This is a genomic window from Streptomyces sp. G7(2002) (assembly GCF_028870195.1).
In the GTDB taxonomy this organism is placed as follows: domain Bacteria; phylum Actinomycetota; class Actinomycetes; order Streptomycetales; family Streptomycetaceae; genus Streptomyces; species Streptomyces nigrescens.
In genome coordinates this window covers 4,470,069-4,526,776 of the sequence record NZ_CP102609.1, presented here as the reverse complement: position 1 = coordinate 4,526,776, position 56,708 = coordinate 4,470,069, and the positions used below count along the sequence as shown (strand labels likewise).

Genomic DNA, 56,708 nt, shown 5'->3' with positions numbered 1-56,708 from the left:
CGGCCCTCACAGGTCACCGACCGGGCGGATGTGGTCTTCCCGGTGGCGGCCGTGGTGGAGAAGCCCGGCACCTTCCTCAACTGGGAAGGCAGGGCGCGGCTGTTCGAGGCCGCGCTGAAACCGGACCAGATGACCCGCCGCCATCTGCTGCCGGACTCGCGGGTGCTGCACATGCTCGCCGACGCCCTCGACGTCCATCTGGCGCTGCCGGACGTCCGGGCCGTACGCCGCGAACTGGACCGGCTCGGCGGCTGGGACGGCCCGTACGCGGGCGAGCCCGTGGAGACCGGGCGTGCGCTGCCCCGCCCCGACAGCGGTGAGGCCGTCCTCGCCGGCCACCGGCTCCTGCTGGACCAGGGGCGGCTCCAGGAAGGCGACAACGCGCTGGCCGGTACCCGGCACGCCGCGGTCGCCCGGCTGTCGGAGATCACCGCGCAGGAGACCGGGGTCAAGGACGGGGATCTGCTGGCGGTCACCGGACCGGCCGGCTCGGTCAGGCTGCCGCTCCAGGTCACGCCGATGCCCGACCGGGTGGTGTGGCTGCCGCTCAACTCCACGGGCGGTGGCGTCGCCGCCGATACCGGGGCCCGCCCCGGTGACCTGGTGAAGATCTCCGCCGCCCCGGGCACGCCGGAGCCGGCCGAGGAGGTGGAGGCATGATGCAGCAGCTCGATCAACTCGCTGCCGCCGGCAGCGCGCTGGCCCAGGAAGACCTGTCGATGTTCGGCCGCGACCCGTGGTGGCTGGTCGTCATCAAGGCGGTCTTCTGCTTCGCGTTCCTGATGCTGACGGTGCTGTTCTCGATCGTCTGGGAACGCAAGGTCGTCGCCTGGATGCAGCTGCGCATCGGCCCCAACCGGCACGGGCCCTGGGGGATGCTGCAGTCCCTCGCCGACGGCATCAAGCTGATGCTGAAGGAGGACCTGGTCGTCAAGCGGGCCGACAAGGTGGTCTACCTCCTGGCGCCGGTCGTGGCGGCCATCCCGGCCTTCATGGCGATCGCGGTGATCCCCTTCGGGCCCGCGGGCAACGAGATCTCGATCTTCGGTGTCCGCACCCCGATGCAGCTGACGGACCTGCCGATCGGCGTCCTCTACATCCTGGCCACGGCCTCGGTCGGCATCTACGGCATCGTGCTGGCGGGCTGGTCCTCCGGCTCGACCTATCCGCTGCTCGGCGGACTGCGCTCGTGCGCGCAGATGATCTCGTACGAGATCGCGATGGGGATGTCGTTCGCGGCGGTGTTCCTCTACTCCGGGTCGATGTCGACGTCGACCATCGTGGAGTCGCAGCAGAACAGGTGGTACGTCCTGCTGCTGCCGGTGTCCTTCATCATCTACATCGTCGCGATGGTGGGCGAGACCAACCGCGCGCCGTTCGACATGCCGGAGTCCGAGGGCGACCTCGTCGGCGGCTTCAACACCGAGTACTCGTCCATCAAGTTCGCGATGTTCATGCTCGCCGAGTACATCAACATGGTGACCGTCTCGGCCGTCGCGATCACCCTCTTCCTGGGCGGCTGGAAGGCACCCTGGCCGATCTCCACGTTCTGGGAGGGCGCCAACCACGGCTGGTGGCCGCTGCTCTGGTTCACGCTCAAGGTGCAGCTGCTGCTGTTCTTCTTCATCTGGCTGCGCGGCACCCTTCCCCGGGTGCGCTACGACCAGTTCATGAAGCTGGGCTGGAAGGTCCTCATCCCGGTCTCGCTGGTCTGGCTGATGCTGGTCGCCACCGTCCGGGCGCTGAAGAACGAGGGCTACAACTTCTCCCAGATCGTGCTGTACGTCGCCGGCAGCGCTGTCGTGCTGCTGCTGATCTCCCTCCTCGTGGACTTCTTCCGGCGCGCCGAGAAGGAGGAGGAGCCGGACGGCGACGGGGCCTTCGACCCGATGGCGGGCGGCTTCCCCGTACCGCCGCTGCCCGGGCAGAGCCTGCCGCCCGTGCCACGCCGCAGGCCGCGCCGGGAGCGGGAGCTGATTGTCAGTGGCGGGGCGGACACTGTCAGTGACGGAATTGGAAACGACGGAAAGGGGGGCGACGGTGCCTGAGTTCCAGAACCCCGTGGCCGGCTTCGGCGTGACCTTCAAGGCCATGTTCAAGAAGCGGCTGACCGAGCAGTATCCGGAGGAGAAGAAGCCGACGGCGCCGCGTTTCCACGGCCGGCATCAGCTCAACCGCCATCCGGACGGGCTGGAGAAGTGCATCGGCTGCGAGCTGTGCGCCTGGGCCTGCCCGGCGGACGCGATCTATGTCGAGGGCGCGGACAACACCGACGAGGAGCGCTACTCCCCGGGTGAGCGCTACGGCCGCGTCTACCAGATCAACTATCTGCGCTGCATCCTGTGCGGTCTGTGCGTGGAGGCCTGTCCGACCCGCGCGCTGACCATGACCAATGAGTACGAACTCGCCGACCGGTCCCGCGAATCGCTCATCTACACCAAGGAAGAGCTGCTCGCGGGCCTGGAGGAGACCATGGTCGATTCCCCGCATGCGATCTACCCCGGCATGACGGAGAAGGACTACTACAAGGGCCTGGTGACCGAGGCCGCGCCGGGGACCGTCCGTCAGGTCGCGGCCTCCAAGGGCGAGAAGGCCGACGACGGCCCGCAGGAGAAGGAGGCGAACGCATGACCGGCCTCGCCGCCGCGGCCTCCATGACCTCCACGGGGGAGGCCGTGCAGTTCTGGATCCTGGGCAGCGTCGCCGTCATCGGCGCGCTGTGCACGATCCTGATGAAGCGCGCCGTGCACAGCGCCCTCTCCCTCGCCGGGACCATGATCGTCCTGGCGGTCTTCTACCTCGCCAACGGCGCGTACTTCCTCGGCGTCGTCCAGATCGTCGTCTACACGGGCGCGATCATGATGCTGTTCCTGTTCGTCGTCATGCTGGTCGGTGTCACCGCGGCGGACTCCCTCAAGGAGACCCTCAAGGGCCAGCGCTGGCTCGCCGCCGGGGTGGGCCTCGGCTTCGGCATCCTGCTGATCGCCGGTATCGGCAACGCCTCGCTCCAGGAGTTCAACGGCCTGGGCGAGGCCAACGCCGGCGGCAATGTGCAGGGCCTGGCGGCGCTCATCTTCACCAAGTACGTCTTCGCCTTCGAAGCCACCGGCGCACTGCTGATCACGGCGGCCGTCGGCGCGATGGTGCTCACCCACCGGGAGCGCACGGAGCGCGCCAAGACGCAGCGTGAGCAGTCCGAGGCCCGGATCCGCGAGGGCAAGCAGGTACCGCCGCTGCCCGCCCCCGGTGTCTACGCCCGGCACAACGCCGTCGACATTCCGGGGCTGCTGCCCGACGGCACCGTCTCCGAGCTCAGCGTCAACCCGACGCTGCGGGAACGGGGCCAGATCCGCGATGTCTCCGGTGCCTCGCTCGCCGAGCTGAAGGCGCTGGAGCGGCGCTCCGAGGACTGGCTGGGCCGCGGCTCCGAGGACGAGCCCGGCCCGCCGTCGTCCGGTGGCGCGGCACCGAAGGAGCACAAGGAGGGGGCCAAGAAATGAACCCGGTCTACTACCTCTATCTCGCCGCCCTGTTGTTCACCGTCGGCGCGGCCGGAGTGCTGATCAGGCGGAACGCCATCGTGGTGTTCATGTGCATCGAGCTGATGCTCAACGCCTGCAATCTCGCCTTCGTCACCTTCTCGCGGATGCACGGGAATCTGGACGGCCAGATCATCGCCTTCTTCACGATGGTCGTCGCCGCGGCCGAGGTCGTGGTCGGTCTGGCCATCATCGTGTCGATCTTCCGCACCCGTCATACGGCCTCGGTCGACGACGCCAGCCTGATGAAGCTGTAAGGGGTCGCACAAAGTGGAGAACTTGATCGCGCTGCTTGTCGCGGCACCGCTGGTCGGTGCGGCCCTGCTGCTGTGCGGCGGCACCCGACTCGACCGCACCGGCCACTTGATCGGCACGCTGTTCTCGGTGGCGTCGTTCGCCGTCGGGGTGGTGCTCTTCGCCGACATGCTCGGCAGGGGCGCCGAGGACCGTGCCCTGCATCAGCACCTGTTCAGCTGGATCCCGGTGGGCGGCTTCCAGGCCGACATCGCCTTCCAGCTCGACCAGCTGTCCATGACGTTCGTCCTGCTGATCACCGGTGTCGGCTCGCTGATCCACATCTATTCGATCGGCTATATGGAGCACGACGAGCGGCGCCGCCGCTTCTTCGGCTACCTCAACCTCTTCCTCGCGGCGATGCTGCTGCTCGTCCTCGCCGACAACTACCTCCTGCTGTACGTCGGCTGGGAGGGCGTCGGCCTCGCCTCGTACCTGCTCATCGGGTTCTGGCAGCACAAGCCGAGCGCGGCCACCGCCGCCAAGAAGGCGTTCCTGGTCAACCGCGTCGGCGACATGGGCCTGTCCATCGCCATCATGCTGATGTTCACGACGTTCGGGACCTTCGCCTTCGGCCCGGTGCTCGCCGCCACCGGCGACACCTCCGAGGGCAAGCTGACCGCCCTCGGGCTGATGCTGCTGCTGGCCGCCTGCGGCAAGTCGGCGCAGGTACCGCTGCAGTCCTGGCTCGGCGACGCGATGGAGGGCCCGACCCCGGTCTCCGCCCTGATCCACGCCGCCACGATGGTCACCGCAGGGGTGTATCTGATCACCCGCTCCGGGGCGATCTTCAATGCCGCCCCGACCGCCCAGCTGGCGGTCGTCGTGGTGGGTGCGGTCACCCTCCTCTTCGGTGCGATCGTCGGTTGCGCCAAGGACGACATCAAGAAGGCGCTGGCCGGTTCGACGATGTCGCAGATCGGCTACATGATCCTGGCCGCCGGCCTCGGCCCGATCGGCTACGCCTTCGCGATCATGCACCTGGTCACCCACGGCTTCTTCAAGGCGGGCCTCTTCCTCGGCGCCGGTTCCGTGATGCACGGGATGAACGACGAGGTGGACATGCGCCGTTACGGCGGTCTGCGGAAGTACATGCCGGTCACCTTCATCACCTTCGGCCTCGGCTATCTGGCGATCATCGGCTTCCCCGGTCTGTCCGGCTTCTTCTCCAAGGACAAGATCATCGAGGCGGCGTTCGCCCGGGGTGGCACCGAGGGCTGGATCCTCGGCGGCGCGGCCCTGCTGGGAGCCGCGATCACCGCCTTCTACATGACGCGGGTGATGCTGATGACGTTCTTCGGCGAGAAGCGCTGGGACCCCAGCGAGGTGCATCCGCACGAGTCGCCGAAGGTCATGACGCTCCCGATGGTCGTGCTGGCCATCGGATCGGTCTTCGCGGGCGGGCTGTTCAGCGTCAACGAGGCCTTTGTGAAGTGGCTGGAGCCGGTCACCTCGTTCGCGCACGGCCACTCCCCGCTCAGCGCCACCACGGTCACCGCCTCGACGATCGTGGTGCTGCTCATCGGGGTCGGCATCGCCTGGGCGATGTACGGCCGCAAGCCCGTCCCGGCGCTCGCCCCGCGCGGCTCGCTGCTGACCCGGGCCGCCCGCCGCGATCTGCTCCAGGACGACTTCAACCACATCGTCTTCGTGCGCGGCGGCGAGGAGCTCACCGGCACCCTCGTCCAAGTCGACCGCTCCCTCGTGGACGGTGCGGTCAACGGCACGGCGGCGTCGATGGGCGGACTCTCCGGCCTGCTGCGCCGGTTGCAGACCGGGTTCGTCCGTTCGTACGCGGTCCAGATGCTGGGCGGGGCCGCCGTTCTCGTCGCCGCGACCCTGCTGATGAGGGGTGTCTGAGCCATGTCGTTTCCCCTGCTGACGGCGGTGGCCGTGGTGCCGGCGGTCGGTGCGATCGCCACCGCCGCGCTGCCCGCCGCCAAGCGCACCGCGGCCAAATGGCTCGCGCTGTTCTTCTCGCTGGCCACCTTCGCGCTGGCCCTGGTCGTCGCGTTCCGCTTCGACCCCGGTGCGAAGGGCCCCTTCCAGCTCACCGAATCGCATGCCTGGATCAGTGACTTCGGTGTCCGCTACGAACTCGGCGTGGACGGTATCGCGGTCGCCCTGATCGCGCTGACCACCCTGCTGATCCCCTTTGTCATCCTGGCGGGCTGGCATGACGCCGACCCCCTGGAAGAGGCCACGCCCAACCGGCGCTGGCGGCCCACCCAGGGCTTCTTCGCGCTGATCCTGGCGGTCGAGGCGATGGTGGTCATCTCCTTCGAGGCCACCGATGTCTTCCTCTTCTACATCTTCTTCGAAGCCATGCTGATCCCGATGTACTTCCTCATCGGCGGCTTCGGGGACCGGGCGGGCGGGGACGGCGAGGAGCGGTCCGCGAACCGGCGGTCGTACGCCGCGGTGAAGTTCCTGCTCTACAACCTCGCCGGCGGACTGATCATGCTGGCCGCGGTGATCGGGCTGTACGCCGTCACCGCCGACCAGCTCGGCAGCGGCACCTTCTCGCTCCAGCAGATCGTCGAGGCCCGGGCGGCCGGCAAGCTGGACATCGCCACCGGCACCGAGCGGCTGCTCTTCCTCGGCTTCTTCTTCGCCTTCGCGGTGAAGGCGCCGCTGTGGCCGCTGCACACCTGGCTGCCGGGCGCCATGGGCGAGTCCACCGCGCCGGTCGCGGTGCTGATCACCGCGGTGGTCGACAAGGTCGGCACCTTCGCGATGCTCCGCTTCTGCCTCCAGCTCTTCCCGGAGGCCAGCAGCTGGGCGACGCCCGCCATCCTGGTGCTCGCGCTGATCAGCGTGCTCTACGGCGCGCTGCTGGCGGTCGCCCAGCGGGACATCAAGCGGCTGATCGCCTATGCCTCGATCTCCCACTTCGGCTTCATCATCCTGGGCATCTTCGCGATGACGACCCAGGGCCAGAGCGGCGCGACGCTGTACATGGTCAACCACGGCATCTCGACCGCCGCGCTGATGCTGGTGGCCGGCTTCCTGATCAGCCGCCGCGGCTCGCGGCTGATCGCGGACTACGGCGGTGTGCAGAAGGTCGCCCCGGTCCTCGCCGGTACGTTCCTCATCGGCGGTCTCGCCACCCTGTCGCTGCCCGGTCTGGCGCCGTTCGTCAGCGAATTCCTGGTCCTGGTCGGCACGTTCAGTCGCTATCCGGTGATCGGGATCATCGCGACCCTGGGCATCGTCCTCGCCGCGCTGTACGTCCTCGTGCTCTACCAGCGGACGATGACCGGGCCGGTGAAGGCCGAGGTGAAGAGCATGCCCGATCTCCGGGTGCGGGAGCTGGTGGTGGTGGCACCGCTGATCGCGCTGCTGCTCTTCCTCGGCGTGTATCCGAAGCCGCTCACCGACCTCGTCGATCCGGCGGTCGGCCACACCCTGTCCGTCGTGGACAAGAAGGACCCCAAGCCCGCTGTGCAGGTGGACGCCGTGCCCGGCCAGGGCCGGCCCGGCCATGCCGTGCCTGATCAAGACGTGGAGGCCGCGAAGTGAGTTCCGTGGCAAGTGTCCACAGCCTGTGGACAGTGGCGGCCGACACGCCGGGCAAGATCCCGGCGCCGCACATCGAGTGCGCCCAGCTGTCGCCGACGCTGATCGTTCTGGGCGCGGCCGTGATCGGCATCGTCATCGAGGCGTTCGTACCGCGCCGGCACCGCTACTCCTCCCAGCTGCTGCTGGCCCTGGTGGCGCTGGCGGCCGCGTTCGCCGCGGTGATCGGTCTGGCGGCCGGCGGCTTCGGCTCGTCCAAGGCGCATATCGCCGCCATGGGCGCCCTCGCCGTCGACGGGCCCGCACTGTTCCTGCAGGGCACGATCCTGCTGGTGTCCCTGGTCGCCGTCTTCACCTTCGCCGAGCGCCGGCTCGACCCGGCGGCGCACGGTCACCACGTGGACTCCTTTGCCCCGCAGCCCGCGGCCGTCCCCGGCGGCGCCGCCGAACAGGCCGCGGTCAAGGCCGGGTTCACCACCACCGAGGTCTTCCCGATCGCGCTCTTCGCGGTCGGCGGCATGCTGGTCTTCCCGGCGGCCAATGACCTGCTGACCCTCTTCATCGCGCTGGAGGTCTTCTCCCTCCCGCTCTACATCCTGTGTGCGCTGGCCCGCCGCCAGCGGCTGCTGTCGCAGGAGGCCGCGGTGAAGTACTTCCTCCTGGGCGCCTTCTCGTCCGCCTTCCTGCTGTTCGGCGTGGCCCTGCTGTACGGCTACGCGGGCACGGTCACCTACGCCGGGATCGCCGAGGTGATCTCGGACGGGGCCAAGCAGATCGATCCGGCGCTGGCCGGCGCGATGGGCAATGACGCCCTGCTGCTGATCGGTGCGGCGCTGGTGCTGATGGGGCTGCTGTTCAAGGTCGGCGCGGTCCCGTTCCACATGTGGACCCCGGACGTCTACCAGGGCGCCCCGACCCCGGTCACCGGCTTCATGGCGGCCGCCACCAAGGTCGCGGCGTTCGGTGCGCTGCTGCGCCTGCTGTATGTCGTCCTGCCGGGGATGCGCTGGGACTGGCAGCCGGTGATGTGGGGCGTCGCGATCATCACGATGCTGGGCGGGGCGATCGTCGCCATCACCCAGACCGACATCAAGCGGCTGCTGGCCTACTCCTCCATCGCGCACGCCGGCTTCATCCTCGCCGGTGTCATCGCCACCAGCGAGGAGGGCATCTCCTCGGTGCTCTTCTACCTCGGCGCCTACTCCTTCGTGACCCTCGGCGCCTTCGCCGTCGTCACCCTGGTGCGGGACGCCGGCGGCGAGGCCACCCAGCTGTCCAAGTGGGCGGGGCTCGGCCGGCGTTCGCCGCTGGTGGCCGCGGTCTTCGCGGTCTTCCTGCTGGCCTTCGCGGGCATCCCGCTGACCTCCGGGTTCGCCGGGAAGTTCGCGGTCTTCAAGGCGGCGGCGCAGAGCGGCGCGGGCTGGCTGGTGGTGGTCGGTGTGCTCTCGTCGGCCATCGCCGCGTTCTTCTACATCCGCGTCATCGTGCTGATGTTCTTCAACGAGCCCAAGGCGGACGGCCCGACCGTCGCGGTGCCCAGCCCGCTGACGACCACGGCCATCGCCATCGGTGTCGCGGTCACCCTGGTGCTCGGTCTGGCGCCGCAGTACTTCCTCGATCTGGCCGGTCAGGCCGGGGTCTTCGTGCGCTGAGCACGGGCCGCGCGGTACGGCAACGGCCGCCGCCCGGAGCCCTCGGGGGGTTCCGGGCGGCGGCCGTGTGCGTGGCGCGGGTCAGCTCTTGGGCATCCCGCTCGGCATCTCCGGCATGTCCGGGATCTTCACGCTGCCGTCGCTCGACTTCGTGTACTTCTCGGTGGGGCCGTTCTTCCAGTCGACGGTCAGGGTCCTGCCGTCCGCGCCGGGCTTGAGGGTGCCCATGGTGCGGGTGGTGTCCCCGTCGGTGCACTTGACGGCGGCCATGGTCATCCCGGCCATCTCCTGGACCTTGCCCAGACAGGCGGCCTTGTGCCCGTTGCTGAAGGCGACGGTGCCCTTGGTGATCACCAGGATCAGCTGGTTGCTCTTCGGACCGCTCTTCCAGGCGCCCTCGACCGCGGTGGGGCTCGCGGGCTTGTCGGCGCCTCCCGGAGTCGACGGCGCGGCGTCCGGCGACTTGCTCGGCTTGCTGTCGTTGCCGGTCTCGTTGCCGCCGCTGCTTCCGCAACCGCTGAGCAGCATCGCGGCGATGGCTGCCGCCCCGGCGATCTGCGCTGCCTTGCGCACGTACGTCTCCTCCGTTGTGGGTCAGGAGACGTGAGGCTAGCAGCGGCTCCGGGCGGCGGTCCGGGCCGTCGCCCGGATTGCGGCAGCGCCGGTACGGAGTTGGTGTGCGGCTGTGACGTAGGAGTGCTCTTGAGGCGACAAGAAGGGATATCCCGGGCGGACCGGACCGGGCCGGGCCGGTTCAGGGGGAGGCCGCATGCGACGCCGCCTCCTTGTCCTGGCGGACCGCGCGCTGCACCGCATGTGTCATCCAGAACTCCCGCGCGAACCGCTTCATCTCACGGCGCACGGGGCGGTAGCCGCGGCTGATCAGGAGCCGGCGGTCCAGGTCCGTCGCCGAGGCCAGCGCGGCCATCAGCCGGCCCCGGCGGTCCGGGAACCCGGCGCCGAGCGCCGCGGCGAAGCGCTCCCGGGCCGGGCCGACGAGATCCACCGCCCCGGCCGGGAAGCGCGCGTACGGGAACAGGCCCAGGGCGCGCCGGGTCTCCCGGCGCAGTGCGCCGCGCTCCTCCAGCCGGCGCACACACAGCTCCTGGACCGGCCGCCCGGCCCGGCGCACCCAGCGCTCCGCCTTGATGCCCCGGCCCCGCTTGTCCGGGCCGGGCAGCGCCGCCAGCGCGCCGTCCAGCACCGGATCGCCCAGCGGCAGGGGATTGGTGACCGTGATCCGGTCGCCGCTCCCGACGGTGATCCGCCCGGCCTCCTCCAGATCGGCGAGCGCCGCGCCGGCCAGTCCGTACCGCAGGTACCTGGCGTGGTTCAGGAACCGGCCGCGTTCCGGTTCGAGGGCGAGCAGCAGCAGCTCCTCCGGGAGGGTGAGCGGTGTCCCGGTCATCCCGCGGGCAGGATGCGGCCGGTGACCTCGCCCAGGCCGATCCGGGCGCCTTCGGGGCCGGGTGCCCAGGCGGTGAGGGTGACCTCGTCGCCGTCCTGGAGGTAGGGGCCCTTGCCCTGGGTGAGTTCCAGCAGGCAGCCGAGCTGGTCGGGGTCGGGCCCGGAGACGGTGCCGGAGGCGAACAGATCGCCGGTGCGCAGCGAGGCGCCGTTGACGGTCATATGGGCGAGCTGCTGTGCGGCCGTCCAGTACATGGCGGAGAACGGCGGCCGGGAGACCGTCTCGCCGTTGATGCGCACCTCGATACGGATGTCGATGCCGCCCGGCTCCGCGTCCGCGTCGTCGAGGTAGGGCAGCAGCGGGAAGTCCCGGGCGGGCGGCGGTGTACGGGCCTCGTCGAGGGCGTCGAGCGGGGTGATCCAGGCGGAGACGGAGGTGGCGAAGGACTTGCCGAGGAAGGGGCCGAGCGGCACGTACTCCCAGGCCTGGATGTCGCGCGCGGACCAGTCGTTGAGGAGGCAGACGCCGAAGACATGGTCGCGGAAGGCACCCTGGGCCACGGGCTCGTGGAGCGTGGAGGGCGCACCGACGACAAAGCCGACCTCGGCCTCGATGTCGAGGCGGACGGACGGGCCGAAGGAGGGGGCCTCGTCCGCGGGGGCCTTGCGCTGGCCGTGCGGCCGGACGACCGGGGTGCCGGTGACGACCACGGTGCCCGCCCGGCCGTGGTAACCGATCGGCAGATGCTTCCAGTTGGGGGTCAGCGCCGCGTCGTTCGGGCGGAAGATCCGGCCCACGTTGGTGGCGTGGTGCTCGCTGGCGTAGAAGTCGACGTAGTCGGCGACCTCGAAGGGGAGGTGCAGCGTGACCCCGTCCAGCGGGTGGAACAGCGGCGCCACTTCGTCGTGGTGCGCGGGGTCGGTCACGGCGGTGTGGACGGCCGCGCGGATCTGCTGCCAGACGGGACGGCCGGCGGCCAGCAGCGGGTTGAGGGTCGGCGCCGCGAGCAGTTCGGCGTGCGGATGGATGGCGGCGGGCAGCGCGCTCGGCAGGGCGCTCAGATCGAGGACCTGGTCGCCGTAGCGGACGCCGAGACGGCGCCGGTCGGGCGCGTCGGCGGTGCTGAAGACGCCGTAGGGGAGGTTGTGCGGGCCGAAGGGATCGCCTTCCGCCAGGTCGAACGGGCTCTGCTCGGGCATGGACAGCTCCTCGCGTTCGTCGTCGCCGGTGGGCGGCCGGGGCCTGGTGGCCCGCGGGCCGTGGGGCCGTCGATCAGAGTACGGCCGGGCGGCGATCAGCGGGGCGGTCCCGGGGCGTGATGGCGCGGATGCGTACGCAGACGGTGGGCGGGGGCGCGGTGCGCTGCGCCCCACGCATCGGTCATGTCCGGAAAAGCCTTGCCGCACTGCGCAATTCAGGCCTAACTTCCTTCCCTGGCCGACGCGGCCGGACTGCCGTTCTTCACCTGGGGGAGGGACCGAAGTGAGCACTCCGGTAGCGGTCATCGGAGCCGGTCCGTACGGTCTGTCGGCGGCCGCGCATCTACGGGCGTACGGCCTGCCGGTGCGGGTCTTCGGGCAGCCGATGGTGAGCTGGCGCACCCGGATGCCCGCGGGCATGCAGCTCACCTCGACGCCCGCGGCCTCCAGCATCGGCGTCCCTTGGCCCGGCCACACCCTCGGCGACTTCTGCGCGGCCACGGGGGAGGGGCCCTACGCCTCGGACCGGGACCTGCTCCCCGTGGAGACCTTCGTCCGGTACGGGCAGTGGGTGCAGCAGCGGCTGGTCCCCGGTCTGGAGCAGGTGCGGGTGGTCTCGGTCGACCGGCGGGCCGACGGCTTCGAGCTGAAGCTGGACAGCGGTGAGCAGCTCGGCGCGCGGGCGGTGGTCGTCGCCACCGGCCTGACCGGACTGGCGCAGCTGCCGCCGGAACTGGCCGCCGCGATCCCGGACGGCCCGTCCGCCACCGGGCCGGTCTCGCACAGTTCGCAGCACCACGATCTGTCCGCGCTGGCCGGCCGGGACGTGGTGGTGATCGGTGCCGGGCAGTCGGCGCTGGAGAGCGCGGTGCTGCTCACCGAGGCGGGCGCGGCGGCCGTACGGGTGGTGGCGCGCGGCCCCGCCGCGGTGGGTTTCGGCCCGCCGCCGGACCGCCGGCCGCGGCTGCGCCCGCCGTCGCCGTCCGGCACCGCCTGGCCGCTGTACGCGCTGACCCGGCACGCCGGTGCCTTCCGACGGCTGCCGGTGCCCGCCCGGCGGTATCTGGTGCGCCGGGTGCCCGTCCCGCTGGGGGCGTGGTGGCTGCGGGACCGCTTCACCGACCGGGTGCGGGTGACGCAGGGGCGGCGGATCGTACGGGCCATGGTCCGCGACGGCCGTCCCGTGCTGGCGCTGCGCGGCGCCGACGGGCAGGGCGGGGAGGTCGTCGCCGACCATGTGCTGGCCGCGACCGGCTACCGGATGGATCTGGCGGCGCTGGACTTCCTGGGCCAGGGGCTGCGCACCGGGGTCGTGGCGCGGGCCGGCGGTCCGCTGCTGGACGCCGGCTTAGGCTCGTCCGTACCGGGGCTGTACTTCACGGGGCTGCCGGCGGCCGCCTCGTTCGGGCCGGTGATGCGCTTCGTGTGCGGCACGGAGTTCGCCTCGCCGCGGCTGGCACGGGCGGTGGCGCGGGCGTACGGGTGAGGCGGGGCGTCCGCGCGGGCCGGCGCCGGGGTCACCTCGCGTCCGGGCGTCCCCCGGTGCCTTGTACTCCGGGCCTCCTCCGGTACCCCGTATTCAGGGCGTCCTCCGGTGCCCCGTATGCCGGAGGGCCGCCTCGCCCGGTCATGACGGCCGGCGGTGCGGCGGATGCGGAAGTCGTCCTGGTCCGTGGCGATTTCGCGACGGGCGGTGACCGGTACGTCCCCGTGGCGGCGGGGCCGTGACGGGGTGGGGGTTTTCCGGCCATGCCCGGTACGCGGGGGCCTTGCCGGAGCGGAAGCGGACCGGGGATGCTTGCCGTTGCCGGTCCGCTCCTCCGCGTGCGCCGGTGCCGCTCTTCCGCGTCGCACCCGCGTCAACAGTTGACCCGGAACTTCCCGGCCGGGGGGTCGCCGTGCTTCCCGGGCGGTTCGGGGGGCGGGCGCTCACGGTGATCGAACTGCGACCGGATACGCTGGCCAATGGTGGAGACAGCGACAGATCGACATTCAGTTTGATCGTCAGCAGACAGGAGTACCCCTCGTGACCGTCGTCGGGCCCTTCGGGCTGAGCGTGCGGGACCAGGCTCTTGAGGCCGATGTCCAGGCCGGGTTGGCGGCTGTCGAGGAGGGCCTGCTGGAGGCCACCAAGAGCGACGTGCCGTTCATCACCGAGTCCGCGCAGCATCTCGTGCGCGCGGGCGGCAAGCGGTTCCGGCCGTTGCTGGTGATGCTGGCCGCCCAATTCGGTGACCCCTACAGCCCGGGTGTGGTGCCCTCCGCCGTCGTCGTGGAGCTCACGCACCTGGCGACGCTGTACCACGACGACGTGATGGACGAGGCCGATGTACGCCGCGGGGTGGCCAGCGCCAATGCCCGCTGGGGCAACTCCGTCGCGGTGCTGACCGGCGACTTCCTGTTCGCCCGCGCCTCGCACATCCTCGCCGACCTCGGCCCCGAGGCGGTCCGGATCCAGGCCGAGGCGTTCGAACGCCTGGTGACCGGCCAGATCCTGGAGACCGCGGGCCCGCGCGACGGCCGTGACCCCATCGACCACTACCTGGACGTGCTCGCGGGCAAGACCGGCTCGCTGGTCGCCGTCGCCTGCCGCTTCGGCGCGATGATGTCGGGCGCCGAGGAGTCGACGGTCAACATCCTCACCCAGTACGGCGAGCGGCTCGGTACGGCCTTCCAGCTGGCCGACGACGTCCTGGACATCGCCAGCGACTCGCACGAGTCGGGCAAGACGCCCGGTACGGACCTGCGTGAGGGCATCCCGACGCTGCCGGTGCTGCGGCTGCGGGCGCGGGCCGAAAGCGCCGCCGGCACCCCCGAGGACCGGGCGCTGTGCGAGCTGCTGGCCGGCGACCTCACCGATGACGCCCGGCACGCCGAGGCGCTGGCCGGTCTGCGCGCCCACCCGGCGCTCGAAGAGGCCCGCCGCGACACCGTGCGCTATGCGCAGGAGGCCCGCGCGATGCTGGCCCCGCTGTCCTCGTGCATGGCCAGGTCGGCCCTCGAAGGGCTCTGCGACGCGGTGGTGCACCGGGCGGGCTGAGGCCTCCCGCGGCGCCTGTTCCCCAGGGCCTGCCCTCACATCCCCCAGGGCCTGCCCCCGCATCCCCTAGGGAATGCTCCGCCTTCTGTCGTACGGGCTCCGACTTGAGGTGACCGTGCGTCATACCTCAGCAGTAGGACGAGTTGCTCCCGCGGGCTGACGTTTTGTGCCTTGCGATTTGGTGAGATGGAACCACCTGAGCGCGGCGGACAGGTCACCATGAGCCCCAGGGCGTGGACAGCACAGCAGCCGCCGCACACGACGGAGGTAGGGCAGATGCCACGGAACGAACCGACCGAGGTCACCGACGGATGGGACGGGGAACGCTCCCCGAGGCGCCGTAAGGCGGTGCGGTATGGCGTGCCGGTTGCGGTGGCGGGGGTCGCGGCGGCCACGATCGGGCTGGTCCCGGCGTTCGCCGGCGGTTCTCCGGACCTGCCGAAAATCTCGGCACAGGAACTGATAGCCAAGGTCGCCAAGTCGGATGTCCAGCAGCTCTCCGGCACGGTCCGGGTCACCACGGACCTCGGTCTGCCGTCGCTGCCGGGCGCCGGTGGCGGAGCGGGCGGCTTCGGAGGCGCCCCGGGCGGCGGCGAGAAGGGCGGGGACGACGCCTCCGCGGCGCCCCAGAAGAAGCTGATGGAGCTGGCGTCCGGTGCGCACACGCTGCGCGTCGCGGTCGACGGCCCCGACAAGCAGCGGGTGTCGATCGTCGACAAGGCCGCCGAGTACAGCCTCGTCCACCACGGCAAGGAGCTCTGGGCGTACGACAGCGGCAGCAACACCGCCGTGCGCAGCACCGCGCCCGACAGCCGCTCCGGCAAGGAGCACCGTGCCCCCGAGGGCCTGCCCAAGGACCTGAAGGGCGCGACGCCGCAGGACCTCGCGAAGCAGGCCCTGGAGGCGGCCGGTGACACGACCTCGGTCACCGTCGACGGCACCGCCAAGGTCGCCGGACGGGACGCCTACCAGCTGCTGATCAAGCCCAAGCAGACCGGCTCCACGGTCGGCTCGATCCGGGTCGCGGTGGACGCCGAGACCGGCACGCCGCTGAAGTTCACCCTGACGCCCAAGAGCGGTGGCGCGGCCGCCGTCGACGTCGGCTTCACCAACGTCGACTTCGCCAAGCCCGCCGCGAGCACGTTCGACTTCACCCCGCCCAAGGGCGCCAAGGTCGTCGACGGCGACAAGGAGCGCGCGACGGCGCAGCGCGGGCACGGCAAGGACGCCCCGTCCCGCAAGGAGCTCGCCAAGGACATGGGCGGGATGAACGTCATCGGCAAGGGCTGGACATCCATCGCCACGATCAAGGGCGAGGGCTCCGGTCTGCCCTCCGGCAAGGACAAGGGCGAGGGCGCGGGCGGTGACGCCGCCAAGTTCCTGGACAGCATCGGCGAGAAGGCCAACGGTTCGTTCGGCTCCGGCCGGTTCTTCAGCACCCGTCTGGTCAACGCCCTGGTCACGGACAACGGCACGGTCTACGTCGGCGCCGTCGACAAGCAGAGCCTGATCAACGCGGCCAACGCCGCCAAGTAACGGGCCACCACAGCCTCGCGGGACCGCCGCGCCACCCCTTCGCGGGTGGCGCGGCGCGGCCCGTGAGCCTTCCGTACGACGTTGGGGGACCGATGCCGGCACCACCCGCCCCGGGGCCCGACGGGGTGCGCCCGCCCGCCGACGGGCCCGGGGCCGGGCGTCCGCCGGCCGGGGACCGGGCGATCGAGACGCGGGGGCTGACCAAGGCCTACGGCGGCGGCCGGCTCGCCGTCGACGGCCTCGATCTGGCCGTTCCGCGCGGCAGCATCTTCGGCTTCCTCGGCCCCAACGGCTGCGGCAAGACCACCACCATCCGCATGCTGATGGGCCTGATCCAGGCGACCGCCGGCCACGCCCGGGTGCTCGGGCAGCCGATGCCCGCCGCGGGCCGCCGGGTGCTGCCCGAGGTCGGCGCGCTCATCGAGGGCCCGGCCCTCTACGGCTTCCTCAGCGGACGGGACAACCTCCGCCGGTTCGACGCCGCCGACCCGGGCGCCGATCCCCGTACCCGCGGCGCGCGGGTCGGCCGGGCACTGGAGCGGGTGGGCCTGGCCGCGGCGGCCGGCAAGAAGGCGCGCGCCTACTCCCTCGGGATGAAGCAGCGCCTCGGCCTGGCCGCGGCCCTGCTCCAGCCCCGTGAGCTGCTGGTGCTCGACGAGCCCACCAACGGCCTGGACCCCCAGGGCATGCGGGAGATCCGTGCCCTGGTCCGCGAGCTGGCGGCGGACGGCACGACCGTTTTTCTCTCCTCCCATCTCCTCGACGAGATCGAGCAGGTTTGCACCCATGCCGCGGTGATGGCCCGCGGCCGGCTGATCACCCAGGGCACCGTCGCCGACCTCTCCGCCACGGTCCTCGGCCCGCGCGGCAATGGCCGGCTCACGGTCACCACGCCCGACACCGCGGACGCGGCCCGCGTGCTGAAGGAGCTCGGGGTGAGCGGCGTGGAGATCACCGACGACCGGGTGACGGGCGAACTCCCGGCCCCGGACGCCCCCATGGGCGGGCCGGACGGCGGGGCGCCGCGGGAGCTCGCGGACCTCAACGCCGCGCTGGTGCACGCCGGGGTACGGGTCCGTGGCTTCGGCACCGAGCGCGCCTCGCTGGAGGATGTCTTCGTGTCACTGACCGGGGAGGGCTTCGATGTCGCAGGCTGAGGCGGCGCGGCGCACTCCCCGGCCGCTGTGGTCGCTGGGGCTGCTGCGCAGCGAGATCGCCATGACGTTCCGGCGCTGGCGCACCCTCGCACTGCTGGCGGTGCTCGCGGGCGTACCGGTCCTGGTCGGCATCGCCGTCAGGATCGAGACCGGTGACGGCGGGCCGGGCGGCGGCGGTGACGGCGGCGCGGGCGGCCCGGCGTTCCTCTCCCAGGTCACCCACAACGGCCTCTTCCTGGTCTTCACCTCGCTCGCGGTGACCCTGCCGTTCTTCCTGCCGATGTCCGTCGGTGTGATCGCGGGAGACTCCCTCGCCGGCGAGGCGCACGGCGGGACGCTGCGCTACCTCCTGGTCGCCCCGGCCGGCCGCACCCGTCTGCTGCTGGTCAAATACGCCACGACCCTGACGTTCTGCCTGGTGGGCACGCTGGTCGTGGCGCTCTCCGCACTGGCGACCGGTGCGCTGCTCTTCCCCCTTGGCGAGGTCACCCTGCTCTCGGGCACCTCCGTGTCCTTCGGCGAGGGGCTGCTGCGGGCGCTGGCCATCGCGGTCGCGGTGGCGCTGTCCCTGACCGGGCTGGCCGCCGTCGGCCTGTTCGTCTCGACGCTCACCACCAGCGGCATCGCGGCCATGGCGACCACGGTCGGCCTGCTGATCACCGTGCAGATCCTGGACACCATTCCGCAGCTGGACGCCCTCCAGCCGTATCTCTTCCCCCACTACTGGCTGTCCTTCGCGGATCTGCTCCGCGACCCCGTCTACTGGGACCAGCTGCAGAAGAACTTCGGCCTGCAGGCGCTGTACGCCCTGGTGTTCGGCTCGGCGGCCTGGGCGCGCTTCACCACCCGGGACATCACTGCGTGAGGCCGGGGGGCCGCGGCGGCAAAGTCTGCTCCGCGGTGTGGGGTGCCGCCGCCGCTGCCTGGGGCGCTTCCGCGGACTGCGCCGCCTCTGCCCCGGCCGCCTCGCCCGCGCGGGCCGCGGCCCGCGCCAGCGCCGTCCGTGCCCGCCCCGCGGTCCGCAGCGCGTCCCAGGTCAGCAGCGCCAGGGCCAGCCACACCAGCGCGAACCCGGCCCAGCGCTCCGGCGGCATCGCCTCGTGGAAGACCGTGAGCCCCAGCACGAACTGGAAGGTCGGCGCCAGATACTGCAGCATCCCGATCGTCGTCAGCGGCAGCCGCACGGCCGAGGCGCCGAAGCAGATCAGCGGCACCGCCGTCGCGATACCGCAGGCCGACAGCAGCAGCGCCTGGCCCACCCCGCCGGTGGTGAAACTGGCCTCACCGCGCAGGCCGAGGAAGACCAGAAAACCCAGCGCGGGCAGCAGCTGCAGGGCCGTCTCGGCGCTGAAGCCCTCGATCCCGTCGAGCTTGATGCCCTTCTTGACCAGCCCGTACGTCGCGAACGAGAAGGCCAGCGCGAGCGCGATCCAGGGCACCCGGCCGTAGGCGACGGCCATCACGATGACGGCGACGGTCCCGGTCCCCACCGCTGTCCACTGCAGCGGACGCAGCCGCTCGCGCAGCAGCAGCACGCCGAAGGCGATGCTGACCAGCGGATTGATGAAGTAGCCGAGCGACGCCTCCAGCACATGCCCGGAGTTGACCGCCCAGATGTAGAGGAACCAGTTCGCCGAGATGAACAGGGTGCACAGGAGGACCATCCCGAGCCTTCGGGGCTGCCGCAGCAGCGGGCCGATCCAGGACCAGCGGCGGAGCACGGCGAGGAGGACGACGGCGACGGGCAGCGACCACACCATGCGGTGGGCCAGGATCTCGGACGGTGAGGCGTCCTCCAGCAGCCGCCAGTAGAGCGGCAACAGGCCCCACATGGTGTAGGCGGCGAGGCCGTAGGCGAGTCCGGTGCGCTGGTCGCTTCGAGGCTGCAAGGGGACCCTCCTGGTGGTGCTGCGTCGCTCCGGGGAACGTAGCGCCGCCCGGGCCGCCTGTCATGCCCGTCTTGAAATACGGTCATGACCGGCCGTACGGGCGGCGCCGGCGCTACGGCCGGGGCTCCAGGCCGCGGCCGCTTCAGGTGGGCAGCCCCTTCGGCCCCTTCAGCCCTCCAGTCCCTTCAGCGCCTCCGCGATCGCCTCGGCGACCGGCGTGGTCGGACGGCCGATGAGCCGGGACAGCTCGCCGGGCGTCGCGGACAGCTCTCCGCGGGCGATCCCGGCGTCCGCGTCGGCGACCAGCTGTGCGCCCAGCGCCGGTACGCCCGCCTCGACCAGCAGCGCCACATACTGCTCCGGCGGCAGATCGCGGTACGCGATGCGCCGGCCGGTCTGCCGCGAGACCTCGGCCGCGTACTCGGCCATTGTCCAGGCGGTGTCGCCGCTCAGCTCGTACACCGTGTTCTCGTGGCCGCCGCCGGTGAGGACGACGGCGGCCGCCTCGGCGTAGTCCCGGCGCGCGGCGGTGGCCACCCGGCCCTCGCCCGCGCTGCCGACGACGGCGCCGGTCTTCAGGGTGGTGGCCAGCGCGCCCGTGTAGTTCTCGTGGTACCAGCCGTTGCGCAGCAGGCAGTACGGCACCCCGGACGCGAGCAGCGCCTGCTCGGTGGCGAGGTGTTCCTCGGCGATGGAGAACGTGGCCGTCGGCCCGCCCAGCACACTCGTGTAGGCCAGCAGCCCGACGCCCGCCTCCCGCGCGGCGTCGATGACGGTGCGGTGCTGGGTGAGGCGCTGCCCGGCCTCGTTGCCGGAGATGAACAGCACCCGGTCACCGGCCGCGAAGGCACCCTGGAGGGTCTCGGGCCGGCTGTAGTCCGCGTGCTTGATCTCCACACCACGGGCCGCGAGGTCGGCGGCCCTGGCGCGGTCGCGGGCGAGGGCGACGATCTCGTCCGGTGCGGTGCGCCGGAGCAGCTCCTCGATGACGAGCCGGCCGAGTGCCCCGGTGGCGCCGGTGACGACGAAGCTCATGAGTTACCCCCTGTGGGCGTCGCTGGCTGAGGACCCGACCGTACGCCTGCCATAAACGATCGTCTATGACGGGCGTACGGATAGCTGGTGCGGGATCACCCTTCAGCATCGCCCGCCGACGCGGGACCGGCACGGCGCAGGGGCCGGGGGCTGCATGGCGCGGGAGCGGACGCCGGCACGAGGCAGGGGCGGGGACCCGCAGGGCGCAGGAGACGGGACCGGCACGGCGCGGGAGCGGGGACCCGCAGGGCGCACGAGACGGTAAGCCTGTCGTGATCACGGCGTACGACAAACGGGTGCCTCCGGAAGCGACGTAGGACGCTTCCGGAGGCACCCGCGGGCCTGGCGAAGTGGCGAAGCCGGTCGGTCAGCCGACGACCGTCCAGGTGTCGTTGCCGGTCAGCAGTGAGGCGAGGTCGCCCTTGCCCTTCTGCTCGATGGCGGCGTCCAGCTGGTCGGACATCAGGGTGTCGTAGACCGGCCGGTCGACACTGCGCAGCACACCGATGGGGGTGTGGTGGAGGGTGTCGGCGTCGGCGAGCCGGGAGAGGGCGAAGGCCGTCGTGGGCGAGGGGTTGTGGGCGTCGTGCACCAGCACACCGCCCGTGCCCTCCTCCCGGACGTCGATGACCTTGAGGTCGCCGGTGGCCGGGTCGCGGACCACGCCCTTGGAGCCGAAGCCGTCGGGGGCCAGTGCGCCGAAGCGGATCGGCTGCCCGTGCTCCAGACGGATCACGGCCTCCTCGGCCTTCTCCTTGTCCTTGAGGACCTCGAAGGCGCCGTCGTTGAAGATGTTGCAGTTCTGGTAGATCTCCACCAGCGCCGTGCCGGGGTGGGCGGCGGCCTCGCGCAGCACCGAGGTGAGGTGCTTGCGGTCGGAGTCGACGGTGCGCGCCACGAAGGACGCCTCGGCGCCGAGCGCCAGCGAGACCGGGTTGAACGGCGCGTCCAGCGAGCCCATCGGCGTCGACTTGGTGATCTTGCCGACCTCGGAGGTGGGGCTGTACTGGCCCTTGGTCAGACCGTAGATCCGGTTGTTGAACAGCAGGATCTTGAGGTTGACGTTGCGCCGCAGCGCGTGGATGAGGTGGTTGCCGCCGATGGACAGCGCGTCGCCGTCACCCGTGACGACCCATACGGACAGATCGCGCCGCGAGGAGGCCAGGCCGGTGGCGATGGCCGGGGCGCGGCCGTGGATGGAGTGCATCCCGTAGGTGTTCATGTAGTACGGGAAGCGGGAGGAGCAGCCGATGCCGGAGACGAAGACGATGTTTTCCTTCGCCAGGCCGAGCTCGGGCATGAAGCCCTGCACGGCGGCGAGGACGGCGTAGTCACCGCAGCCGGGGCACCAGCGCACTTCCTGATCGGACTTGAAGTCCTTCATGGACTGCTTGGCGTCGGCCTTGGGCACCAGGGAGAGCGCCTCGATCTGCGAGGACCTCTCCGAGATCGTCTCAGTCATTGATGGCCTCCTTAAAGACCTCCGCGAGCTGCTCGGCCTTGAACGGCATTCCGCTGACCTGGGTGTGCGAGTGCGCGTCGACGAGGTACTTGGCGCGCAGCAGAGTGGCGAGCTGTCCGAGGTTCATCTCCGGCACGATCACCTTGTCGTAACGCGCCAGGACCTCGCCGAGATTCCGCGGGAAGGGGTTGAGATGGCGCAGATGGGCCTGCGCGATGCGGTCTCCCCCGCGCCGGACGCGCCGGACCGCCGCGGTGATCGGTCCGTATGTCGAACCCCAGCCCAGGGCAAGGGTCTTGGCGCCCTGGCCGCTCTCGTCGGCGGGGTCGTCGACCTCGAGGTCGGGAACCTCGACGCCGTCCACCTTCGCCTGGCGGGTGCGCACCATGAAGTCGTGGTTGGCGGGGGCGTAGGAGATGTTGCCGGTGCCGTCCTGCTTCTCGATGCCGCCGATGCGGTGCTCCAGGCCCGGCGTGCCCGGCACGGCCCAGGGACGGGCCAGCGTCTGCTCATCGCGCTTGTACGGCCAGAACACCTCGGTGCCGTCCGCCAGCTGGTGGTTGGTGCCGGAGGCGAACTGGACCCGCAGATCGGGGAGTTCATCGATGTCGGGGATCCGCCACGGCTCGGAGCCGTTGGCCAGATAGCCGTCGGAGAGCAGGAAGACGGGGGTGCGGTAGGTGAGCGCGATACGGGCCGCGTCCAGCGCCGCGTCGAAGCAGTCGGCGGGGGTCCTGGGCGCCACGATCGGCACCGGCGCCTCGCCGTTGCGTCCGTACATCGCCTGCAGCAGATCGGCCTGCTCGGTCTTCGTCGGCAGCCCCGTCGAGGGCCCGCCGCGCTGGATGTCGACGATCAGCAGCGGAAGTTCGAGACTGACCGCGAGACCGATGGTCTCCGACTTCAGCGCCACACCGGGGCCGGAGGTGGTGGTCACCGCCAGCGCGCCGCCGAAGGCCGCGCCCAGCGCCGCGCCGATACCGGCGATCTCGTCCTCCGCCTGGAACGTCCGCACACCGAAGTTCTTGTGCTTGGACAGCTCGTGCAGGATGTCGGAGGCCGGGGTGATCGGGTACGAGCCCAGGTACAGCGGCAGATCCGCCTGCCGGCCCGCCGCGATCAGCCCGTAGGACAGCGCGAGGTTCCCGGAGATATTGCGGTAGGTGCCGGTGGGGAAGTCCTTCGTCGCCGGGGCGACCTCGTAGGAGACGGCGAAGTCCTCCGTCGTCTCGCCGAAGTTCCAGCCCGCCCGGAACGCGGTGACGTTCGCCTCCGCGATCTCCGGCTTCTTGGCGAACTTCGCCCGCAGGAACTTCTCGGTGCCCTCGGTCGGCCGGTGGTACATCCACGACAGCAGCCCCAGCGCGAACATGTTCTTGCTGCGCTCGGCCTCCTTGCGGGAGAGCCCGAACTCCTTGAGCGCCTCGATCGTCAGCGTGGTCAGCGGCACCGGGTGGACGTTGTAGGCCTCCAGCGAGCCGTCCTCCAGCGGGCTGGTGGCATAGCCGACCTTCGCCATCGGGCGCTTGGTGAACTCATCGGTGTTGACGATGATGTCCGCGCCCCGCGGCACATCGGCGATGTTCGCCTTCAGGGCGGCGGGGTTCATCGCGACCAGCACATTCGGTGCGTCACCGGGCGTGAGGATGTCGTGGTCGGCGAAGTGCAGCTGGAAGCTGGAGACGCCCGGCAGGGTCCCGGCAGGGGCCCGGATCTCGGCGGGGAAGTTCGGCAGCGTCGACAGGTCGTTGCCGAACGACGCCGTCTCCGAGGTGAACCGGTCGCCGGTGAGCTGCATACCGTCACCGGAGTCTCCGGCGAACCGGATGATCACCCGGTCCAGACGTCGGACTTCTTTGCCTTCGCCGCCGTTACCGGAAGCGCGCTGTTCCCCGACAAGCGCTGCGTCGGTCTGCTCGGCTGGGCTACTGACCTGGCTGGTCACTGCTTCGGACCTCCCTCGAGGGGTGCGGCGTCCCCGCCGGAGGCAGGGCTCGGGACGTGTCGTACCGACCGGTTGTCCCATAACCATCGTACGTGGGTAAGGGTGGCCTTCCTTGGGTCGATCGCATGGTGGACGTCAGCATGAGACAGCGATCTGGTGCTTTTGTCATGAAATCACCGCCCCCGTGACCCCCTTGTTCATGACGCTCCGGACTCCTCCATTGGTTCTACGCCCAAAGTCCTCGACCTGGGCGGAAAACACCTCGGACAGCCCATCTGACAGAGTGTCAGACGCTCAGGAGTTGAGGTAGGTGAGTACGGCAAGCACTCTTCGGTGATCCCCGTCACTCTGCGCCAGGCCCAGTTTCAGGAAGATATTGCTGACGTGCTTCTCGACCGCACCGTCGCTGACCACCAGCTGCCGGGCGACCGCGGAGTTCGTCCGGCCCTCGGCCATCAGCCCCAGCACCTCCCGCTCCCGGGGTGTCAGCCGGTCCAGCACGTCCTGCTTACGGCTGCGGCCCAGCAGCTGTGCCACCACCTCCGGGTCCAGGGCGGTCCCGCCCCCGGCGACCCGGACCACCGCGTCGACGAACTCCCGCACCTCGGCCACCCGGTCCTTGAGCAGATAGCCGATGCCCCGGCTCGAACCGGCCAGCAGCTCCGTCGCGTACTGCTCCTCGACGTACTGTGAGAGGACCAGCACGCCCAGGCCCGGGTGGTCCCGGCGCAGCCGGATCGAGGCCCGCACCCCTTCATCGGTGTGCGTCGGCGGCATCCGTACGTCCGCCACCACCACATCCGGCAGCGCCCCCTCGTCCGCCAGCTCCCCGATCACCTTGATCAGCGCCTCGGCGTCCCCCACACCGGCCACGACCTCATGCCCCCGGTCGGTGAGCAGCCTGGTCAGGCCCTCCCGGAGCAGCACCGAGTCCTCGGCGATGACCACCCGCACCTTGTCCTCCACGGCTCAGATCCCCCCACGCGTCATCCCGTCCCGTCCCTGCCGGACCCCAGCATCCCAGCATCCGGACGGAAACGAGGCGGGTGAGGGGGAGCAGGGGTGGAGACAGGGGGCGGAGAGGGCCGGGCGGTAGGGGCCGGGCGGGAGGGGCGGGCGAGTCTCCGCGGGTGCTGACCCGGAGGCCCCCTCAGCGCCGCCCGGCGGTCATCCGCGCCACGGCAGTTCGGCGGTGATGGACGTCGGTCCGCCGACCGGGGAGTCCACTATCAGCAGGCCGTCGACGGCATCCAGCCGCTCGGCGAGGCCGGCCAGGCCGGTGCCGCTGCCGGTGTGCGCGCCGCCCCCGCCGTTGTCCGCGACCAGCACCATGAGCCGGTCCGCGGTGCGCCAGACGTCGAGCGTGGCGCTGGTGGCCCGGGCGTGCCGGGAGACGTTCTGCAGCAGCTCGGAGGCGGTGAAGTACGCGATGCCCTCGATCGCCGCGGCCGGCCGGTGGTCCAGATCCACGGTCACCGTCACCGGGACCGTGCACCGCGCGGACAGTGCCGACAGCGCCGGGCCGAGACCCCGGTCGGTGAGGATCGCCGGATGGATCCCGCGGGCCAGGTCCCGCAGCTCCTGGAGCGCGATCTTCACCTCGCCGTGCGCCTCGTCCACCATCCTGGCCGCGGCCTCCGGGTCCTCCGCCAGCTTCTCCTTGGCCAGGCCCAGGTCCATGGCGAGCGCCGCCAGCCGGGCCTGTGCGCCGTCGTGCAGATCGCGCTCGATGCGCCGCAGATCGGCCGCCGCGGTGTCCACCACCACCCCACGGTCCGACTCCAGCTGCGACACCCGGGTGGCGAGGGAGGACGGCCCCAGCAGGCCATGGACCATGACCCGGTCCACCTGCGTCAGCCCATGGATCACCCACGGTCCGGCCAGCACCAGCAGCAGCCCGAGCCCGCTGGTGAACCCGATGTCCGCCGGGGTGTCGAGATAGATGCCGTTGCCCCTGCCGTCGCCCCACATCTGGATGCCCGGCTGGTCGAGATACGCGAGGAAGGTCCAGCGCCACAGCGGATAGGCCAGCAGTCCCCAGCCGACGGACCAGAACGTCACCGAGAAGACGAAGGAGAAGACCGCCCACGGCATGTGCAGCACGGAGTAGACGAGGTGCCGCCAGGACACCCCGCTCTTCAGCACGGCCCCGACCCACCCCATCAGGCCCGGCTTGGAGGCCCGGGCCGGCTCCGGATCGGCGACGTCCAGTCCCAGCAGGGCGCGGGCCCTGGCACGCTCCAGACCGCCCAGCGCACGGCTGCCGGCCAGACCGCCCGCCAGCACCGGGATGCCCAGGAACGTCACCAGCAGACCGGCGCCCAGCGAGATCACCGTTATCGCGTACACGAACATCAGGACGGACATCGGGAGGCTGAGGAAGAGGTAGAGGAACTCCCGCCAGGTGCGCCCGGAGAACGGGGCACTCAGCCACACGGGCACACGGGGGCCGCGGGGATGCGCTGCGTATGCGGTATCCATCGTCTCGTCGTCCGTTCTGCCGGGCGCGGTCTGCCCTGTCGGCGCCGCTGTCTGCTCTGCCGCTCCGTGCGGCCTTTTCCGCCATGACCAGCGTCCGCGACCGGCGCCCCCCGCACCATGAGGGTCTTCGCAGTCTTCGCCTGGGGTTATCCCCACCCCCGGACCTGAGGTCGACCACAATCGGCCTCGCCGCCCGGGCGCCCGGACGGGCTGACAGGCCGACGGGCCGACGGGCCGACGGGCCGACCGACAGGCCGACCGGCCGACCGGCCGATGCCCGCTCAGGCCCTCGTCCCCGCCCCTGTCCTCGCCCCGGCCCCGGCCCCCGTCCGCGCACGCCAAGGCAGCTCCGCCGTCACCCGCGTGGGCCCGCCCACCGGCGAATCCAGCACGAACAGCCCGTCCACCGACCCCAGCCGCTCGGCGAGCCCGGTCATCCCGCTGCCGCCGTCCAGCCGCGCCCCGCCCTTCCCGTCGTCCGACACCTGGATCAGCAGCCGGTCGCCCGTCCGCCGCCCGTCACCGCCCTTGTCCGCAGCCCCGGTGGGCCCTCCCCCCTTGACCCGCCACACCTCGACGGACGCCTGCCGCGCCGCACTGTGCTTGGAGACGTTCTGCAGCAGCTCGGAGACGGTGAAGTAGACGATGCCCTCGATGGCGGGCGCGGGCCGCTCGGCCAGGTCCACGGCCGTCGTGACCGGCACCGTGCAGCGCCCGGCCAGCGAGGTCAGCGCGGGCCCCAGCCCCCGGTCGGTGAGGATCGCCGGATGGATGCCCCGGGCCAGATCCCGCAGCTCCTGCAGCGCCAGCTTCACCTCGCCGTGCGCCTCGTCCACCATCGCCGCCACGCTCGCGTCGGCCTGGCCCTCCAGCAGCTTCTCCTTCGCCAGGCCGAGCCCCATGGCGAGCGCCACGAGCCGGGCCTGCGCACCGTCGTGCAGATCCCGTTCGATGCGCCGCAGATCGGCGGCCGCGGTGTCGGTGACCGTCACCCGGTCCGACTCCAGCTCGGCGATCCGCCGCTCCAGCTCGTCGGACGGCGAGAGCAGCCCGCGCACCATCGCCCGGTCGACGTTGGACAGCCAGCGCGCCACCCACGGCAGCGCCGGCCACCCCAGGAAGAGCAGGACGAAGACGACCGTGAACGTGAGGGCCGTCCACGGCAGCCGGATGAACGCGAACAGCGCATGCCGCCAGGCGACCGGATCCTTCAGCCCCGTCCACAACCACGGCAGGAACCCCGGGTACCGGGCCCGCAGCCGGCTCGGCTCCTCGACCCGCACCCCGAGCAACGCCCGCGCCCGGGCCCGCTCCAGCCTCCCGTACTGCCGGCACGCCATCAGCCCCGTGACCAGCAGCGGCAGCGTGATCACGATGACGGACAGCCCGACCCCCAGCAGGACCCACACCATCAACACCGCGAACGCCGCGATACCCAAAGGGAAGTTGGCCAGCAGATAGGCGATCTCCCGCCACGTCGTGGCGCTGAGCGGCGCTCTGGGCGGCGGTGGTGAGGCGCCGTCAAGGGCGTCCTCGGCAGCACTGGGTCGGGAACTCTCCGTCATGCGCCCAGCCTGCCCGTCCGCCGTCCCGGGTGCCATGGGGTAGCTCGGGGGACTGGGGTGGGGTTTGCCCCATTCCCCTCCCCGCATCAAGCGTCCCGTTGCAGGTCAAAGCACCTGAGCCGGGACGGTACGGGGGTGCGGCACAGTGCCTGTCCCGTTATCGGAGTGGTGGACACGGCGCGCCGACGGGACCGTAAGGTGTGGCGATGCACAACGGGAGGGGCGAGGGGCGATGGCGCGGGGTTACGACGGCCAGTTGCTGAAGCCGGAAAGCGCCGCGGGACGGCCGGATTCCGCCACACGGGACCTCACCGACGCGGTGGCCGCCCCCCTTGATGTCCGCGGCTGGGGCTGGGGCGAGCGGAGCAGGGTCTGGACGGCGGTGACGGCGAGCGTGCTGCTCGCGGCGGTCACCGGGGTCTGCGCGGGCAATTGGTACGCGAATGGGGGCACCGTCCTCTGGCTCGGCATCGCCGCCGTCCTCGTCACCGTCGCAGGTGCGGCCGTCGGCGCGCTCGCCGCGCGGCACGGGCAGCACGCCCCGGGAGCCGCCCTCTTGCTGCTCGGCGGGGTGCTCGGCGTGGCCGCGGCCTGGCAGGCGCTCCCGGGCGGCAGCGCCAGGCTCGCCGCCGTCGGACTGACCGTGGCGGCCGTACTCGCCCTCCTCGGACTCTGTACGGGGCTGGGGCGCGGCGGCCTGACCGGCGCCGCGTCACTCGCGCTCGCGGTGGGCGCCTGGGAGCTGGGCCTGGCGCTGACCACCCCCGCACGTACGGGAGTTGTGCTCGGTTTCGTCTCCGTCCTCGTCCTGGGCCAGCTGCCGCGTCTCGCGCTGCGGGCCGCCGGTCTGACCCGGCTCGACGACCTGCGCTCCGGCGGTACGCCGGTCAGCCGGCACCAGGTGGCGGGCGCGCTGGGCGCGACCCACCGGGAGCTGGCCCCGGCCACGACGGTCGCGGCGGCCTCGGCGGGTGCGGCGGGGGTGCTCGCGGTGCAGACACCCGGCCTCTGGACCGTGCTCGCCGCGCTGCTGCTGTGCGGTGTGCTGTGCTCACGGGCACGGGCGTATCCGCTGGCGGTGGAGGTCGGCGCGCTGCTGGCGGCCGGACTGGCGGTCTGCGTACGGCTGGTGGTGCTCTGGGCCACCGACGGCGGGGCGCCGGGACCGGCGCTGGCCGTGCTGGGTCTGCTGGCGGTGCTGCCGGTCGCGGTGCTCGCGGTGCGGGTGCCGGAGCCCTCGCTCGCCCGGCTGCGACGGTGGCTGGACCGTGCCGAGTCGGCGAGCGTGGTGGCACTGATCCCGGTCACCCTTGGGACCTTCGGGCTCTACGGCCTGCTGTTCGGCGCGTCCTGACCCGGAGAGGCGGTGGAGTGGTCATGTCATCTGCGGAGTGCCATCCGGAGGAAGCGGGAGCGGGAGGGAGAGGGGGTGTGGATGAGGTGCCTGCGATGAAGGCGATGAATGCGATGAAGGCGATTCCTGGGGTCTGTACGGCACAGGAGTTGGGTGCGGCGGGAAATACGGGCGAGAGCGGCGAGTTGGGTATGACGGGTGAGTCGGGAGCGATGCGCGAGGCGGGCGGCGGTCCGGCCGGGCAGGGAACTGCCCCGGGGGCGCCGGGGATGCCGGGTGCTCCTGGGGGCCTGCCCGCGGCCGGTGCGGTGCCCGCCGGGGCTTCCATGCCTGCCGGTGCTTCGACGCCCACGAGCGCGTCGATGCCTGCGGCCGGGGCGATGCCTCCCGCTGGTGCGATGCCTCTCGCTGAGGTGACGCCTCCCGCCGGGGTGACGCCTGCCACCGGGGCGATGACTGCCGCCGAGCCGGCGCCCGCCGCCCAGCCGACGTCCGCCGCCCATCCGGCGCCCGCCGCCGGGGCCATGCCAGCCGCTGGGCCGGTGCCCCCGACAGCCGCCGCCCCGTCCGTACCGTTCCAGCCGTCGGCACCGGTTCAGCCCTCCGGACCTGCTCAGCCGTCGGCATCGGTCCAGCCCTCCGGACCCGCTCAGCCCTCCGGACCCGCTCAGCCCTCCGCACCGATCCGGCCGCCCGGCCCCGGCCCCTCGTCACCCGCACCGTCGGCTTCCGTGCACTCGGCGCCCGCGCCCTCCGCTCCCTCGGCCGCCGCGCCCGCGCCCATGCCGGCGCCGGCTCCCGGTCGCTACGGCCGGCCGGGGTTGCCGGCCCGGACGCCCCTCTCCGTGCCCCTTCTGCCGCCGGAACTGGCCGACGGCCAACCCCGGCCGCGCCGTGGTGACCCCCTGGCCCGGCGTGCGGGCCGCGCGCTGCGCAGGGTCTTCGCCTCGTCCCCGGCCGCCGAAACGGCCGCGGTCACCCAGGCCGCGCACGCCATCCAGCAGCCCGTCACCACGGGCCGGCAGATCGCCGTGTCCAGCATCCGCGGCGGCGCCGGCAAGTCCACCGTTGCCGCCCTGCTCGCGCTCACCTTCGCGCACTACCGCTCCGACCCGGTTCTCGCCGTCGAGGCCGACCCGGCGCTCGGCACGCTGCCGCACCGGCTCGGCGCACGCGAGGTGCGGTGGTCGGGCAGTGATCTGGCGCAGATCGTCGATCCGTCCATGCTGATCACGGACCTGACCGGCTATCTCCTCCCGTTCGCGGGCGGCGGCTGGCTGCTGCCCGGCAGCCAGGGCGCCATCGGCACCCGGCTGGACCTCGACACCTACCGCGTCGTGATGACCTCGCTGCGCCGCCATTTCGCGGCCACCGTCGTGGACTGCGAGACGCTGCCCGCCGAGGTGGCGCGGACCGCGCTGGTGACGACGCAGGCGCGTGTGCTGGTCACCCCGGCGACCCCGGAGGGCGTGGCGGCCACCCGCTCCGTACTGGACTGGGTCGGCGGGCTGCACTCCGGCCTGCTGCCCACCACCGTCGTCGTGCTCACCCACACCTCCCCCGACAGCGGCGTCGACGTCCGCAGGGCCGCCGAACATCTCGGTGCCGGCGGTGCGGCGGTGCTGCCGCTGCCCTACGACCGGCATCTGGCGGCCGGCGGCGCTATCCGTACGGAGCTGCTCGGCGAACGCACGAGGGAGGCGGCGGCGCGGATCGCGGCCGAGGTGATGGACCGTGCGGTCTCGCGGGAACCGGGCCGACGGCAGCAGCAACAGCACACGACGGTGCACCCGCCGGGGCAGCCGCCGGTGTACGTCCCGGGGCAGGCGACGGTCTCCGCGGCCTACCAGGAGCCGCAGCGGTCTCAGGCCCAGCCCGGTCCGCAGGCCCCGGCTCACACCGGTCCGCAGGCCCAGCCCGGCCCGCAGTCGCAGGCTCACACCGGTCCGCAAGCCCACACCGGCCCGCCAGCCCAGCCCGGCCCGCAGGCCCCGGCCGGTCCGCGGCCGCAGGCTCAGCATCAGCCCCAGCCCCAGCAGGCGCCCCAGTACTACCCGCCGCAGGCCTCGCACCCGGCTCCCGCACAGCACCAGCACCAGCCACACCCCCAGGCGCAGGCGCCCACCCGGCCTCCGTCGCCGTCGCAGCCCCAGACCCAGGCCCCACAGCCGATGCCGACGATGCCGGCGGCGGCCCCCGAATCGTCCGGCTCCCCGGGAGGCGCCGACACCCCCGCCGCCCCCACCACTCCCGACCGGCGGAGCCCGTTCGACGGAGGCCCGATCCACTGACCCGAGCCCTCCCGCCCCGTCTCCCCTTCCGTCTCCCGTCTCGTCTCCCGCGCCGCCGTCCGTCCGGTCCGTGAGACAGGTTCTGAGACAACCGGACGCTCCCTCTACGCTGCCGGCCGCCCAGGTAGGGCGAAGTGGGGACAACCCCACCAGTCGCGACGATGCGGCTGGTCACCGTGGCCGGGGCAGGGCCTAGACTCCGGTCCGTACAGATCGTCGAAGTCGTTGAACAATCACAGTCAGGGAGCGAGGGGCGGACGTGTCGGACGCGACCGTACGGACCACCGTCGCCGCGGACTACTTCCAGGGCTACTCGGTCGTCGGGCTCATCGCCGTGATCGGTGTGCTCTTCGTCGCCGTGGCTTTCGGGGCCGGGCGGCTGCTGCGGCCCGTGGTGCCGACGCCGGAGAAGCTGCTGACGTATGAGTGCGGTGTGGACCCGGTCGGTGAGGGCTGGGCGCACACCCAGGTCCGCTACTACGTCTACGCCTTCCTCTACGTCATCTTCGCCGTGGACTCGATCTTCCTGTTCCCTTGGGCAACGATCTTCGCCGCCCCAGGTTTCGGCGGTGTGACGCTGGTGGAGATGTTCATCTTCCTCGGCTTCCTCGCCGTCGGCCTGCTCTACGCATGGAAGAAGGGCGTCCTGGAATGGACGTGACCCCCGCCTCCGCCAGCTCCGCAGCCGCGGCCGAGGGCGCCGCCCCCGAGTTCCTGCCGGAGCCCCGGCGCCTGGGCACCCTTGCCCGGCTCGCGCCCGAACCGATGAAGGTGGTCCTCAACTGGGGCCGCCGCTACAGCCTGTGGGTCTTCAACTTCGGCCTGGCCTGCTGTGCCATCGAGTTCATCGCCGCGTCCATGGCGCGGCACGACTTCATCCGGCTCGGCGTGATCCCGTTCGCGCCCGGCCCCCGCCAGGCCGACCTGATGGTCGTCTCCGGCACCGTCACCGACAAGATGGCGCCCGCGGTCAAGCGGCTCTACGAGCAGATGCCGGAGCCGAAGTACGTCATCTCCTTCGGGGCCTGCTCCAACTGCGGTGGCCCCTACTGGGACTCGTACTCCGTCACCAAGGGCGTCGACCAGATCATTCCGGTGGATGTGTACGTCCCGGGCTGCCCGCCGCGTCCGGAGGCGCTGCTGCAGGGCATCCTCAAGCTCCAGGAGAAGATCGCGCGCGAATCGCTGGGGGAGCGGTACGCGAAGGGCGGCACCGCCCGGCCCTCGGCCGCCGCGCTGCGCAGCGGGCTCGTCACGCCGCCCGCGCCGAAGCCGGCGGACGCTCCGAAGTCAGTGGATGCTCCGAAGCCGGCGGGGGAGGATGCCCGATGAGCGAGCAGCCCGAGCAGCGGCCGGAGGCTCCCGAGCAGGCGACGCCCCCTGAGCAGACGACGGCCCCTGAGCAGCCGACGGCCCCTGAGCAGCCGACGACCCCTGAGGAGTCGGCGGCGCCGGACCGGAGCGAGCAGCCCGAGCAGCCCCCGGCCGAGCCGGTCGTCGGCTGGCTGCCGCGCCCGGCGAGCGAGATCTTCGGTCCCGGTGCCACGGCGGAGCTGGCGTACGACCTGCTGACCGTCGACGTCCCCGTGGACAACTGGCTCACCGCGCTGACGGCCGCCCGCGACGACCTGGGCTGCAGCTACTTCGACTGGCTGAGCGCCGTCGACGAGCCCGGCACCGGCTTCCGGATCTGCGCCCACCTCGTGGAGGTGGCGCGCCCCGGCACCGTCCACCGGCTGATCGTGCGGACGACCGTGCCGCATGACGCGGCCGCGCTGCCCACCGCCCTCGGTGTGTACGCGGGCGCGGGCTGGCACGAGCGGGAGACCCACGAGATGTTCGGTGTCGACTTCACCGGCCACCCGCACCTCGTACCGCTGCTGCTCCCGGAGAACTTCGAAGGGCACCCGCTGCGCAAGGACTTCGTGCTGGCGGCGCGGGTCGCCAAGGCGTGGCCGGGAGCCAAGGAGCCGGGCGAGTCCGAGCACGGCGGGCCCAAGCGGCGCCAGATGCTGCCCCCGGGCGTCCCGGACCCGAACGAGTGGGGCCCGCTGAAGGGCCAGCTGCCGCCCGCGCCCGCGCGTCCGGCGCGGGGCGCACGGGCGGCCGGCGGGGCCGCGGGCGAGCGGCCGGCACGGCGTACCCGTACGGCGGGCGCAGGCTCGGCCAGCCAGCAGGCGGCGGGGGAGGCGACCGGGACTCCGGCGGCCCCGGCGCGTGCCGAGCGGCCGGAGCGGCCGGCCCGTCGTACCCGTTCGGTGAGCGAGGGGTCGGCCAGTCAGCAGCGCGCGGCGACGGACGCGGCGACGGACGCGGCGGAGACCGCGGCGGCCCTGGCGACTGACGCCCCGGCACCTGAGGCCCCGGCGACCGGCACCTCGCCGAAGGGCACCTCGCCCAAGGAAGCACCGGCCCAGGACGCCCCGCCCCCGGCAACCCCCGCGAAGGAGGCGCCCCCGCGCTCCTCCGACGCCCCCTGGCACCACGCCCGCCCGGCCTTCGACGAGCCGGAGAAGAAGGCGGAGCCCGAAAAGAAGGCGGAGCCGGAGAAGAAGGCCGAGCCCGAAAAGAAGGCCGGACCGGAAACGCCGGAAGAGAAGCCGGAGCCGAACCCGGCAGCCGCCCCCGATCCTGAGCCGGCCGCCCCCACGGACCCTGAGCCGGCAGCCACGACGGAGCAGAAACCGGCGGCGCCCACAGACCCGGAGCCCGCCCACCGACCCCAACAAGACGCGCCCCAGGACCAGCCCCCCACCCCCCAGGACCCGGCAGGAGGCGACACCCCATGAGCGACGCTCTCGACATCGCGCTGCGCCTCCTCGCCGTCTTCGCCGTCTTCCTGGTGTTCCCCCTGGTCATCGGGCAGACCGAGCACAAGGTCATGGCCCATATGCAGGGCCGGCTCGGGCCGATGTACGCGGGCGGGTTCCACGGCTGGGCGCAGCTCGTCGCCGACGGTGTGAAGTTCGCGCAGAAGGAAGACATCGTGCCGGCCGGTGCCGACCGGCGGATCTTCCAGCTCGCGCCCGCCGTCGCGCTGCTGCCGTACCTCCTGGTCCTGGTCGCGATCCCGATAGGCCCGCACAACGCCGTGGGCCAGGCCCTGGACGCGGGAATCTTCTTCGTGCTCGCCGTCATGGGCGTCGGGGTGCTCGGCTCGCTGATGGCGGGCTGGGCCTCGGCGAACAAGTTCTCGCTGCTCGGCGGTCTGCGGACGGCCGCGCAGCTGCTGGCGTACGAGCTGCCGATGCTGCTCACCGCGGCCTCCGTCGCGATGGCGGCCGGCACGCTCTCACTGCCCGGCATCATCGAGGCCTTCCACTGGTGGTGGGTGCCGTGGCAGATGGTCGGCGGCCTGGTCTTCTTCACCGCGGGGCTCGCCGAGCTGCAGCGGCCGCCGTTCGACATGCCGGTCGCCGACTCGGAGATCATCTTCGGTGCATACACCGAGTACACCGGACTGCGCTTCGCCCTCTTCCTCCTCGCCGAGTACGCGGGCATCGTCGTCCTCTGCGCCCTGACCTCCGTCCTCTTCCTGGGCGGCTGGCACGGCCCGTTCGGCGCCGACGGCCTGGGCTGGCTGTGGACGCTGCTGAAGACCGTGATCCTCGCCTTCGGCGTCATCTGGCTGCGGGTGACCTATCCGCGGCTGCGCGAGGACCAGCTGCAAAAGCTCGCCTGGACGGTCCTCATCCCGCTCGCCCTCGCCCAGATCGCCCTCACCGGCGTCGTCAAGGTGGTGATCTCGTCATGAGCTTCCCCGGTAGCGGCCTCGCCAAGGGGCTCGCCGTCACCCTGCGGACGATGACGAAGCGTTCCGTCACCGCCCAGTACCCGGACGTCCAGCCCGACCTCCCGCCCCGCACCCGTGGCGTCATCGGGCTGTTCGAGGAGAACTGCACGGTCTGCATGCTGTGCGCCCGGGAGTGCCCGGACTGGTGCATCTACATCGACTCCCACAAGGAGACGGTGCCGCCGGCCGCCCCCGGAGGCCGGGAGCGCAGCCGCAATGTGCTGGACCGTTTCGCGATCGACTTCGCGCTGTGCATGTACTGCGGTATCTGCATCGAGGTCTGCCCCTTCGACGCGCTCTTCTGGTCACCGGAGTTCGAGTACGCCGAGACGGACATCCGCGATCTGACCCATGAGCGCGACAAGCTCCGCGAGTGGATGTGGACGGTGCCCGAGCCCCCGGCGCTCGACCCGGCGGCCGAGGAGCCCAAGGAGCTCGCCGCCGCCCGTAAGGCCGCGGACAAGCTCGCCGCCCAGCAGGCGGCGGAGGCCGAGGCACAGGCCCAGGCCGAAGCCGCGGACCGGGGCGGGGACCAGGACCGACCGGAGACCCCAGGGGAGGGACAGTGACGCTCGCCGCCACCGCAGCCGGCCAGGGCTTCCTCTCACCCACGGGTGTCGAGATCGCCTTCGTCCTCGTCGGCATCGCCACCCTCGGCGCGGCCGTCATCACCGTCACCACCCGGCAGCTGGTGCACGCCGCCCTCTGGCTGGTCGTCGCCCTCGGCGGGATCGCCGTCGAATACCTGCTGCTCACGGCCGAGTTCATCGCCTGGGTGCAGGTGCTGATCTACGTCGGTTCGGTCGTCGTCCTGCTGCTCTTCGGGCTGATGCTCACCAAGGCGCCCATCGGCCGCTCCCCGGACGCCGATTCGGGCAACCGCTGGGCCGCGCTCGCCGTGGCCCTCGCCTCGGCCGGCTGCCTGGTCTGGGTCGTCGTGGATGCCTTCCGCGCCACCTGGATCAGCTTCGAGGGCGCCGCCCAGGGCTCCACCGAAGCCTCCGGACGCACCCTCTTCCAGTACTGGGTGCTGCCCTTCGAGGCGCTGTCCGTGCTGCTGCTCGCCGCGCTCGTCGGGGCGATCGTGCTGTCCCGCAGGACGGGGGAGGGCAGGGCCGCGGCGGCGGACCTCAAGACCGGTGCCTCCCGCGCTCCCGCCGCCCCCGCCCCGCGAGAGGAGCAGCGCTGATGCATCTCGCTTACCCGGCCGTCCTCGCCGTCCTCCTCTTCTGCACCGGCCTGTACGGCGTGCTCGCCCGCCGCAACGCGATCCTGGTGCTGATGTCCGTCGAGCTGATGCTCAACGCCGTCAACCTCAATCTCGTCGCCTTCGACGTCTGGCTGCGCGACACCCTGCACACCGGCCAGGCGCTCACCCTCTTCACCATCGCCATCGCCGCCGCCGAGATCGGCATCGGGCTGGCGATCGTGCTGCTCGTCTACCGCAACCGCGGCAGCTCCGACATCGACCGGCTCCGTGACCTCGCCGAGAAGGCGGGCGCCGGGGACGGGGACCCGCAGCCGGACACCACGGCGGAGGCCGCCGCGTGACCCTCACGACCACTGCCGTTCTCGTTCCCCTCCTGCCCTTCCTCGGGGCCGTCGCCGGTCTCCTCCTGGGCCGCCGCGCACCCGGATTCGTCCGGCCGCTGGCCGTGCTGCCGACGCTGGCCGCGGCCGCGCTCGCGGTGTCCGTCGCGATCCGGCAGGGCACCGGCCCGGCCACCGACGTCGCCACCCAGCTCACCCCGACCGGCTCGATCCCCATCGACCTGGCGCTACACCTCGACGGCTTCGCCGTGCTGATCGCCGTCGTGGTCGGGATCGTGGCGTCCTGTGTGCAGCTCTACTCCACCGGCTATCTGCGCGACGACCCGCGCTACGCCTCGTACGCCGCGCTGGTCTCCCTCTTCACCTCCGCGATGCTGCTGGTCGTCTACACCGGCGACCTGATGCTGCTGCTGGTCGGCTGGGAAGTCATGGGCATCTGCTCCTACTTCCTCGTCGGCCACTACTGGGAGACCGAGGCCGCCCGTTCCGCCTCCCTCAAGGCCTTCCTCGTCACCAAGCTCGGCGATGTCCCCTTCCTCTTCGGCATCTTCGCGCTGGCCGCCGACGCCGGAACCTTCCGCATCACCGGCATCCTCGGGACCGTCACCGACGGCGGCCTGGACCATCCGACGCTGATCGCGCTGCTGCTGCTGGCCGGTGTCGCGGGGAAGTCGGCGCAGTTCCCGCTGCACACCTGGCTCCCGGACGCGATGGCCGGCCCGACGCCCGTCTCGGCGCTGATCCACGCCGCGACGATGGTGGCGGCCGGTATCTATGTCGTGGCCCGTCTCCTCCCCGTCTTCGCCGCCTCCGCGGCCGCGCTGGTGGTGATGGCGGTCATGGCCGCGATCACCATGGTCGGCTCCGGTCTGGCCGCCCTGGCCCAGGACGACATCAAGCGCGTCCTGGCCTATTCGACGGTCGGCCAGCTCGGCTACATGCTCGGCGCGCTGGCCGTCGGAGACCGCGGCGCCGCCGTCTTCCACCTCATCTCGCACGGTGCGTTCAAGGCCCTCCTCTTCCTCGGCGCGGGCGTGATCATCCACGCCGCCGGCACCAACTCGCTGGCCGCCATGTCCCGGATGAGCGGCCTCGCCCGGCGCATCCCGGACGCCTACTGGACCGTCACCGTCGCGCTGCTCGCGCTCGCCGCGATCCCGCCGTTCGCCGGCTTCTTCTCCAAGGAAGCCGTCCTGGGCGCCGCCGAACACACCGCCATCGGTGCGGCGCACGGCATCCCCGGCGCGGCCGGCTGGACCGTCCTGGTCTCCGGACTGCTCACCGCCCTCCTCACCGCGGCCTACGCCACCCGCCTGTGGCTGCTGGCCTTCCGGGGCAAGGGCGTCGAAGCCCCCGACCACGGCCCGCAGCCGGTCGTCATGAACGCCGTGCTGTGGGTGCTCTTCGCCCCGACCGTCGCGCTCGGCCTCGCCGCCCCCCTGCTGCCCGACTGGTTCGACGGGCGTTCGCTCGCGCCGACCCTGACCACCTCCGTCCTGGGCACCGGTATCGCCCTCGTCGGCGGCCTGGTCACCTATGCGGCCTGGCGCCACACCACCGCCCTGGCCGCCCGCACCCCCATCGGCGCGGTCGTCACCGACCCGGACGCCTCGCCCGGGCTCGCCGAGGAGACGGCCATCGCCACCCACGCCCCGGTCTACGGAAGCGTGGCCGGTGCCCCGGACCCGGCCGACCCCGGCCGCCTCCTCCTCGGCCCGCTGCAGCCCCACGCCGCCGTCGGCTTCCATCTCGACGCCGTCTACTCCGCGCTGTTCGTCCGGCCCGTACGCGCCGCCGCCACGCTCGTCCGCTTCCTGGACCGCGAGGTCGTCGACACCTACGTCCGCGGTGCCGGCACCGCGCCCCGCTGGCTGGGCGCCGCCGTCCGCCGCGCCCAGACCGGGAACGTGCAGACCTACCTCGCCGCGCTGCTGGCGGGCTCGCTCGTCCTGGCCGTCGCCGCCGTCCTCGTCGCCACGGGTACGGGAGCCTGACCGTGCCGCCATCCCCCGGGGGCCGACCCCCGTACCCCCAGCCGACACACCTCGTGGCCTGCCTCGCCGGAGCCGAACCCCTGAGGAGGGCCTGACCCGTGAATCACACCGCTATGCAGCTTCTCCTCGCGGCCGTCGTCGTCCTCCCCCTCGTCGGCGCGCTCGCCGCACTGCTCCCGGCCCCGCCCGGCCTGCGCGGCAAGAACCCCGACCAGGCCGTACTGCGCCACGGCGTGACCGTCACCGGTGCCGTGCTCGCCGCCGCCGTCGCGCTGGCGGCCGGCTTCGACCACGACCATCCGGCCCGTATGCAGGCCACCACCGACATCAGCTGGATCCCGGCGCTCGACATCCGGATCCACCTCGGCATCGACGGCATCTCGCTCCCCCTCGTCGTCCTGACCGCGCTGCTGACCTTCCTCTGCGCGCTCTACAGCTACTTCCACATGCCGACGGGCCCGTCTCCCAAGGCATTTGTGGCGCTGCTGCTCACCCTTGAGGCCGGCACCCTCGCCACCTTCGCCGTCCTCGACCTGATGCTCTTCTTCCTCGCCTTCGAGATGGTCCTCATCCCGATGTACTTCCTCATCGCCCGCTGGGGCGGGGCGGGGAAGCAGGCGGCGGCCTGGAAGTTCATCCTCTACACGCTGCTCGGCTCCGTCGTGATGCTGCTCGGCCTCCTCCTCATCGGCGTGAAATCCGGCACCTTCGACATGGTGGCACTCGCCACTGACAACGGACCGAAAACCCATCTCAGCCACACGGTCCAGCTGCTCGCGGTGCTCGCGGTCGGCATCGGACTGGCCGTCAAGTCGCCCCTGTGGCCGCTGCACAGCTGGCTGCCCGACGCCCACACCGCCGCCCCCACCGTCGGCTCGGTGCTGCTGGCCGGTGTGCTGCTGAAGATGGGCACCTACGGCTTCGTGCGGATCGCGCTGCCCATCACGCCCGAGGGCATGCAGACCTTCGCGCCGTACCTCGCCGCGCTGGCCGCCGTCGGCATCATCTACGGCTCGCTCGCCTGCCTCGCCCTCGTACGCAAGGGCGCCAAGGGCGACCTGAAGCGTCTGATCGCCTACAGCTCCGTCGGCCACATGGGCTTCGTCCTGCTCGGCATCGCCAGCATGACCCCCACCGGCGTCAACGGCGCACTGTTCGCCAACATCGCGCACGGCCTGATCACCGGCCTGCTCTTCTTCCTCGTCGGCGCGCTCAAGGACCGCTACGGCACCACCGACCTCGACGCCCTCGCGGGCAGCACCGGCGCCGCCCTCTACGGCAGGGCACCGCGCTTCGGCGGTCTGCTCGCCTTCGGCGCCGTCGCCTCCCTGGGCATCCCAGGACTGGCCGGGTTCTGGGGCGAGATGCTGGCGATGTTCGGTGCCTTCCAGCCGGCCGCCGGCCTCAGCCGCCCCGCCTTCCTGACGTTCATGGTGATGGCCGGTCTCGGCACCCTGCTGACCGCCGCCTACCTGCTGCTCGTCGTCCGCCGCGTCTGCATGGGCGGCACCCCGCACCTCGCCCCGACCGCCCCGCTCGGCACCGCCGACCCGGCCGACGGCGACCCGTCCGGAGACACCGCAGCGGCCCCCGCCGTCCCCGACATCGCGCGCTACGAATACGCGGCCTGGACCCCCCTGGCCGTCCTGACCGTCCTCGCCGGACTGTGGCCAGCGGCCCTCCTCGGCCTCACCGACCCGGCCGTCCAGCAGCTCCTCGGAGGCGGTAAGTGATGAGCTCGATCACCCCTCTGGTCCAGTCCGTCGACTGGGTCGCCCTCGCGCCGCCCACCGTCACCGCGGCCGTCGCCCTGGTGGTGCTCGTCGCCGACCTCTTCCTCCCGGCGGCCCGTAAGCCGCTGCTGGGCTGGATCGCCACGGCAGGCCTCGCGGTCTCCGCGCTGCTCCTGCTGCCCCTCCTGGGCGGCGACCGCCGCACCTTCTGCCTCCCCGAGCACCCCGACGTGTGCAGCTATGTGGCCGACCCGTTCACGCTGGTCATCCAGTTCCTGGTGCTCGGCGGGGCGCTGCTGACCGCCCTGCTGTCCATCGACACGATCAAGGACCAGGACCTGCCCGCCGGCGAGTACTGGTTCCTGCTGCTCTCCTCGGCGGCCGGCGCCGCCCTGCTGCCCGCCTCCCGGGACCTCGCCACCCTCGTCATCGCCCTCGAAGTGGCCTCGCTGCCCGCCTTCGCCCTCGTGGGGCTGCGGCGCGGCGACCGGCTCTCCTCCGAGGCGGCGCTGAAATTCTTCCTGTCCTCGGTGGCCGCCACCGCCGTGATGCTGCTCGGCGTGAGCTTCCTGTACGCGGCCACCGGCAGCCTCCACCTCTCCCAGGTGGCCCACGGCCTCACCGCGCTCCCCGACCCGCGGCTGGCCACCCTGGCGAGCGCCGGCGTCGCGCTCACCCTCGTCGGCTTCGCCTTCAAGACGGCCGCCGCCCCGTTCCACTTCTGGGTGCCGGACACCTACGTCGGCGCGCCGCTCCCCATCGCCGGCTACCTCTCCGTGGTCGGCAAGGCCGTCGGCTTCTCCGGCCTGATCCTCGTCACCGTCCAGGGCTTCCCGTCATACGCGGACGTCTGGGGCCCGGCGCTGGCCGTCCTCGCCGCCCTCACCATGACCGTCGGCAATGTCGCGGCCCTCCGCCAGGACCCCCGCCGCGCGCACAGCGCCGTACGCCTGCTCGCCTGGTCGTCGGTCGGCCAGGCCGGCTACCTCCTGGTGCCGATCGCGGCGGCCGGCTACTCCCAGGACCCGGCGCACGCCATCGGCTCCACCGTCGCCTACGCACTGATGTACGCGGCCGTGAACCTCGGCGCCTTCGCCGTCGCCGCCCTGGTGGCCCGTACGCACCCCGCCAACCGCATCACCGACTACCGGGGCCTGTACCACCAGCGGCCTGTCGTGGCGCTCGCCCTCGGCTTCTTCCTGCTCTGCCTCGCCGGGCTGCCGCCGGGCATCATCGGCCTGTTCGCCAAGGTCACGGTCTTCTCCGTGGCCGTCGACGCGGGCCTGGCCTGGCTCGCGGTGATCATGGCGGTCAATGTCGTGATCGCGCTCTACTACTACCTGCAGTGGACCACGGTCCTCTTCCGGGGAGCCGAGACCGCCGAAGCGCCCGAGAGCGCCGAAGCGCCCGAGGCCGCCCCGGCCGAGCTGCAGCCGCCCCGCACCGGGATCCCGGCCCCGCTCGCCACCGCCATCGCGCTCGCCACCGTCCTCGGCATCGCCCTCTCCGGCGCCCCGCAGCTCGTCCTGCGCTTCGCCTCCGGGGCGCTGCTCTAACAGGCACCAGCGGCGGACACCCGCACGCCGAGGGCCGCTCCTGACAGCCGGGAGCGGCCCTCAGCCCTTCCGTACGGCGGCAGGCCCCACCGGGCGCGGCTCCGGGCCCCGCCCGGCCCGCCGCGCGTGCGCCGGGGAACCAGGCTCGTTCATCTCGCGTTGACCAGTGAGTAAGGGTCCACTGGAGAGTGGAGAAACGCAGCACAGGGTTCCCCTGCCGCACCGCTTGGAGGGCGTACCGTGCACCGCCGGCACAACGGGCTCAGGACCGCCGTACTCCTCGGGGGACTGTCCGCCCTCATCATCGTCATCGGCAGCCTGTTCGGCCGTACGGGCCTGATCATCGCCGTCGTCGTCGCCCTGGGCACCAACGCCTACGCGTACTGGAACAGCGACAAGCTCGCCCTGCGGGCCATGCGCGCCCGCCCGGTCAGCGAGTTCGAGGCGCCACAGCTCTACCGCATGGTCCGGGAGCTCTCCACGGCTGCCCGCCAGCCCATGCCGCGCCTGTACATCTCCCCGACCCAGGCGCCCAATGCCTTCGCCACCGGCCGTAACCCCCGCAACGCCGCGGTCTGCTGCACCGACGGCATCCTCCAGCTGCTCGACGAGCGCGAGCTGCGCGGCGTCCTCGGCCATGAGCTCAGCCATGTCTACAACCGCGACATCCTCATCTCCTCCGTCGCGGGCGCACTGGCCTCCGTCGTGATGTTCCTCGTCAACTTCGCCTGGCTGATTCCCATAGGCCGCTCCGACGACGACGAGGGCCCCGGTCTCCTGGGCATGCTGCTGATCATGATCCTCGGCCCGGTCGCGGCCGGGCTCATCCAGCTGGCCGTCAGCCGCTCCCGCGAGTACCAGGCGGACGCCTCGGGCGCCCAGCTCACGGGCGACCCGCTGGCCCTGGCCTCCGCCCTGCGCAAGCTGGAGGCCGGCACCCAGCAGCTTCCGCTCCCGCCCGAGCCGCGGCTGGAGACCGCCGGCCACATGATGATCGCCAATCCGTTCCGGGCCGGCGAGGGCATGTCCCGGCTGTTCTCCACCCACCCCCCGATGCGCGAACGCATCGCCCGTCTGGAACAGCTGGCGGGCCACCGCCCCTGACGGGCCAGAGGCCGCGGGGAGCGGTGGCCGCCGCCCGCCGACCGCCGCATCATGAACGCAACGCTTCACCCGGTCCAGGGCGTCTTGCCCGGCAGTTACGTTCTCCGCCGCGCCCGTGGAAGGCTGCTGATCATGAAGTTCATCCTCAACATCCTCTGGCTGGTCCTCAGCGGCTTCTGGCTGGCGCTCGGCTATGTCGCCGCGGGCATCATCTGCTGCATCCTGATCATCACCATCCCGTTCGGCATCGCGTCCTTCCGGATCGCCGGCTATGCCCTGTGGCCCTTCGGCCGGACGACCGTCATCCGCGATGACGCCGGCGCCGGCTCGGCGATCGGCAATGTCATCTGGATCATCTTCGCGGGCTGGTGGCTGGCCCTGGGCCACATCGTCACCGGCCTCGTCCTGTGCGTGACGATCATCGGCATCCCCTTCGGCATCGCCAACTTCAAGATGATCCCGGTCTCCCTGATGCCGCTGGGCCGCGACATCGTCCCCACGGACGAGCCCTTCGCGGCGCGCTGACCACCCGCCCCGCCCGGCCCCTCGCCCTCAGCCCCGTACGAGCCCCCGAGGGGCCACATAACGCCGGAACCCGAGCGGTTCGACCCCCGGCAGGCTGTCGATATAGCTCAGCACCTGCCCCTGCGGCTGCAGTGCCCGGCCGACCTCCCGCTCGTGCGACTCCGGATCCGTCCACTCGCTGTAGTTGACGACCCGGTCGCCGTCCTCGCTGATGTGGAAGTGCGAGGCGATCCCGCCGTCCCCCTGCTGCCGCTCACCGACCCGCTCCAGCAGCCCGTCAACGAGCCCCCGGGCCGCGTCGTGCCCCGTCGTCCGGAAGGCCACGCGTACGACGCAGCCCGGCTCCTGCGGCGCTCCGTGCGGCAGCATGCTGCGGTACAGCCGGAAGCGGCCGGGACCGGAATTGCCCACGTCCCCCACACCGTCCAGCACCGCCGCGATCCGCTCGCTCAGCCCGGTGTTCTCGGTCCGTACGAACTCCCGGTGTGCCGCATCGCTCGTCCACTGCGCGTAATTGAGCACACTGCGCCCGTCCGTCCCCGCGAACAGCACCCGCGACAGGAAGCCCGCCGGCAGCGGCGTCTCCTCCCAGGCGTGAGCGACACCGTCCAGGACGGCCCGCTGTCCCGCCGGACTGCCCGCGTCCCACTCGCTGATCAGTACGGCACCGGCATCCGCCCGCCGGATCTCCGGGAACACATCGGTGCGGAACCCCGCCCGCGTCCCGGGTCCGCTACCGGGACGGGTCTGTGCGTCATGAGAAGAAGTCATGCCACGACCCTGCAATCTCAACCTCAGTTGAGGTCAAGCGTCCCGTAGGGCCGTCCGTATCGCCGCCCGACACACAGGTGGGGCGGCACGCCGAAGCGCGCCGCCCCATCCTGTGGCACCCGAAAACCGGGCTCCTAGCGGTAGTTCACGAACTGCAGGGCGAAGTCCAGGTCCTTGCCCTTCAGCAGCTGCTGCACCGCCTGCAGGTCGTCCCGGCTCTTCGAGCTGACCCTCAGCTCGTCGCCCTGCACCTGCGCCTTGACGCCCTTCGGGCCCTCATCGCGGATGATCTTGGCGACCTTCTTCGCGTTGTCCTGCGAGATCCCCTCCTCGATCGAGGCGAAGATCTTGTACTCCTTGCCCGAGGCCTGCGGCTCGCCGGCATCCAGCGCCTTCAGCGAGATCCCGCGCTTGACCAGCTTGGACTGGAAGATGTCGAGTACGGCCTTCACCCGCTCCTCGGCGTTGGCCCGCATCTCGATCTTCTCGCCCGACCACTCGATCGACGCGCCCACGCCCTTGAAGTCGTAGCGCTGCGAGATCTCCTTGGCGGCCTGGTTGAGAGCGTTGTCGACCTCCTGCCGCTCTACCTTCGAGACGATGTCGAAACTGGAGTCGGCCATGTTGAGTTGGCTCCTCGTACGTAGATCCGTCAGGGGTGCGGCCCGTCCCCGGACCGCCTGCCAAGCCTAGCCACCCGTCCAAGATCCAGCGCTCCCGAATCGAGTGGCGGACCACCCCCAGCCATCGGGTATGGTTTACGTCGTTGCCACGGAGCACCGCCCCAGAGCGGGTCTCCCGGCAGCAAACCTTGGCGGTGTGCCCGAGCGGCCAAAGGGAGCAGACTGTAAATCTGCCGGCTCAGCCTTCCCAGGTTCGAATCCTGGCGCCGCCACAGCGGAGGAACCCCTCCGATCTGCTGAAACAGCAGATCGGAGGGGTTTTTCGCGTGTCGGCACCACCGGCCCGCGCCTCGCCCCCCGGAGTCGGCCGTACTCCGGCTCGCCCGGCACTCCTGGCTCTCCCGGATCTCAGCGCGCGCTGCCGATGTTGCGGTCGGCGTCGGTGCCCTGGAGCAGCAGGGTGGTCTCCTCGATGCGGCTGAACCGGCCGTCGGGCGCGAGGTCGGCGAACACATAGACCTCGGTGCGCACGGTCGAGCCGTCCTTCTTCGTGATGTGGGCGGTGTGCCGGTCGGCGTACTTGCTGCCGTCGTGGAGCTCCTCGTGCACCTGGACATGGCCGCCGGCGACGAGGGTGCGCAGGTGGGTGATGTGGTCGAGGAACCCGGCGCGGTCGGCCCACTGCCCGTCCGTGCGCTGGCGGTACTCCGGGGTGAAGTGGCGGTCGGCGGCTTCCTGCACGGTGAGGTCGTGGTGGAAGAGCAGGTCGTTCAGGGCGGCCTCGATGCCGGTGCGAGCCATGGGACTTCCTCTCAGAAAGTGCGTGCGCCGCGCACGCATCTCCGTCACCATAACAGGAGATGCGTGCGTGGCGCACGCTATTCTTGTGCTGTGGAGAACGAAGTGGGACACGAGATCGCAGACGCGCTGGGCCTCCTGCTCAGGCGCACCACCCGCACGCAGCTGCACAAGCAGCTCACCGAGGGCATGGGGGAGGGGGTGGACGAACTGACGTACCCGGTGCTGAGCGCACTGGCCCGGACCGGGCCCCGCAGCGCGGCCGACCTGGCTCCCGACGTCGGGGTCGACCGCTCCGGCGTCACCCGGCGCGCCTCACGGCTGGAGGCCGCCGGCCTCATCCGCCGTGAAGCGGACCCCGACGACCGGCGCGCACACCTGCTCGTCCTCACCGAGCAGGGCCAACGCGCAGTGGCGGAGCTGCGGGCACGTCTGGCCGCTCACATCATGGCGAGCCTGTCCTCATGGCCGCCGGGCGAGGCCGAGGCATTCGCCCAGCGCCTGCGCCGTTTCACGGTCGAGGGCCCGTTCACCTAGGGCGGCCGTTGTGCGTCAGGGGCTGGTCCCTCCAGCCGGAGGCATTCGACGCCCCCGCCCGCTTTCGCTCCCGGCCCGGAGTTCAGCGATTTCCCCGAAGGGGTTCGTCAACTTGGGGGATTGCAGCGCCAGTTGGGCAGCGTGAGCGGCAGGGGCGGCGCCGTCCACACTTCGGGCATCTCAGGCGCGCATTCCACGCCCCGCCCCGAGCCACGACCGGCGCGAAAGCCGACCGGGCCCCGGCCCACACCGGCCGACCCGGCCCCCGGCCCGCACCCCGCGGACCGTGGCCCGGTCCCGTCCGCCCACCCGGCGGACGCCGTCCTCAGTGCCCGGCCACCGCCCGCACCGCTTCCTTCACCGGTACCTCCCCGCTGACCAGCTCCAGCGTCCGGCCGATGGTGCCCGGCTCGTTGAGCAGCTCCGCCAGGACGGCCGCGACATCGTCCCGGGGCACCTCGCTGCGGCCGGTCGCGTCGGCCAGCGTCACCAGGCCAGTTCCGGGGTCGTTGGTCAGCCGGCCGGGCCGCAGGATCGTCCAGTCCAGCCCGGCGCGGGCCCGTACGTCCGCGTCCGCGGCACCCTTCGCCCGCAGGTACGCGGCGAAGACCGGGTCGGTGCCCTCGGGGGGCTCGCGGTCCGCTCCCATGGACGAGACGACGAGGAAGCGCCGTACCCCTGCGGCCTCGGCCGCGTCCGCGAAGAGTGCGGTGGCGCCGCGGTCCACCGTGTCCTTGCGTTCGATGCCACTGCCCGGCCCCGCGCCCGCCGCGAAGACGGCCGCGTCGGCGTCCTCCATGTGCCGGGCGACGTCCTCCACCGACGCCGACTCCAGGTCGCAGACCACCGGCTCGGCTCCCGCGGCCAGCACGTCACCGGCCTGCTCCGGCCGGCGGATGATGCCCGCGACCTCGTCCCCGCGCTTGGCGAGCAACCGCTCCAGCCGCAGCGCGATCTGACCATGTCCACCTGCGATGACAATGCGCATGATCCCGACCGTACGCCGAAGCCCCGCCGCGGGGCGCGGGACCGGCCGGGGGCGGGGTGCCTTCTCGCCACCGCGGCTCAGCGCTGCGACTGCCGCGGCAGCTCCAGCGCCACATCCGCCGCCGAGTCGCAGTACTCGCGCACCGCGCTGGTACGGGCCACCACCCGCCCGCGGTGGATCACGATCCGGCTGTACGCGAGCGAGAGCACCCCGGCGATCCGCTCACCGCGCACCGCCAGCAACTCCGCGGGGAAGCCCGCCTCGACACGTACCTCCGGCAGCCCCAGAGTCGCCCGCGCCGCCGAACTCACCGTCCCGTAGGCCGCCTCCGGCGTGGCCTCGCCCAGGGAGGCCAGCAGATACGCCGCCTCCAGCGGGTCACCGCGCCCCACCGGGTTCGCCACGTCCCGCAGCGCCCCGCTGCCCGCCGCCACCTGGACGCCGGCCGCCCGCAGCAGCCGTACGGGCGCCGGCCGCGACACCCGCGAGCCGTACCGCTCCAGGCCCGTGCAGTCCCCCTGCGGCAGACAGACGACGGCGACCCCGGCGGCCGCCAACTGCTCGGCGACCCGCGCCGCCACGCTCCGCGGCATCCGCGCCATCCCGGCGCACGGTCCGAGGGCGACGCCCGGCCGCAGTCCGCCGGACATCGCCGCGAACCGCGCCAGCCGCGCCGGATCGTCACCGTCGGTGTGCAGATCCACCGGGCAGCCGTGCTCCCCGGCCAGCTCCAGGACCGTCTGGACGTACCCGGCCGGATCGGGGTCGAGGTCCGGGCAGCCGCCGATCACCGAGGCGCCCATCTTCACCGCGTCCCGCAGCATCGCCAGCCCGTCCTGGCCGGCCACCCCGGTCAGCACCCGCGGTACCGCGACCGCCGCCAGATCGGCCAGCCCGCGCAGCGACCTGCGGGCCTGCAGCACCGCCTCCAGCGAGCGCAGACCCTGGACGTCGCCGATCCTGACGTGGCTTCGGGAGGCGGTGGCGCCGTGCCCCAGCTGCAGCAGCGCGGCCTCGGTCGTCCGCCGCTGGACGTCCTCGGGGGAACTGGAGGCGGGGCCGTCGGAGTCGGCCGTCAGGGCGGTGTCGCAGTGCGCATGGGGTTCGACGGGGGCCGGGAGCAGGAGGTAGCCGGCGAGGTCGACCCGGGCGCCCTGCGGGGCGAGGCTGCCGGCCGTCCCGACGGCCTCGATGCGTCCGCCACCGAGCCGTACGTCCACCGTCCGCCCGTCGGCGAGCCGGGCGCCGCACAGCACCAGCGCGCCGTTTTCCGACCTCGCGAACCGGCCGGGCCCGCCGGGCTTTCCCGGCTGCGGCTGCGGCGAACTGCTGTCGGACATCGCGCTCCTCGAAGGCACCGGCGTGCAAGATCACGCAGCGTTCTTCCGAGCCTAGGCCGCGGCCGGGAGAGCTTCGCGCAGGCGCGAAATAGTCGTACCGGTGTGGTGCGCGAGGCGGCTGGGGCACGGCCCGGATACGGATTTCACGTTTGGCGGCGGGCCGTGTAATGTCTTCATCGCTCGCCCCAATAGCTCAGTCGGCAGAGCGTCTCCATGGTAAGGAGAAGGTCTACGGTTCGATTCCGTATTGGGGCTCTGATGTGTGAGGTTCCCGCCTTCGGGCGGGGTCCCCTCGCATCACAGCGGTGTAGCTCAGTCGGTAGAGCAAGCGGCTCATAATCGCTGTGTCACCGGTTCAAGTCCGGTCACCGCTACTGACAGTAGCCGATTGTGGGGTCGGTCCTCCGATCGGCTACTCTTTTATGCGTTAATCCGACCACCCGTCCGTCCAAGGAGCACTCACGTGGCTGCCACCGACGTCCGCCCGAAGATCACGCTGGCCTGCGTGGAGTGCAAGGAGCGGAACTACATCACCAAGAAGAACCGGCGTAACGACCCGGACCGTCTTGAGATGAAGAAGCACTGCCCCCGTTGCAACTCGCACACCGCGCACCGCGAGACGCGATAACACAGGCTCGTCCGTGAGGCCGTCCCCATTCGTGGGGGCGGCCTCACGGCGTTATCACCATCAGTACAGGGAGGTTGCGAGCCCATGGCGCTCGACCAGTCTTTTGTCGGACGCACGTACCCGCCCACCGACCCGTACGAGGTCGGCCGGGAAAAGATCCGCGAATTCGCCGAGGCGATCGGTGACCCCAACCCCGCCTACACCGACACCGAAGCGGCAAAGGCACTCGGGCACTCCGATGTGATCGCACCGCCGACTTTTGTGTTCGCCATCACTTTCAAGGCAGCGGGTCAGGTCATCGAGGACCCGCAACTGGGTCTGGACTACAGCCGGGTGGTGCACGGCGACCAGAAATTCGCCTACACCCGGCCGGTGCGCAGCGGGGACCGACTGTCCGTCACCTCCACCATCGAGGCCATCAAGACCATGGCCGGCAACGACATCATCGACATCCGCGGCGAGGTGCACGACGAGGCCGGCGAACACGTCGTGACCGCCTTCACCAAGCTGGTGGCCCGCGCCGCGAAGGAGGCCTGAGATGACCGCGAAGATTTCCTATGACGACGTCGAGGTCGGCATGGAACTCCCGGCGCAGACCTTCCCCGTGAGCCGCGCCACACTCGTCCAGTACGCGGGCGCCTCCGGTGACTTCAACCCGATCCACTGGAACGAGAAGTTCGCCAAGGAGGTCGGGCTGCCGGACGTCATCGCCCACGGCATGTTCACGATGGCCGAGGCGATCCGGGTGGTCACCGACTGGGCCGGTGACCCGGGCGCGGTCGCGGAATACGGGGTGCGCTTCACCAAGCCCGTCGTCGTGCCCAACGACGAGATCGGCGCGCTGATCGAGGTCAGCGCCAAGGTCGCCGCCAAGCTGGACGACGACGACCGTACGGTCCGCGTCGACCTCACCGCGATGAGCGCCGGCCAGAAGGTGCTGGGCATGTCCCGCGCCGTGGTCCGCCTGGCCTGAGCCGGGGCCGCCGGGGGGCGTCCGGCCGAGGGCTGCCGGACCGCCCCCGTACCCTTGGGCGCGTGCAGGAACTCCACGACGCCCCCCTCGCCCCGCTGACCACCTTCCGCCTCGGCGGCCCGGCCACCCGCCTCGTCACGGCCACCACCGACGACGAGGTGATCGCGGCCGTCCGCGCGGCCGACGACGCCGGGACCCCGCTGCTGATCATCGGCGGCGGCAGCAATCTCGTCATCGGCGACAAGGGCTTCGACGGCACGGCCCTGCGCATCGCCACCCGTGGCTTCGCGCTCGACGGCACGACCCTCACCCTCGCCGCGGGCGAGAACTGGTCCGACGCGGTCGCCCGCACGGTCGAGGCGGGACTGGCCGGTGTCGAGTGCCTGGCCGGCATCCCCGGCTCCGCGGGCGCCACCCCGATCCAGAACGTGGGCGCGTACGGCCAGGAGGTCTCCGCCACGATCACCGAGGTCGTCGCCTACGACCGCCGCCTGGGCGAGACCGTCACGATCCCCAACGAGGAGTGCGGCTTCTCGTACCGCCACAGCCGCTTCAAGGAGCACCCCGACCGGTTCGTGGTGCTGCGGGTGCGCTTCGCCCTGGAGGACGCCGGAGGCCTCTCCGCGCCCCTGAAGTACCCCGAGACCGCCCGCGCCCTCGGCGTCGAGGCCGGGGACCGGGTGCCGGCCGCCGTCGCCAGGGAGACCGTGCTGGCCCTGCGCGCCGGCAAGGGCATGGTGCTGGACCCCGAGGACCACGACACCTGGTCGGCGGGCTCGTTCTTCACCAACCCGATCCTCACCGAGGCCGAGTACGCCGTCTTCCTCCGCCGCGTCCAGGACCGTCTCGGCCCCGACGTCGCCCCGCCCGCGTTCCCGGCGGGCGACGGCCTGCTGAAGACCTCCGCGGCCTGGCTCATCGACCGGGCCGGCTTCACCAAGGGCTACGGCAGCGGCCCCGCCCGCATCTCCACCAAGCACACCCTCGCGCTCACCAACCGCGGCGCGGCCACCACCGAGGACCTGCTCGCCCTGGCCCGCGAGGTCCGCGACGGCGTGCACGCGGCCTTCGGCGTCACGCTCGTCAACGAACCGGTCACGGTCGGCGTCAGCCTCTAGGGCAAGACATCCAGGCGGACCCGGACGGGGCACGCCCTGGAAGGCCCCTGAGAGGCTCTGGGCGGCCCTACGCGGCCAGCCAGGCGTCGATCTCCGCCAGCACCCGCTGCTGCTCGTCCTGCGGGGCGCGTGAGCCGCGGACCGACTGCCGGGCCAGTTCGGCCAGTTCGGCGTCGGTGAAGCCGTGCGCGCTGCGGGCGATCTCGTACTGCGCGGCCAGCCGCGCGCCGAACAGCAGCGGGTCGTCCGCGCCCAGCGCCATCGGCACACCCGCGTCGAAGAGCGTCCGCAGCGGTACGTCCTCCGGCTTCTCGTAGACGCCCAGCGCCACATTCGACGCGGGGCACACCTCGCAGGTCACCCCGCGCGAGGCCAGCCGGCGCAGCAGCACGGGATCCTCAGCGGCCCGTACGCCGTGCCCCACCCGGCCGGCGTGCAGATCGTCCAGGCAGTCCCGGACGCTCGCCGGCCCCGACAGCTCACCGCCGTGCGGCGCCGCCAGCAGACCGCCCTCCCGGGCGATGGCGAAGGCGCGGTCGAAGTCCCGGGCGAAACCCCGGCGTTCGTCGTTGGACAGCCCGAAGCCGATCACGCCGTGGTCGGCGTAGCGCACCGCGAGACGCGCCAGCGTACGGGCGTCCAAGGGGTGCTTCATACGGTTCGCGGCCACCAGGACGCGGATGCCGAGACCGGTGTCCCGGGAGGCGCTGCGCACCGCGTCCAGAATGATCTCCAGGGCCGGGATCAGCCCGCCCAGCCGGGGAGCGTACGAGGTCGGGTCGACCTGGATCTCCAGCCAGCGCGACCCGTCGAGGACATCCTCCTCGGCGGCCTCGCGCACCAGCCGCTGGATGTCCTCGGGGGACCGCAGACACGACCGCGCGATGTCGTACAGCCGCTGGAAACGGAACCAGCCGCGCTCGTCGGTGGCTCTCAGCTGGGGAGGTTCACCGCTCCGCAGCGCCTCCGGCAGGTGGACGCCGTATTTGTCGGCGAGCTCCAGCAGGGTCGTGGACCGCATCGAACCGGTGAAGTGCAGGTGCAGATGGGCCTTCGGCAATCGGCGCAGGTCTCGGATTGCGGCTTCGCCGCGGGCACGAACGCTCTCCATCCCAAGATCTTGCCGCATCCGGGCGGTGCGCCGGTAGAGCCTTTCCCGAAGGGGTGTCCGGGAGAACGCGCGAGCGGGCGCCCGGAAGGCTCCGGACGCCCGCTGCGCGACCACCTACGACTTTCCGTAGGTGGTCTTGATCACTTGGCCTCCGCCAGCAGCTTCTGGATCCGCGACACGCCCTCGACCAGGTCCTCGTCGCCCAGCGCGTACGAAAGCCGCAGGTAGCCGGGGGTGCCGAAGGCCTCGCCCGGGACGACGGCGACCTCCGCCTCCTCCAGGATCAGCTCGGCCAGCTCGACGCTGGTCTGCGGGTGCTTGCCGCGGATCTCCTTGCCCAGGAGCTCCTTGACCGACGGGTACGCGTAGAACGCGCCCTCCGGCTCCGGGCACAGCACCCCGTCGATCTCGTTGAGCATCCGCACGATGGTCCTGCGGCGCCGGTCGAAGGCGACCTTCATCTCCTCGACGGCCGTCAGATCGCCGGAGACCGCCGCGATGGCCGCGGCCTGCGCGACGTTGGAGACGTTGGACGTGGCGTGCGACTGGAGGTTCGCGGCGGCCTTGATGACGTCCTTGGGGCCGATCGCCCAGCCCACCCGCCAGCCGGTCATCGCATACGTCTTCGCCACGCCGTTGACGATGATGCACTTGTCGCGCAGCTCGGGCACGACCACCGGCAGCGACGAGAACGCGGCGTCGCCGTAGACCAGGTGCTCGTAGATCTCGTCGGTCAGCACCCACAGACCGTGCTCGGCGGCCCAGCGGCCCACGGCCTCGACCTGCTCGCGGCTGTAGACCGCGCCGGTCGGGTTCGACGGCGAGACGAACAGCAGCACCTTGGTGCGGTCCGTACGGGCCGCCTCCAGCTGCTCCACGGTCACGCGGTAGCCCGTGGTCTCGTCCGCGACGACATCGACCGGCACACCGCCGGCCAGACGGATCGACTCGGGGTAGGTGGTCCAGTACGGCGCCGGGACGATGACCTCGTCACCCGGGTCGAGGATCGCTGCGAAGGCCTCGTAGATCGCCTGCTTGCCGCCGTTCGTCACCAGGACGTTCGCGGCCTCGATCTCGTAGCCGGAGTCGCGCAGCGTCTTCGCGGCGATCGCGGTCTTCAGCTCGGGGAGGCCGCCGGCCGGGGTGTAGCGGTGGTACTTCGGGTTGCGGCAGGCCTCGATCGCCGCCTCGACGATGTAGTCGGGCGTGGGGAAGTCGGGCTCACCGGCACCGAAGCCGATCACCGGGCGTCCGGCGGCCTTGAGGGCCTTCGCCTTGGCGTCGACGGCGAGGGTCGCGGACTCGGAGATCGCACCGACGCGGGCCGAGACCCGGCGGTCGGCGGGGGACGAAGCGGGAGGAGTGGCAGCGCTCATATCTGCATCGTCCCAGACCTCTGACAAGCCCGGCACATCGGTTTGCGGGCACCACCCGGGACGTTTCTGTTCGACGCCCGGCTCTGAAGCACGTACACTCGCTGACCGTTGGCCCCCGACAGGTCGCCGCGGTGCACGCACGTAGTGCAGTCGGCCGCATGCGGTAGGTTGGGGTAACCACAAAGGGTCGTAGCTCAATTGGTAGAGCACTGGTCTCCAAAACCAGCGGTTGGGGGTTCAAGTCCCTCCGGCCCTGCTACACGCACTTCTTCACCACGGTGCGTGCACGCGTACGTATGAAATGCACCGCCGTGCGGCTCAACCGGGCGCGGCACGGCCACGACCCGGATTCAGGTGAGGACGAGTGACGGACGCCCTGGGCTCCATCGACATGCCTGAGCGCGGTCGTTCCGAGGACGAAACCGCGGAATCCCAGAAGAAGCCCCGTCGCGGCGGCAAGCGCGGCAAGAAGGGCCCCTTCGCACGGCTCGCGCTCTTCTACCGCCAGGTCGTGGCGGAGCTCCGCAAGGTCGTCTGGCCCACGCGCAGCCAGCTGTCGACGTACACCACCGTGGTGATCGTCTTCGTTGTCATCATCATCGGTCTCGTAACCGTGATTGACTTGGGAATCAACCGAGTCGTCGGGTACGTCTTCGGCTGATCCCGCGGAGGGCGCCTCAGCGGGCGCCCATTTCGCATGTTCAACCCCTTGAAGCCAGGAAGAAGCAGCCACCGTGTCTGACCCGAACCTGAACGACGCCGCCGACTCCGCCGAGACGGCAGCGGCCGACGTGGACGCGGCTGCCTCGGCCGAGGTCCAGGGCGACGACACCGAACTCGAGATCGTCCAGGCCGCCGACGAGGTCGACGAGCTGGACGCCGAGGAAGCCGCCGCCGGTGAGCCCGCCGAGGCCGCCGCGGTGCACGTCGAGGACGAGGACGAGGTCGTCGGTGAGGAAGCCGCCGAGGAAGAGGAGCCGGTCGACCCGGTGGCCGCCCTCCGCGACGAACTCCGCGGCCTCCCCGGTGAGTGGTACGTCATCCACACCTACGCGGGTTACGAGAACCGCGTGAAGACCAACCTCGAGCAGCGTGCCGTTTCGCTGAACGTCGAGGACTACATCTTCCAGGCCGAGGTGCCGCAGGAAGAGGTCGCCCAGATCAAGAACGGCGAGCGCAAGACCATCCGCCAGAACAAGCTCCCGGGCTACGTGCTGGTGCGCATGGACCTGACGAACGAGTCCTGGGGCGTCGTCCGCAACACCCCGGGTGTCACGGGCTTCGTCGGCAACGCCTACGACCCCTACCCGCTGACGCTGGACGAGATCGTCAAGATGCTCGCCCCGGAGGCCGAGGAGAAGGCCGCCAAGGAGGCCGCCGCGGCCGAGGGCAAGCCGGCGCCGTCCCGCAAGGTCGAGGTCCAGGTGCTGGACTTCGAGGTGGGCGACTCCGTCACCGTCACCGACGGCCCGTTCGCGACGCTGCAGGCCACGATCAACGAGATCAACGCCGACTCGAAGAAGGTCAAGGGCCTCGTCGAGATCTTCGGCCGCGAGACCCCGGTCGAGCTCAGCTTCGACCAGATCCAGAAGAACTAGGTTCTTCCGGAACACCAGCCAAATCGACCAGGTCAGACGGGCTCGCAGCCGGTCTGACCTGCTCGGTTTTTGGCCGCACGACTATACCCGTTATCGTTGTGCGGTATGCCTCCATCCGGATGACCGGGTGGAATGGCGAAACACCTCTCACTAGGACCCGGAGAGAGCATGCCTCCCAAGAAGAAGAAGGTCACGGGGCTTATCAAGCTCCAGATCCAGGCCGGTGCCGCAAACCCGGCTCCGCCGGTCGGCCCCGCGCTGGGTCAGCACGGCGTCAACATCATGGAGTTCTGCAAGGCCTACAACGCCGCGACCGAGTCGCAGCGTGGCATGGTCGTGCCGGTGGAGATCACGGTCTACGAAGACCGCTCTTTCACCTTCATCACCAAGACCCCGCCGGCCGCGAAGCTCATCCTGAAGGCCGCGGGCGTGGAGAAGGGCTCCGGCGAGCCGCACAAGACCAAGGTCGCGAAGATCACGCGTGACCAGGTCCGTGACATCGCCACCACCAAGATGCCCGACCTGAACGCCAACGACCTGGACGCCGCCGAGAAGATCATCGCCGGCACCGCCCGTTCCATGGGCATCACGGTCGAGGGCTGATCCCAGCCCTTCAGGCACCACACGTGGCAGGGCCAGGCGCTGGTCCGCACCACGACTCCACCCCACTGCATCAGGAGCAGAAGTGAAGCGCAGCAAGACTCTTCGCAACGCGGACGCGAAGATCGACCGGGAGCGTCTGTACGCCCCCCTCGAGGCCGTCCGTCTCGCCAAGGACACCGCGTCCGTCAAGTTCGACGCGACCGTCGAGGTCGCCATGCGTCTGGGTGTCGACCCGCGCAAGGCGGACCAGATGGTCCGTGGCACCGTGAACCTCCCGCACGGCACCGGTAAGACCGCCCGGGTCCTGGTCTTCGCGACCGGTGACCGTGCTGCGGCCGCGGAAGCCGCCGGCGCCGACATCGTCGGCTCGGACGAACTGATCGACGAGGTCTCCAAGGGCCGTCTGGACTTCGACGCCGTCGTCGCCACCCCGGACCTCATGGGCAAGGTCGGCCGCCTCGGCCGCGTGCTCGGTCCGCGTGGTCTGATGCCGAACCCGAAGACCGGCACGGTCACCCCGGATGTCGCCAAGGCTGTCACCGACATCAAGGGCGGCAAGATCGAGTTCCGCGTGGACAAGCACGCGAACCTCCACTTCATCATCGGCAAGGTCTCCTTCGAC

Annotated in this window: 53 protein-coding genes and 4 tRNA genes (2 of these 57 cut by a window edge); 40 read left to right on the top strand and 17 right to left on the bottom strand. The window is 71.4% G+C overall.

The annotated features are described in order from the left end of the window. The 8 genes in view from NUT86_RS18920 to nuoN are tightly spaced (at most 13 nt apart) and all read left to right on the top strand, a layout consistent with a single transcriptional unit that may run on beyond the window. Window positions 1-660: the 3' end of an NADH-quinone oxidoreductase subunit G gene (locus tag NUT86_RS18920; protein ID WP_159487713.1), read on the top strand. 1,848 nt of this gene lie to the left of the window's left edge; the window shows 660 of its 2,508 coding nt (coding positions 1,849-2,508); the start codon falls outside the window, past its left edge; it ends in the stop codon at window positions 658-660. Next, entirely contained in the window at window positions 660-2,048 is a 1,389-nt protein-coding gene (nuoH, locus tag NUT86_RS18915; protein WP_026169854.1) for an NADH-quinone oxidoreductase subunit NuoH, read from the top strand. Before NUT86_RS18920 ends, nuoH begins: the two co-directional genes overlap by 1 nt. Then, a complete protein-coding gene (gene nuoI / locus NUT86_RS18910; protein ID WP_018090966.1) occupies window positions 2,041-2,631 on the top strand; it encodes an NADH-quinone oxidoreductase subunit NuoI in 591 nt (196 codons plus the stop codon). Before nuoH ends, nuoI begins: the two co-directional genes overlap by 8 nt. Then, a complete protein-coding gene (locus NUT86_RS18905) occupies window positions 2,628-3,500 on the top strand; it encodes an NADH-quinone oxidoreductase subunit J (protein ID WP_148589563.1) in 873 nt (290 codons plus the stop codon). The genes nuoI and NUT86_RS18905 overlap by 4 nt, the downstream gene beginning before the upstream one ends. Beyond that, complete coding sequence (nuoK, locus tag NUT86_RS18900) at window positions 3,497-3,796, top strand: NADH-quinone oxidoreductase subunit NuoK (protein WP_274736601.1); 300 nt, start codon at window positions 3,497-3,499, stop codon at window positions 3,794-3,796. Before NUT86_RS18905 ends, nuoK (NUT86_RS18900) begins: the two co-directional genes overlap by 4 nt. Window positions 3,797-3,809: 13 nt before the next feature. Then, window positions 3,810-5,693 carry an NADH-quinone oxidoreductase subunit L gene (nuoL, locus tag NUT86_RS18895; RefSeq protein WP_148589564.1) on the top strand — a complete coding sequence of 628 codons (1,884 nt, stop codon included), beginning with the start codon at window positions 3,810-3,812 and terminating at the stop codon, window positions 5,691-5,693. 3 nt (window positions 5,694-5,696) lie between these two features. Then, the gene (locus NUT86_RS18890; protein WP_018090962.1) at window positions 5,697-7,355 is read left to right on the top strand and encodes an NADH-quinone oxidoreductase subunit M; all 1,659 of its coding nucleotides are present in this window, start codon (window positions 5,697-5,699) and stop codon (window positions 7,353-7,355) included. Next, the gene (gene nuoN / locus NUT86_RS18885; protein WP_274736598.1) at window positions 7,352-9,004 is read left to right on the top strand and encodes an NADH-quinone oxidoreductase subunit NuoN; all 1,653 of its coding nucleotides are present in this window, start codon (window positions 7,352-7,354) and stop codon (window positions 9,002-9,004) included. The genes NUT86_RS18890 and nuoN overlap by 4 nt, the downstream gene beginning before the upstream one ends. Window positions 9,005-9,085: 81 nt before the next feature. On the opposite strand, the gene NUT86_RS18880 is transcribed toward nuoN, so the two are convergent. The 3 genes from NUT86_RS18880 to fahA form a co-directional block, all read right to left on the bottom strand. After that, a complete protein-coding gene (locus NUT86_RS18880; protein ID WP_274736596.1) occupies window positions 9,086-9,577 on the bottom strand; it encodes a hypothetical protein in 492 nt (163 codons plus the stop codon). Between the two features lie 181 nt (window positions 9,578-9,758). After that, window positions 9,759-10,412, bottom strand: a complete 654-nt coding sequence (locus tag NUT86_RS18875; protein WP_274736595.1) for a GOLPH3/VPS74 family protein — start codon at window positions 10,410-10,412, stop codon at window positions 9,759-9,761. Then, complete coding sequence (fahA, locus tag NUT86_RS18870) at window positions 10,409-11,611, bottom strand: fumarylacetoacetase (RefSeq protein WP_274736593.1); 1,203 nt, start codon at window positions 11,609-11,611, stop codon at window positions 10,409-10,411. Before fahA ends, NUT86_RS18875 begins: the two co-directional genes overlap by 4 nt. A 283-nt stretch (window positions 11,612-11,894) precedes the next feature. On the opposite strand from fahA, the gene NUT86_RS18865 reads away from it, so the two are divergent. The 5 genes from NUT86_RS18865 to NUT86_RS18845 all read left to right on the top strand — a co-directional run bounded on the left by NUT86_RS18865 (window position 11,895) and on the right by NUT86_RS18845 (window position 18,209). Further along, a complete protein-coding gene (locus NUT86_RS18865; RefSeq protein ID WP_274736591.1) occupies window positions 11,895-13,097 on the top strand; it encodes an FAD-dependent oxidoreductase in 1,203 nt (400 codons plus the stop codon). Between the two features lie 540 nt (window positions 13,098-13,637). Then, window positions 13,638-14,651 carry a polyprenyl synthetase family protein gene (locus NUT86_RS18860; RefSeq protein ID WP_018090956.1) on the top strand — a complete coding sequence of 338 codons (1,014 nt, stop codon included), beginning with the start codon at window positions 13,638-13,640 and terminating at the stop codon, window positions 14,649-14,651. A gap of 276 nt (window positions 14,652-14,927) precedes the next feature. Next, window positions 14,928-16,187, top strand: coding sequence for a LolA family protein (locus NUT86_RS18855; protein WP_274736589.1), 1,260 nt, complete (start codon window positions 14,928-14,930; stop codon window positions 16,185-16,187). A 92-nt stretch (window positions 16,188-16,279) separates the two neighbouring features. Further along, window positions 16,280-17,344: an ABC transporter ATP-binding protein gene (locus NUT86_RS18850; protein ID WP_274736588.1), complete on the top strand. Its 1,065-nt coding sequence runs from the start codon at window positions 16,280-16,282 to the stop codon at window positions 17,342-17,344. Then, a complete protein-coding gene (locus NUT86_RS18845) occupies window positions 17,331-18,209 on the top strand; it encodes an ABC transporter permease (protein ID WP_159487725.1) in 879 nt (292 codons plus the stop codon). The genes NUT86_RS18850 and NUT86_RS18845 overlap by 14 nt, the downstream gene beginning before the upstream one ends. Here the strand turns inward: NUT86_RS18845 and rarD are convergent. The 7 genes from rarD to NUT86_RS18810 form a co-directional block, all read right to left on the bottom strand. Continuing rightward, a complete protein-coding gene (rarD, locus tag NUT86_RS18840) occupies window positions 18,199-19,233 on the bottom strand; it encodes an EamA family transporter RarD (RefSeq protein WP_274736587.1) in 1,035 nt (344 codons plus the stop codon). The two genes, NUT86_RS18845 and rarD, sit on opposite strands and share 11 nt — an antisense overlap. Before the next feature lie 168 nt (window positions 19,234-19,401). After that, window positions 19,402-20,268 (bottom strand): SDR family oxidoreductase, encoded by an 867-nt coding sequence (locus NUT86_RS18835; protein ID WP_018090951.1) that lies wholly within the window; start codon window positions 20,266-20,268, stop codon window positions 19,402-19,404. Window positions 20,269-20,635: 367 nt separating this feature from the next. Then, a complete protein-coding gene (locus tag NUT86_RS18830; RefSeq protein WP_159487729.1) occupies window positions 20,636-21,730 on the bottom strand; it encodes a 2-oxoacid:ferredoxin oxidoreductase subunit beta in 1,095 nt (364 codons plus the stop codon). Next, a complete protein-coding gene (locus NUT86_RS18825) occupies window positions 21,723-23,675 on the bottom strand; it encodes a 2-oxoacid:acceptor oxidoreductase subunit alpha (RefSeq protein WP_274736586.1) in 1,953 nt (650 codons plus the stop codon). The genes NUT86_RS18830 and NUT86_RS18825 overlap by 8 nt, the downstream gene beginning before the upstream one ends. Window positions 23,676-23,969: 294 nt before the next feature. Next, entirely contained in the window at window positions 23,970-24,629 is a 660-nt protein-coding gene (locus NUT86_RS18820; protein ID WP_026169851.1) for a response regulator transcription factor, read from the bottom strand. Between the two features lie 213 nt (window positions 24,630-24,842). Beyond that, the gene (locus tag NUT86_RS18815) at window positions 24,843-26,156 is read right to left on the bottom strand and encodes a sensor histidine kinase (RefSeq protein ID WP_274736585.1); all 1,314 of its coding nucleotides are present in this window, start codon (window positions 26,154-26,156) and stop codon (window positions 24,843-24,845) included. 281 nt (window positions 26,157-26,437) lie between these two features. Beyond that, entirely contained in the window at window positions 26,438-27,721 is a 1,284-nt protein-coding gene (locus NUT86_RS18810) for a sensor histidine kinase (protein ID WP_093640299.1), read from the bottom strand. Window positions 27,722-27,953: 232 nt separating this feature from the next. On the opposite strand from NUT86_RS18810, the gene NUT86_RS18805 reads away from it, so the two are divergent. The 14 genes from NUT86_RS18805 (at window position 27,954) to NUT86_RS18740 (ending at window position 43,622) form a co-directional block, all read left to right on the top strand. Next, the gene (locus NUT86_RS18805) at window positions 27,954-29,075 is read left to right on the top strand and encodes a secretion protein snm4 (protein ID WP_274736584.1); all 1,122 of its coding nucleotides are present in this window, start codon (window positions 27,954-27,956) and stop codon (window positions 29,073-29,075) included. Between the two features lie 845 nt (window positions 29,076-29,920). Continuing rightward, complete coding sequence (locus NUT86_RS18800; RefSeq protein WP_274736583.1) at window positions 29,921-31,366, top strand: hypothetical protein; 1,446 nt, start codon at window positions 29,921-29,923, stop codon at window positions 31,364-31,366. Between the two features lie 259 nt (window positions 31,367-31,625). Beyond that, complete coding sequence (locus NUT86_RS18795; RefSeq protein ID WP_018090942.1) at window positions 31,626-32,027, top strand: NADH-quinone oxidoreductase subunit A; 402 nt, start codon at window positions 31,626-31,628, stop codon at window positions 32,025-32,027. Further along, window positions 32,018-32,698: an NADH-quinone oxidoreductase subunit B gene (locus NUT86_RS18790; RefSeq protein ID WP_018090941.1), complete on the top strand. Its 681-nt coding sequence runs from the start codon at window positions 32,018-32,020 to the stop codon at window positions 32,696-32,698. Before NUT86_RS18795 ends, NUT86_RS18790 begins: the two co-directional genes overlap by 10 nt. After that, entirely contained in the window at window positions 32,695-34,155 is a 1,461-nt protein-coding gene (locus NUT86_RS18785) for an NADH-quinone oxidoreductase subunit C (protein WP_274736582.1), read from the top strand. Before NUT86_RS18790 ends, NUT86_RS18785 begins: the two co-directional genes overlap by 4 nt. Next, a complete protein-coding gene (locus tag NUT86_RS18780; protein WP_159487735.1) occupies window positions 34,152-35,120 on the top strand; it encodes a complex I subunit 1/NuoH family protein in 969 nt (322 codons plus the stop codon). The genes NUT86_RS18785 and NUT86_RS18780 overlap by 4 nt, the downstream gene beginning before the upstream one ends. Then, window positions 35,117-35,728, top strand: coding sequence for a NuoI/complex I 23 kDa subunit family protein (locus tag NUT86_RS18775; protein WP_093640312.1), 612 nt, complete (start codon window positions 35,117-35,119; stop codon window positions 35,726-35,728). Before NUT86_RS18780 ends, NUT86_RS18775 begins: the two co-directional genes overlap by 4 nt. Continuing rightward, complete coding sequence (locus tag NUT86_RS18770) at window positions 35,725-36,348, top strand: NADH-quinone oxidoreductase subunit J family protein (RefSeq protein WP_018090937.1); 624 nt, start codon at window positions 35,725-35,727, stop codon at window positions 36,346-36,348. Before NUT86_RS18775 ends, NUT86_RS18770 begins: the two co-directional genes overlap by 4 nt. Beyond that, a complete protein-coding gene (gene nuoK / locus NUT86_RS18765; protein ID WP_018090936.1) occupies window positions 36,348-36,710 on the top strand; it encodes an NADH-quinone oxidoreductase subunit NuoK in 363 nt (120 codons plus the stop codon). The genes NUT86_RS18770 and nuoK (NUT86_RS18765) overlap by 1 nt, the downstream gene beginning before the upstream one ends. Further along, entirely contained in the window at window positions 36,707-38,704 is a 1,998-nt protein-coding gene (locus tag NUT86_RS18760) for an NADH-quinone oxidoreductase subunit 5 family protein (RefSeq protein WP_159487736.1), read from the top strand. The genes nuoK (NUT86_RS18765) and NUT86_RS18760 overlap by 4 nt, the downstream gene beginning before the upstream one ends. A 113-nt stretch (window positions 38,705-38,817) precedes the next feature. Continuing rightward, window positions 38,818-40,437 carry a complex I subunit 4 family protein gene (locus NUT86_RS18755; protein WP_266446524.1) on the top strand — a complete coding sequence of 540 codons (1,620 nt, stop codon included), beginning with the start codon at window positions 38,818-38,820 and terminating at the stop codon, window positions 40,435-40,437. Continuing rightward, on the top strand, window positions 40,437-41,993 hold the full coding sequence (locus NUT86_RS18750) for an NADH-quinone oxidoreductase subunit N (protein WP_274736580.1): 1,557 nt from the start codon (window positions 40,437-40,439) through the stop codon (window positions 41,991-41,993). The genes NUT86_RS18755 and NUT86_RS18750 overlap by 1 nt, the downstream gene beginning before the upstream one ends. Before the next feature lie 240 nt (window positions 41,994-42,233). Then, window positions 42,234-43,097, top strand: a complete 864-nt coding sequence (gene htpX / locus NUT86_RS18745) for a zinc metalloprotease HtpX (RefSeq protein WP_018090932.1) — start codon at window positions 42,234-42,236, stop codon at window positions 43,095-43,097. A 132-nt stretch (window positions 43,098-43,229) separates the two neighbouring features. Next, window positions 43,230-43,622, top strand: coding sequence for a YccF domain-containing protein (locus NUT86_RS18740; protein ID WP_018090931.1), 393 nt, complete (start codon window positions 43,230-43,232; stop codon window positions 43,620-43,622). A gap of 27 nt (window positions 43,623-43,649) precedes the next feature. Here NUT86_RS18740 and NUT86_RS18735 read toward each other — a convergent pair whose 3' ends face one another. Next, window positions 43,650-44,393, bottom strand: a complete 744-nt coding sequence (locus NUT86_RS18735; protein WP_093640330.1) for an antibiotic biosynthesis monooxygenase — start codon at window positions 44,391-44,393, stop codon at window positions 43,650-43,652. Window positions 44,394-44,527: 134 nt separating this feature from the next. Then, a complete protein-coding gene (locus NUT86_RS18730) occupies window positions 44,528-45,016 on the bottom strand; it encodes a YajQ family cyclic di-GMP-binding protein (protein WP_018090929.1) in 489 nt (162 codons plus the stop codon). 190 nt (window positions 45,017-45,206) lie between these two features. Between NUT86_RS18730 and NUT86_RS18725 the strand changes: the two genes are divergently transcribed. Further along, a tRNA-Tyr gene (locus NUT86_RS18725) sits at window positions 45,207-45,288 on the top strand. Between the two features lie 136 nt (window positions 45,289-45,424). Here NUT86_RS18725 and NUT86_RS18720 read toward each other — a convergent pair. Further along, entirely contained in the window at window positions 45,425-45,817 is a 393-nt protein-coding gene (locus NUT86_RS18720) for a nuclear transport factor 2 family protein (protein ID WP_109890614.1), read from the bottom strand. 90 nt (window positions 45,818-45,907) lie between these two features. On the opposite strand from NUT86_RS18720, the gene NUT86_RS18715 reads away from it, so the two are divergent. After that, the gene (locus tag NUT86_RS18715) at window positions 45,908-46,351 is read left to right on the top strand and encodes a MarR family winged helix-turn-helix transcriptional regulator (RefSeq protein ID WP_274736577.1); all 444 of its coding nucleotides are present in this window, start codon (window positions 45,908-45,910) and stop codon (window positions 46,349-46,351) included. Window positions 46,352-46,676: 325 nt separating this feature from the next. On the opposite strand, the gene NUT86_RS18710 is transcribed toward NUT86_RS18715, so the two are convergent. Together NUT86_RS18710 and NUT86_RS18705 are read right to left on the bottom strand one after the other, a co-directional pair. Continuing rightward, window positions 46,677-47,339 carry an NAD(P)H-binding protein gene (locus NUT86_RS18710; RefSeq protein ID WP_093640335.1) on the bottom strand — a complete coding sequence of 221 codons (663 nt, stop codon included), beginning with the start codon at window positions 47,337-47,339 and terminating at the stop codon, window positions 46,677-46,679. Between the two features lie 77 nt (window positions 47,340-47,416). Beyond that, window positions 47,417-48,679: an amidohydrolase family protein gene (locus NUT86_RS18705; protein ID WP_274736574.1), complete on the bottom strand. Its 1,263-nt coding sequence runs from the start codon at window positions 48,677-48,679 to the stop codon at window positions 47,417-47,419. Window positions 48,680-48,861: 182 nt separating this feature from the next. Here NUT86_RS18705 and NUT86_RS18700 point away from each other — a divergent pair. The 6 genes from NUT86_RS18700 (at window position 48,862) to NUT86_RS18675 (ending at window position 51,398) form a co-directional block, all read left to right on the top strand. Then, window positions 48,862-48,934, top strand: a tRNA-Thr gene (locus tag NUT86_RS18700). A 46-nt stretch (window positions 48,935-48,980) separates the two neighbouring features. Then, window positions 48,981-49,053, top strand: a tRNA-Met gene (locus NUT86_RS18695). An 89-nt stretch (window positions 49,054-49,142) separates the two neighbouring features. After that, window positions 49,143-49,307 (top strand): 50S ribosomal protein L33, encoded by a 165-nt coding sequence (gene rpmG, locus NUT86_RS18690; RefSeq protein WP_006604855.1) that lies wholly within the window; start codon window positions 49,143-49,145, stop codon window positions 49,305-49,307. Window positions 49,308-49,391: 84 nt separating this feature from the next. Further along, window positions 49,392-49,844 (top strand): MaoC family dehydratase N-terminal domain-containing protein, encoded by a 453-nt coding sequence (locus tag NUT86_RS18685; RefSeq protein WP_093640338.1) that lies wholly within the window; start codon window positions 49,392-49,394, stop codon window positions 49,842-49,844. 1 nt (window position 49,845) lies between these two features. Further along, window positions 49,846-50,280 (top strand): MaoC family dehydratase, encoded by a 435-nt coding sequence (locus tag NUT86_RS18680; protein WP_274736570.1) that lies wholly within the window; start codon window positions 49,846-49,848, stop codon window positions 50,278-50,280. Window positions 50,281-50,342: 62 nt separating this feature from the next. Further along, the gene (locus NUT86_RS18675; protein ID WP_274736569.1) at window positions 50,343-51,398 is read left to right on the top strand and encodes a UDP-N-acetylmuramate dehydrogenase; all 1,056 of its coding nucleotides are present in this window, start codon (window positions 50,343-50,345) and stop codon (window positions 51,396-51,398) included. 67 nt (window positions 51,399-51,465) lie between these two features. Here the strand turns inward: NUT86_RS18675 and NUT86_RS18670 are convergent, their stop codons facing one another. Both NUT86_RS18670 and NUT86_RS18665 read right to left on the bottom strand, forming a co-directional pair. After that, a complete protein-coding gene (locus NUT86_RS18670; RefSeq protein ID WP_051104180.1) occupies window positions 51,466-52,509 on the bottom strand; it encodes an adenosine deaminase in 1,044 nt (347 codons plus the stop codon). A 140-nt stretch (window positions 52,510-52,649) separates the two neighbouring features. Further along, the gene (locus NUT86_RS18665) at window positions 52,650-53,885 is read right to left on the bottom strand and encodes a pyridoxal phosphate-dependent aminotransferase (RefSeq protein WP_159487742.1); all 1,236 of its coding nucleotides are present in this window, start codon (window positions 53,883-53,885) and stop codon (window positions 52,650-52,652) included. Window positions 53,886-54,068: 183 nt separating this feature from the next. On the opposite strand from NUT86_RS18665, the gene NUT86_RS18660 reads away from it, so the two are divergent. From NUT86_RS18660 to rplA, 5 genes are all read left to right on the top strand, one after another. Continuing rightward, window positions 54,069-54,141 (top strand) — tRNA-Trp (locus NUT86_RS18660). A gap of 108 nt (window positions 54,142-54,249) precedes the next feature. Then, the gene (gene secE, locus NUT86_RS18655) at window positions 54,250-54,546 is read left to right on the top strand and encodes a preprotein translocase subunit SecE (RefSeq protein ID WP_018090919.1); all 297 of its coding nucleotides are present in this window, start codon (window positions 54,250-54,252) and stop codon (window positions 54,544-54,546) included. A gap of 73 nt (window positions 54,547-54,619) precedes the next feature. Continuing rightward, the gene (nusG, locus tag NUT86_RS18650) at window positions 54,620-55,483 is read left to right on the top strand and encodes a transcription termination/antitermination protein NusG (protein WP_018090918.1); all 864 of its coding nucleotides are present in this window, start codon (window positions 54,620-54,622) and stop codon (window positions 55,481-55,483) included. A 168-nt stretch (window positions 55,484-55,651) separates the two neighbouring features. Next, the gene (rplK, locus tag NUT86_RS18645) at window positions 55,652-56,086 is read left to right on the top strand and encodes a 50S ribosomal protein L11 (RefSeq protein ID WP_009715899.1); all 435 of its coding nucleotides are present in this window, start codon (window positions 55,652-55,654) and stop codon (window positions 56,084-56,086) included. An 82-nt stretch (window positions 56,087-56,168) separates the two neighbouring features. Then, window positions 56,169-56,708 carry the 5' portion of a 50S ribosomal protein L1 gene (gene rplA, locus NUT86_RS18640; RefSeq protein ID WP_018090917.1) on the top strand. The gene runs 177 nt beyond the window's last position, so 540 of the gene's 717 nt are visible here — the first part of the coding sequence; the start codon lies at window positions 56,169-56,171; its stop codon lies off the right edge, out of view.

Coding starts and splice junctions, on each gene's coding strand:
- NUT86_RS18680 (WP_274736570.1), top strand. CDS start 49,846: ATGACCGCGAAGATTTCCTATGACGACGTCGAGGTCGGCATGGAACTC.
- fahA (WP_274736593.1), bottom strand. CDS start 11,611: ATGCCCGAGCAGAGCCCGTTCGACCTGGCGGAAGGCGATCCCTTCGGC.
- NUT86_RS18720 (WP_109890614.1), bottom strand. CDS start 45,817: ATGGCTCGCACCGGCATCGAGGCCGCCCTGAACGACCTGCTCTTCCAC.
- NUT86_RS18780 (WP_159487735.1), top strand. CDS start 34,152: ATGAGCGACGCTCTCGACATCGCGCTGCGCCTCCTCGCCGTCTTCGCC.
- NUT86_RS18710 (WP_093640335.1), bottom strand. CDS start 47,339: ATGCGCATTGTCATCGCAGGTGGACATGGTCAGATCGCGCTGCGGCTG.
- NUT86_RS18850 (WP_274736588.1), top strand. CDS start 16,280: ATGCCGGCACCACCCGCCCCGGGGCCCGACGGGGTGCGCCCGCCCGCC.
- NUT86_RS18755 (WP_266446524.1), top strand. CDS start 38,818: ATGCAGCTTCTCCTCGCGGCCGTCGTCGTCCTCCCCCTCGTCGGCGCG.
- nuoK (WP_274736601.1), top strand. CDS start 3,497: ATGAACCCGGTCTACTACCTCTATCTCGCCGCCCTGTTGTTCACCGTC.
- NUT86_RS18685 (WP_093640338.1), top strand. CDS start 49,392: ATGGCGCTCGACCAGTCTTTTGTCGGACGCACGTACCCGCCCACCGAC.
- NUT86_RS18815 (WP_274736585.1), bottom strand. CDS start 26,156: ATGGATACCGCATACGCAGCGCATCCCCGCGGCCCCCGTGTGCCCGTG.
- rplK (WP_009715899.1), top strand. CDS start 55,652: ATGCCTCCCAAGAAGAAGAAGGTCACGGGGCTTATCAAGCTCCAGATC.
- NUT86_RS18785 (WP_274736582.1), top strand. CDS start 32,695: ATGAGCGAGCAGCCCGAGCAGCGGCCGGAGGCTCCCGAGCAGGCGACG.
- NUT86_RS18705 (WP_274736574.1), bottom strand. CDS start 48,679: ATGTCCGACAGCAGTTCGCCGCAGCCGCAGCCGGGAAAGCCCGGCGGG.
- NUT86_RS18890 (WP_018090962.1), top strand. CDS start 5,697: ATGTCGTTTCCCCTGCTGACGGCGGTGGCCGTGGTGCCGGCGGTCGGT.
- NUT86_RS18830 (WP_159487729.1), bottom strand. CDS start 21,730: ATGACTGAGACGATCTCGGAGAGGTCCTCGCAGATCGAGGCGCTCTCC.
- NUT86_RS18670 (WP_051104180.1), bottom strand. CDS start 52,509: ATGGAGAGCGTTCGTGCCCGCGGCGAAGCCGCAATCCGAGACCTGCGC.
- NUT86_RS18845 (WP_159487725.1), top strand. CDS start 17,331: ATGTCGCAGGCTGAGGCGGCGCGGCGCACTCCCCGGCCGCTGTGGTCG.
- NUT86_RS18740 (WP_018090931.1), top strand. CDS start 43,230: ATGAAGTTCATCCTCAACATCCTCTGGCTGGTCCTCAGCGGCTTCTGG.
- NUT86_RS18735 (WP_093640330.1), bottom strand. CDS start 44,393: ATGACTTCTTCTCATGACGCACAGACCCGTCCCGGTAGCGGACCCGGG.
- NUT86_RS18875 (WP_274736595.1), bottom strand. CDS start 10,412: ATGACCGGGACACCGCTCACCCTCCCGGAGGAGCTGCTGCTGCTCGCC.
- NUT86_RS18730 (WP_018090929.1), bottom strand. CDS start 45,016: ATGGCCGACTCCAGTTTCGACATCGTCTCGAAGGTAGAGCGGCAGGAG.
- NUT86_RS18810 (WP_093640299.1), bottom strand. CDS start 27,721: ATGACGGAGAGTTCCCGACCCAGTGCTGCCGAGGACGCCCTTGACGGC.
- NUT86_RS18790 (WP_018090941.1), top strand. CDS start 32,018: ATGGACGTGACCCCCGCCTCCGCCAGCTCCGCAGCCGCGGCCGAGGGC.
- NUT86_RS18805 (WP_274736584.1), top strand. CDS start 27,954: ATGGCGCGGGGTTACGACGGCCAGTTGCTGAAGCCGGAAAGCGCCGCG.
- NUT86_RS18665 (WP_159487742.1), bottom strand. CDS start 53,885: ATGAGCGCTGCCACTCCTCCCGCTTCGTCCCCCGCCGACCGCCGGGTC.
- nuoK (WP_018090936.1), top strand. CDS start 36,348: ATGCATCTCGCTTACCCGGCCGTCCTCGCCGTCCTCCTCTTCTGCACC.
- nuoH (WP_026169854.1), top strand. CDS start 660: ATGCAGCAGCTCGATCAACTCGCTGCCGCCGGCAGCGCGCTGGCCCAG.
- NUT86_RS18835 (WP_018090951.1), bottom strand. CDS start 20,268: ATGAGCTTCGTCGTCACCGGCGCCACCGGGGCACTCGGCCGGCTCGTC.
- NUT86_RS18855 (WP_274736589.1), top strand. CDS start 14,928: ATGCCACGGAACGAACCGACCGAGGTCACCGACGGATGGGACGGGGAA.
- NUT86_RS18750 (WP_274736580.1), top strand. CDS start 40,437: ATGAGCTCGATCACCCCTCTGGTCCAGTCCGTCGACTGGGTCGCCCTC.
- NUT86_RS18905 (WP_148589563.1), top strand. CDS start 2,628: ATGACCGGCCTCGCCGCCGCGGCCTCCATGACCTCCACGGGGGAGGCC.
- NUT86_RS18775 (WP_093640312.1), top strand. CDS start 35,117: ATGAGCTTCCCCGGTAGCGGCCTCGCCAAGGGGCTCGCCGTCACCCTG.